At 53.9% G+C, this 57,671-nt stretch carries 49 protein-coding genes and 3 pseudogenes (1 of these 52 running past the window's edge); 45 read left to right on the top strand and 7 right to left on the bottom strand.

What is annotated here, in order from left to right; all coding sequences use genetic code 11:
• From B1A75_RS09030 to B1A75_RS08795, 45 genes and pseudogenes are all read left to right on the top strand, one after another.
• A protein-coding gene (locus tag B1A75_RS09030; protein WP_079936074.1) for a glycosyltransferase family 4 protein crosses the window boundary here: on the top strand, positions 1-161 show its 3' end. It extends 1,027 nt beyond the left edge of the window; 161 of the gene's 1,188 nt are visible here — the last part of the coding sequence; the start codon falls outside the window, past its left edge; its stop codon occupies positions 159-161.
• Complete coding sequence (locus tag B1A75_RS09025; protein WP_079936073.1) at positions 142-1,257, top strand: glycoside hydrolase family protein; 1,116 nt, start codon at positions 142-144, stop codon at positions 1,255-1,257. The genes B1A75_RS09030 and B1A75_RS09025 overlap by 20 nt, the downstream gene beginning before the upstream one ends.
• Positions 1,208-2,617 carry a phosphomannomutase/phosphoglucomutase gene (locus B1A75_RS09020; RefSeq protein WP_079936072.1) on the top strand — a complete coding sequence of 470 codons (1,410 nt, stop codon included), beginning with the start codon at positions 1,208-1,210 and terminating at the stop codon, positions 2,615-2,617. The genes B1A75_RS09025 and B1A75_RS09020 overlap by 50 nt, the downstream gene beginning before the upstream one ends.
• Positions 2,618-2,805: 188 nt before the next feature.
• Positions 2,806-4,458 carry a helix-turn-helix domain-containing protein gene (locus B1A75_RS09015; protein ID WP_079936071.1) on the top strand — a complete coding sequence of 551 codons (1,653 nt, stop codon included), beginning with the start codon at positions 2,806-2,808 and terminating at the stop codon, positions 4,456-4,458.
• Between the two features lie 239 nt (positions 4,459-4,697).
• On the top strand, positions 4,698-5,276 hold the full coding sequence (locus B1A75_RS20240; protein WP_368483956.1) for an ATP-binding protein: 579 nt from the start codon (positions 4,698-4,700) through the stop codon (positions 5,274-5,276).
• Entirely contained in the window at positions 5,164-5,457 is a 294-nt protein-coding gene (locus tag B1A75_RS09005; RefSeq protein ID WP_254866615.1) for an STAS domain-containing protein, read from the top strand. Before B1A75_RS20240 ends, B1A75_RS09005 begins: the two co-directional genes overlap by 113 nt.
• A 6-nt stretch (positions 5,458-5,463) precedes the next feature.
• A complete protein-coding gene (locus B1A75_RS09000; protein ID WP_079936069.1) occupies positions 5,464-6,990 on the top strand; it encodes a PP2C family protein-serine/threonine phosphatase in 1,527 nt (508 codons plus the stop codon).
• Positions 6,991-7,253: 263 nt separating this feature from the next.
• The gene (locus tag B1A75_RS08995) at positions 7,254-8,309 is read left to right on the top strand and encodes an RNA-guided endonuclease TnpB family protein (RefSeq protein ID WP_079936068.1); all 1,056 of its coding nucleotides are present in this window, start codon (positions 7,254-7,256) and stop codon (positions 8,307-8,309) included.
• Positions 8,310-8,493: 184 nt separating this feature from the next.
• Complete coding sequence (gene ymfI / locus B1A75_RS08990; protein WP_074044095.1) at positions 8,494-9,210, top strand: elongation factor P 5-aminopentanone reductase; 717 nt, start codon at positions 8,494-8,496, stop codon at positions 9,208-9,210.
• A gap of 62 nt (positions 9,211-9,272) precedes the next feature.
• Positions 9,273-9,521, top strand: a complete 249-nt coding sequence (locus B1A75_RS08985; protein WP_074044094.1) for a DUF3243 domain-containing protein — start codon at positions 9,273-9,275, stop codon at positions 9,519-9,521.
• A gap of 131 nt (positions 9,522-9,652) precedes the next feature.
• A complete protein-coding gene (locus tag B1A75_RS08980) occupies positions 9,653-10,444 on the top strand; it encodes a DUF3388 domain-containing protein (RefSeq protein WP_074044093.1) in 792 nt (263 codons plus the stop codon).
• Between the two features lie 27 nt (positions 10,445-10,471).
• Complete coding sequence (locus B1A75_RS08975; protein WP_074044092.1) at positions 10,472-11,362, top strand: helix-turn-helix domain-containing protein; 891 nt, start codon at positions 10,472-10,474, stop codon at positions 11,360-11,362.
• Positions 11,363-11,443: 81 nt separating this feature from the next.
• On the top strand, positions 11,444-12,022 hold the full coding sequence (gene pgsA, locus B1A75_RS08970) for a CDP-diacylglycerol--glycerol-3-phosphate 3-phosphatidyltransferase (protein WP_069304597.1): 579 nt from the start codon (positions 11,444-11,446) through the stop codon (positions 12,020-12,022).
• Between the two features lie 26 nt (positions 12,023-12,048).
• Complete coding sequence (locus B1A75_RS08965; protein WP_074044091.1) at positions 12,049-13,293, top strand: competence/damage-inducible protein A; 1,245 nt, start codon at positions 12,049-12,051, stop codon at positions 13,291-13,293.
• 178 nt (positions 13,294-13,471) lie between these two features.
• A pseudogene (locus B1A75_RS08960) lies at positions 13,472-13,840 on the top strand (ATPase domain-containing protein); the annotation flags it as partial.
• A gap of 713 nt (positions 13,841-14,553) precedes the next feature.
• Entirely contained in the window at positions 14,554-14,724 is a 171-nt protein-coding gene (locus tag B1A75_RS19865; RefSeq protein ID WP_161496654.1) for a hypothetical protein, read from the top strand.
• Positions 14,725-15,239: 515 nt separating this feature from the next.
• Positions 15,240-15,914 (top strand): annotated as a pseudogene (recA, locus tag B1A75_RS08950) (recombinase RecA); the annotation flags it as partial.
• 373 nt (positions 15,915-16,287) lie between these two features.
• A complete protein-coding gene (rny, locus tag B1A75_RS08945) occupies positions 16,288-17,844 on the top strand; it encodes a ribonuclease Y (protein ID WP_011230797.1) in 1,557 nt (518 codons plus the stop codon).
• Between the two features lie 101 nt (positions 17,845-17,945).
• Entirely contained in the window at positions 17,946-18,740 is a 795-nt protein-coding gene (locus B1A75_RS08940; protein WP_074044089.1) for a TIGR00282 family metallophosphoesterase, read from the top strand.
• Between the two features lie 129 nt (positions 18,741-18,869).
• Positions 18,870-19,130 carry a stage V sporulation protein SpoVS gene (gene spoVS, locus B1A75_RS08935; RefSeq protein ID WP_003251598.1) on the top strand — a complete coding sequence of 87 codons (261 nt, stop codon included), beginning with the start codon at positions 18,870-18,872 and terminating at the stop codon, positions 19,128-19,130.
• 93 nt (positions 19,131-19,223) lie between these two features.
• Positions 19,224-20,147 (top strand): dipeptidase, encoded by a 924-nt coding sequence (locus B1A75_RS08930; RefSeq protein ID WP_074044088.1) that lies wholly within the window; start codon positions 19,224-19,226, stop codon positions 20,145-20,147.
• 155 nt (positions 20,148-20,302) lie between these two features.
• On the top strand, positions 20,303-22,075 hold the full coding sequence (locus B1A75_RS08925; RefSeq protein WP_074044087.1) for a 2-oxoacid:acceptor oxidoreductase subunit alpha: 1,773 nt from the start codon (positions 20,303-20,305) through the stop codon (positions 22,073-22,075).
• Positions 22,042-22,908, top strand: a complete 867-nt coding sequence (locus B1A75_RS08920; RefSeq protein WP_011230801.1) for a 2-oxoacid:ferredoxin oxidoreductase subunit beta — start codon at positions 22,042-22,044, stop codon at positions 22,906-22,908. Before B1A75_RS08925 ends, B1A75_RS08920 begins: the two co-directional genes overlap by 34 nt.
• A 228-nt stretch (positions 22,909-23,136) precedes the next feature.
• Complete coding sequence (miaB, locus tag B1A75_RS08915) at positions 23,137-24,732, top strand: tRNA (N6-isopentenyl adenosine(37)-C2)-methylthiotransferase MiaB (RefSeq protein ID WP_074044086.1); 1,596 nt, start codon at positions 23,137-23,139, stop codon at positions 24,730-24,732.
• A complete protein-coding gene (locus tag B1A75_RS08910; protein ID WP_074044085.1) occupies positions 24,710-25,141 on the top strand; it encodes a YlbF/YmcA family competence regulator in 432 nt (143 codons plus the stop codon). Before miaB ends, B1A75_RS08910 begins: the two co-directional genes overlap by 23 nt.
• Positions 25,142-25,572: 431 nt before the next feature.
• Positions 25,573-26,121, top strand: a complete 549-nt coding sequence (locus B1A75_RS08900) for an outer spore coat protein CotE (protein WP_015374452.1) — start codon at positions 25,573-25,575, stop codon at positions 26,119-26,121.
• A 96-nt stretch (positions 26,122-26,217) separates the two neighbouring features.
• Entirely contained in the window at positions 26,218-28,929 is a 2,712-nt protein-coding gene (gene mutS, locus B1A75_RS08895; RefSeq protein ID WP_074044083.1) for a DNA mismatch repair protein MutS, read from the top strand.
• Between the two features lie 14 nt (positions 28,930-28,943).
• A complete protein-coding gene (gene mutL / locus B1A75_RS08890; protein WP_074044082.1) occupies positions 28,944-30,836 on the top strand; it encodes a DNA mismatch repair endonuclease MutL in 1,893 nt (630 codons plus the stop codon).
• Positions 30,837-31,040: 204 nt separating this feature from the next.
• Complete coding sequence (locus B1A75_RS08885; RefSeq protein WP_074044081.1) at positions 31,041-32,066, top strand: C40 family peptidase; 1,026 nt, start codon at positions 31,041-31,043, stop codon at positions 32,064-32,066.
• Positions 32,067-32,339: 273 nt separating this feature from the next.
• Entirely contained in the window at positions 32,340-33,689 is a 1,350-nt protein-coding gene (locus B1A75_RS08875; RefSeq protein WP_074044080.1) for an MDR family MFS transporter, read from the top strand.
• Positions 33,690-33,806: 117 nt separating this feature from the next.
• On the top strand, positions 33,807-35,504 hold the full coding sequence (locus B1A75_RS08870; RefSeq protein WP_074044079.1) for a methyl-accepting chemotaxis protein: 1,698 nt from the start codon (positions 33,807-33,809) through the stop codon (positions 35,502-35,504).
• A 542-nt stretch (positions 35,505-36,046) separates the two neighbouring features.
• Positions 36,047-36,994, top strand: coding sequence for a tRNA (adenosine(37)-N6)-dimethylallyltransferase MiaA (gene miaA, locus B1A75_RS08865; protein WP_011230811.1), 948 nt, complete (start codon positions 36,047-36,049; stop codon positions 36,992-36,994).
• 34 nt (positions 36,995-37,028) lie between these two features.
• Positions 37,029-37,256 carry an RNA chaperone Hfq gene (gene hfq, locus B1A75_RS08860; protein ID WP_011230812.1) on the top strand — a complete coding sequence of 76 codons (228 nt, stop codon included), beginning with the start codon at positions 37,029-37,031 and terminating at the stop codon, positions 37,254-37,256.
• Between the two features lie 336 nt (positions 37,257-37,592).
• Positions 37,593-38,525, top strand: a complete 933-nt coding sequence (spoVK, locus tag B1A75_RS08855; protein ID WP_011230813.1) for a stage V sporulation protein K — start codon at positions 37,593-37,595, stop codon at positions 38,523-38,525.
• A 259-nt stretch (positions 38,526-38,784) separates the two neighbouring features.
• On the top strand, positions 38,785-40,359 hold the full coding sequence (locus tag B1A75_RS08845) for a fatty acid--CoA ligase (RefSeq protein WP_079936067.1): 1,575 nt from the start codon (positions 38,785-38,787) through the stop codon (positions 40,357-40,359).
• A 25-nt stretch (positions 40,360-40,384) separates the two neighbouring features.
• Positions 40,385-41,530: an acyl-CoA dehydrogenase family protein gene (locus B1A75_RS08840; protein WP_074044076.1), complete on the top strand. Its 1,146-nt coding sequence runs from the start codon at positions 40,385-40,387 to the stop codon at positions 41,528-41,530.
• 16 nt (positions 41,531-41,546) lie between these two features.
• Positions 41,547-42,620 (top strand): CaiB/BaiF CoA transferase family protein, encoded by a 1,074-nt coding sequence (locus B1A75_RS08835; protein WP_079936066.1) that lies wholly within the window; start codon positions 41,547-41,549, stop codon positions 42,618-42,620.
• 3 nt (positions 42,621-42,623) lie between these two features.
• A complete protein-coding gene (locus B1A75_RS08830) occupies positions 42,624-44,243 on the top strand; it encodes a long-chain fatty acid--CoA ligase (RefSeq protein ID WP_074044074.1) in 1,620 nt (539 codons plus the stop codon).
• Positions 44,244-44,256: 13 nt separating this feature from the next.
• On the top strand, positions 44,257-45,108 hold the full coding sequence (locus tag B1A75_RS08825) for a 3-hydroxyacyl-CoA dehydrogenase family protein (protein ID WP_254866614.1): 852 nt from the start codon (positions 44,257-44,259) through the stop codon (positions 45,106-45,108).
• Between the two features lie 149 nt (positions 45,109-45,257).
• Positions 45,258-46,409, top strand: coding sequence for a thiolase family protein (locus B1A75_RS08820; protein WP_176202397.1), 1,152 nt, complete (start codon positions 45,258-45,260; stop codon positions 46,407-46,409).
• Between the two features lie 150 nt (positions 46,410-46,559).
• Positions 46,560-47,129, top strand: a complete 570-nt coding sequence (locus tag B1A75_RS08815) for a Uma2 family endonuclease (protein ID WP_074044073.1) — start codon at positions 46,560-46,562, stop codon at positions 47,127-47,129.
• Between the two features lie 20 nt (positions 47,130-47,149).
• Positions 47,150-47,335, top strand: a pseudogene (locus B1A75_RS20235) (EamA family transporter); the annotation flags it as partial.
• An 84-nt stretch (positions 47,336-47,419) separates the two neighbouring features.
• Positions 47,420-48,586, top strand: a complete 1,167-nt coding sequence (locus tag B1A75_RS08805) for a transposase (RefSeq protein ID WP_254866613.1) — start codon at positions 47,420-47,422, stop codon at positions 48,584-48,586.
• A gap of 139 nt (positions 48,587-48,725) precedes the next feature.
• A complete protein-coding gene (gene secA2, locus B1A75_RS08800) occupies positions 48,726-51,119 on the top strand; it encodes an accessory Sec system translocase SecA2 (protein WP_079936064.1) in 2,394 nt (797 codons plus the stop codon).
• Between the two features lie 38 nt (positions 51,120-51,157).
• Positions 51,158-52,051, top strand: a complete 894-nt coding sequence (locus B1A75_RS08795) for an accessory Sec system S-layer assembly protein (RefSeq protein WP_079936063.1) — start codon at positions 51,158-51,160, stop codon at positions 52,049-52,051.
• Between the two features lie 173 nt (positions 52,052-52,224).
• Here B1A75_RS08795 and B1A75_RS08790 read toward each other — a convergent pair whose 3' ends face one another.
• From B1A75_RS08790 to B1A75_RS08765, 7 genes are all read right to left on the bottom strand, one after another.
• Positions 52,225-53,637, bottom strand: a complete 1,413-nt coding sequence (locus tag B1A75_RS08790; protein ID WP_079936062.1) for a S41 family peptidase — start codon at positions 53,635-53,637, stop codon at positions 52,225-52,227.
• A 31-nt stretch (positions 53,638-53,668) separates the two neighbouring features.
• A complete protein-coding gene (locus B1A75_RS08785; RefSeq protein WP_079936061.1) occupies positions 53,669-54,409 on the bottom strand; it encodes a hypothetical protein in 741 nt (246 codons plus the stop codon).
• A gap of 201 nt (positions 54,410-54,610) precedes the next feature.
• Entirely contained in the window at positions 54,611-55,729 is a 1,119-nt protein-coding gene (locus B1A75_RS08780; protein ID WP_079936060.1) for an RNA-guided endonuclease InsQ/TnpB family protein, read from the bottom strand.
• A gap of 57 nt (positions 55,730-55,786) precedes the next feature.
• The gene (locus B1A75_RS19860; protein ID WP_079936059.1) at positions 55,787-56,314 is read right to left on the bottom strand and encodes an IS630 family transposase; all 528 of its coding nucleotides are present in this window, start codon (positions 56,312-56,314) and stop codon (positions 55,787-55,789) included.
• Positions 56,314-56,436, bottom strand: a complete 123-nt coding sequence (locus B1A75_RS20755) for a winged helix-turn-helix domain-containing protein (RefSeq protein ID WP_244956400.1) — start codon at positions 56,434-56,436, stop codon at positions 56,314-56,316. The genes B1A75_RS19860 and B1A75_RS20755 overlap by 1 nt, the downstream gene beginning before the upstream one ends.
• Positions 56,437-56,481: 45 nt before the next feature.
• Entirely contained in the window at positions 56,482-56,844 is a 363-nt protein-coding gene (locus tag B1A75_RS19855; protein ID WP_254866612.1) for a helix-turn-helix domain-containing protein, read from the bottom strand.
• A gap of 117 nt (positions 56,845-56,961) precedes the next feature.
• A partial coding sequence (locus B1A75_RS08765; RefSeq protein ID WP_139761718.1) for an IS4 family transposase occupies positions 56,962-57,671 on the bottom strand: 710 nt, incomplete at its 5' end.

Here is a 57,671-nt window from a genome sequence, read left to right as displayed (position 1 = left end):
TGGCCGACGAGGCGGCGCTGAAGCGATGGGAGGAAAAGGTGCGCCAAATCGGGGCAAACACGCATTGGCCGCGCGTCGGCGAACAGCATGTCGCCTTGTTTGCGCGCATGTGCGCCGCGAAACGTGGGGAGGTGAAGACGGTTGGCACCGTCAGTCATTAAGTTCGACCATCTCGAGCGCATGACTGACGACACCGGGTTGCTCGAGCATAGCCTCGGCCGCATCCCGCGCCGTCGCGAGGGTTATTCGACCGATGACAACGCCCGCGCCATTTGGGCGTGCCTGGAATGGCTGGCGCTATGCGAAGACAAAGGAGAGAAGGAGCGGCTGCACCGTTTGCTTGACCGGTATTTGGCGTTTTTGCTTTGGGCGCAAAACGATGATGGCACGTTCCATAACAACTTTTTCTTCGACCGGACAAAGGAAGAGGAAACGCCGTCAGACGACTGCTTCGGCCGGTCGTTTTGGGCGTCGGCCATCGCGTACGCCCGTCTCAGCGATCCGGCGCGGCGTGAAGCGGCGGCGGAGATGCTGCGGCGGGCCATGCCCGCCGCGTGGGAGCTTCGCTCGCTACGCGGCGTCGCCTGGGGGTTGGCTGCTTGCGGCATCTTATTGACAGAAGGACGCCCGCTTGGCGTCGATCAAGAGGAAGTGGCGGCCTTGGCCGCACGGTTTGAAGAGCGGCTGCTTGCGGCGTATTGGGAGCATGCTGGCGACGACTGGCATTGGTATGAGCCAGAGTTGACGTACGCCAACGGGGTGCTGCCGTGGGCGCTTTGGACGTCCTATCGACGTGCGCCGAGGGATGAGGTGAAGGAAGCGGCGGAAAAAAGCCTTGCGTTCCTTATTGAAAAAATGAGCGGACCGGGCGGCGTCATCCGCCCGATCGGCAACCGCGGTTGGTGCAGCCGCCGCTACCGCGCCGATTGGGATCAGCAGCCGCTTGATGTCATGAAGCTCGCCTTGGCGGCGCGCGAAGCGTATTGGGCAACGGACGACGAGCGTTATCGCAGCGTCGTTCGCCGCTGTCTCGCCTGGTTTTACGGGGAAAACGACGGCAACGCGCCGCTTGCGGACCCAAGCGACGGCAGTTGCTGCGACGGGCTTGGCCCGAACGGCCCGAACCCGAATCGGGGGGCGGAGTCAACATTGTCGTACTTGTTAACAGCAGCAATCGCTCAATCGATTTCGGTGGAGGTGGTTGTCGATGAATACGTCAACAACGAAACCGTTCGCATGGCCGGCACACGTGTTTAAAGAATATGACATCCGCGGACGAGCCGGCGAGGAGCTCGATGAGTCGTTCGCGTATTGGCTCGGACGGGCCTTTGCCGAAATGATGCAAAACGAAGGTGAGAAGAAAGCGGTTGTCGCCCATGACAACCGTCTGTCATCGCCCGCACTGCACCGAGCGCTCAAAGATGGGTTGCTCGATGGCGGCTGCGATGTCGTCGATATTGGGCTTTCGACGACGCCGATGTTTTACTACAGCTTATACTACACGAACATTTCATGCGGCATGATCATCACCGCCAGCCATAACCCAGGCGATGAGAACGGATTTAAAATTGCCATGGGGAAAACGACAATTTATGGTGAGCGTATCCAAGCGCTGCGGCTGGCGATGGAGCGGCTCAGCAAGGAACAGCCGCGGCCTGAAACAGCGCGGGGGCGTGAGGAAACGTTGGACCTTGCTCCAGCGTATATCAAGATGTTGAAGGAGAAAATCCAACTCGGTCCGCGCAAGCTGAAGGTTGTCGTTGATTGCGGCAACGGCACCCCATCGATCATTGCGCCACAAGTGCTCAAAGAGTGGGGGTGCGATGTCATCCCGCTTTACTGCGAATCCGATCCAACGTTTCCGAACCATCATCCGGACCCGGTCGTGCCGGAAAACTTGACGGATTTGATTGAAACGGTGCGCAAAGAGAAGGCCGATCTTGGCATTGCGTTTGACGGCGACGGCGATCGGATCGGGGTTGTGGATGAAACGGGTGCGATCCGTTGGGGCGATCAGCTCATGATTTTGTTCTGGCGTGAGATTCTCGAGCGTCATCCGGGAGCCGAGGCGCCGGTTGAGGTCAAATGCTCGCAGGCGCTTGTTGAGGAAATTGAACGGCTCGGCGGGAAACCGTTCTTCCATCGCACCGGCCACTCGCACGTCAAAGCGACGCTGCGCCGCCGCCCGGAGATTCCATTTGCCGGCGAAATGTCGGGCCATTTGTTCTTCAATGATGAGTTTTACGGCTATGACGATGCGCTGTACGCCGCTGGGCGCCTGCTTCGATTACTGTCTCACGATGAGCGCCGGCTGTCCGAGTGGTTTGCCGATGTGCCACGGTACGCCGCGACGCCGGAGACGCGCGTCGCTTGCCCGGAAGAGAAAAAAGCGGCTGCCATTGCCAGAGTAAAAGAGAAATTTGCCGGCCGTTTCCCTGTTGTCGATGTGGATGGCGCCCGCATTCAGTTCCCAGACGGCTGGGGGTTGGTGCGGCCGTCGAACACGCAGCCGATTCTTGTGTTGCGTGCAGAAGCCAAGACGGAGGCTGCATTGGCGGAGATTAAGCGGCAGCTGGCTGATTGCCTCGCCACCCTTGAATTGCGCATTGACTGGTGACGCCTTTTCTCCGAATGGTCTGCGCTTGTCGCCCTTTGTCCGTTTCAAAAGATTCGTTCCGGCGTGGGTCGTCCGTAGGGATCCCACGCCGGTTTATTTTTGTTGTGAGGGGGCTCATGCTTGATTTCTTGCAAATGGTTTGTCCATAATAGATAAGGATAAAAATGTATTGTAGGAGAGTTGAAGGCGTGGTGATCTGTGAATCGTTGCAATATATTCAAGATGCATACGCGGCATTGACGGGGTTGAGCATGCTGATCGTCGATGATCACGGCGCTCCCGTGACGAAAGTATCGAATATGACCGAGCTGGCGGAGCTCGTTTTGTTTGCCGCTGAAAGGGAAGCGCCATCGTTTTTCTGCCCGCAGGAGCTTGTCATGGACGGATGGCAGCGTCCATCGGTCGTGCCGGTCGGGCGTTTTGGCATGAAGAGCATCGTTGCTCCGGTGTTTGTCGATGAGAAGGCGGAATATTGGATTTGGGCGGGCGTGTTTATCGAGGAAGAAACGAAATGGCTCATTTGCGAACAACCGCTGATGGACACTGGAGAATGGACGTCAGCGATCGAACAGGCGGCGGCGTTGCCGGCGCGGGCGGTCGAAGCGAAGTTAAAAGATATCGAAAAGATGGCGGTCATATGTGGGGAATTAATCAGCGGCGAGCGCCGCAAGCAACAATGCTGTGAATACGGAAAACGGCTCGAAGCAGTGGTCACGGACAGCTCTGCCCTAGCGGACGTGGACAAGCTGCTTTTTGAGTTGCGGGCGTTCGATGAACGCGTCGATATGGCGTTGTATATCGCCAAATGTCCGCGAGGATGGATGGTGGCGGCGGCAAGCGGGGAAAAGGCCGGAAAGCTGCGCGGCAAGATGATCGATGCGTTGTTTCCGCCGCTTTCGTCTTCGGAGCCGCCGCTTCGTTCGGTTTACGTTCAAGATGCCGCTTTGGATCCACGCTTTTCCTTTTTTGTTCGCCATGGCATCCGCCCGAAAGCGATGATTGCGTATCCGGCGACGTACGGGAAAGCAGTGGAAGGATGGATCATGATCGGCAGCGAGGCGTCCTCTTCACTGCCGGCGGTGCTTCGTTCGGTCGGTTCCGCCCTCGTTCAACATTGGCTGCTTCTGGCTAAATGTACAGAGGTTGATATGAAAATGGACCGCCATTTGATGCGCCTGTCGATGTTGATGGAAATTGGACGGGCCATGCGTGTGGTGCAGAAGGAGGAAGACATCATCCGGATCATGGCCGAATTTGCCGCGGAGCTTGCTTACGGCGATTTCGTCTGCGTGGTATGGTCTAGCGATGGCCAAACAGCCGTTGTCCGCGAAGGAGCGATGGACGTAGAAATGGCTGTTCGTTATCGGGATGATGTCTGCCGCCGCTATGGCTGCCACGGCGAAAAGGCGAAAGGCGAGGTGCCGGCGCTGCTTGATGTTGAGGGCAAATCGGTGATGGAAGTGCCGTTTTTCGTCAGCGATGGCCGCTATGGCGTTCTCGCCGTTCATATAAAGAAAGAAAGGGAAGCGAAAGAGGCGGAAGTGTATATGACGGCGTTGGCCGCGATTGGGGCGATGATGATCAGCGGCAAGGCTCACGGTGGAAATGATGGGACGGTCAATATCGACATGTTGTCCGAGCAGTTGACAGCCCGGGAGATGGATGTATTGGAGCTGCTCATTCAAGGCTGCAGCAATCGCGAAATTTCAGAACGGCTGTTCATTAGCGTCCATACCGTGAAAAATCATATTACGAACATTTTTCAAAAAATTGGCGTCAATGACCGGTCGCAGTTGATCGCCCTTGTGTATCAACTAAACCACCGCCGGCAGCGCCGATAAGGGGGACATCATTGGACGATGGGTGCCATGATGTCTTTTTTTTGGATGTAGGAAATTGGAATGAACCCCATTTTGTATTATAATGAATTGTAGTAAATAAGAACTATTTTTCGATAGGGATGGAACAATCAAGGAAAAAATAGCATTCGAATCCGTTTTCCCCAGCGCTGGAACGTGCGATAGTGGAAAAGTTGCCATGTTGCTTTGGCCGGCGCATAAGCATAACAAAGATAGGGGAAATGCCGATGAAGCCCAGGGCCATGATCCGAACGATGGCGATCATGAAAACGGCGGACATTTTAAAAGCGATGGACATTACAGAGGAACTGGCGAAGAGAATGGGGTTTTTGCCGCGTGATTGCCTTTTTCTTCGGCTCGCGACAGAGGAAGCGTGCACGAATGCGTATGAATATTGTCAAAAAACAAGAAGACTGCCCTTTAGGATATTTTGGAAAATTGATGCAAGACAGTTTATGATTATTGTCAAGCAGCGAGGGGGATGCTTCTCCGTAGCCCAAACTGATGTCGTCAACACAGGGCCGCGCGGCAGGGGGCTGCAGCTGATCGCCCATATCGTCGACGATGTATACGTGAAGCGAGCGGGAAACAACGTCTTGTTGTGCATGTGCAAATGCAAAAAAAAGAGTGACCATTGGAGGAAACAAGATGGAGACAAAACAAGGGGCAATTTGCACGCTGACATGGATAGAAGATATTACCTTAAACAACGTCGAATCGTTCCGTCAAGCGCTGGAAAAGTTGCTGGACAAACGAGCGGACCAATTGATCGTCAACATGGAGAGGGTCAAATACATTAACAGCGCCGGACTCGGTGTCATCGCTGACAGCGTCATGGCGGCGAGAGCCCGACAAAAAGAGTTGGTCATTGCCGGAGTGGAAGGGTCGCTTGCGGAAATTTTCCATATCGTCAAATTTTCTTCGTTTATCAAACTATTTGCCACAGAGAAGGAAGCCATGGATTATTTCAGTGGAGAATGACGTTCTATGGTGGATGGGTTTTGGGAACATGTTCAACGTTATGACCACCTCGCGTGGCGGGAGTTGCTTCTCGGCTTGGAAAAAATGAATGTGTTCGTTGGGCCGGGCGATTATGTGTATTGGCTCGCAGCGCCGGAACAAAGGCGGCTCTTGTTCATTTCGTCATCATGCGAGCAGCTGTACGGCCTGCCTCCGGACGACTTTTACCGCGATCAAGACATATGGGCAAAAGTGTCCTACCCGGATGACCGCGCCAAGGCGGAAAGAAAATGGTCGCTCCTTTCGGGGGCGGATGCGGGTGCCCAAACGTATCGCATCATCAATCAGCGGGATGGCTCCGTCCGCTGGGTGCTTGAACGGACGTTTCCTGTGCTTGGCCAATTCGGGGAAGTGAGGCTCGTCAGCGGAGTTGTCGCTGATCTGACAGAAGCAAAGCGAAACGAGAATGAACGGCAGCTCGCTGAACAAGTGTACAAAGCTATGGAACAGGCGATGCTCGTAACCGATGGCCAGTTTGTCGTTCAGTTTGTCAATCCGGCGTTCACAAAAATCACTGGCCATGGTGTAGAGATTGTCGGTCAGCCGCTGCATACGCTTTACGCGGGTTATTACGAGGCCTGGCTTTATGAGGTGATTCAAGCGGGAACTGGGGAAAGTGGAGAATGGAGGGGGTGGGTGCGCTGGCGGCGGAAAAACGGTTCGGTCTATGTCAGGCAGACGACGGTGCGGGCTGTGCCCGGCCATGATGGAGGAATCGCTTTTTACTTGTTTTTATTTGCCGGTCCAACTTATGAGAACCCATACATCGCAGCGATGAAAGATGACTTGCGGCTGGCCCGCGAGGTGCAAAAGCGCGTGTTGAGCAAGCCGTTGTCGGCCAAAGGAATCCAGATTGCCGGAACGTACATCCCATCGCGGGAGCTGGGTGGCGATATGTACGCCTGGTATCCGATCGACAAACAGCGGTACGGCATTTTTTTAATGGATGTGATGGGTCATGGGGCAGCGGCTTCACTCATTTGCATGTCGGTCCGCTCGCTCTTAAACGGCGTCATCCGCAAAGGGATCGTTCCGACGGAAGTGTTTCGCGAGTTGAACCGCCATATGCGCCAGTTGTACCATGAAAACGGGCGGATGACGTATTATTTCACCGCCGTGTATGTTCTTGTGGATGTCAAGGAACGGATGATTGAATATGCATCAGCCGGCCATCCGCCGGGGTTTTTGTTCCAACCGGACGGAACGGTGGCGGAGTTGGACCGCGGCTGCGCGCCGATCGGGCTGCTTCCGCGCCTTTTTGTCGACAGCGGCCGGTTGCGCTACGAGCCGGGGGCGACGCTTGTGTTGTATTCCGACGGGGCGATCGAAGGGGAAACGGGCTCTGTCCGGCAAAAGATTGAAGAGTTCCGCGATGCGCTAACGCCGCATATTTCATTGGATGAGCGGGCGCTTTTAGCCCATCTGCGCCGCCATTTTGCGCAAAAAGGGCCGCTTCCGGACGATTTTTCGGCGGTGGTGGCCAAGCTTGGCTAAACGAGGGGAAAAGCCGCCTGTATTCGGATGATCGATCCGCTTCACAAGCTGCTTTTTCTTTATGTATGAAACGGCACGGCAGCCAAGTTTGTCTCCCTCAAAGGGGAGGTGGTTGTAAAAATGGCCTTTTGGGCTATCCCTTTTTACAGACCAGCGAGCGAGAAAATCCACTCCTTTAGGGGTGGGATGAAAGCGAGCCGTTTTCTTATATTGAATTATTATGAAAAAACGGTATCATGTAGTCGTCGCAAGGAGGTGAATCCATGCCCACGATCACACTAAGGCTAGAACTGCACAAACCAACGAAAGTCAAACAAGAAATGTATGAACGGATGACAGAAGTGAATACAGCGTTTGCGAATTGGCTGTTGAATCATCCCGAGCTGAATCAAGCGACGAGTAAACTATTTAAAGAGTTTTCGTCGCAACGGTTTCCTTCTGCCATCGTGAATCAGACGATTCGAGATGTCAAGTCTCAAAGGAAACATCAGAAGGTAAAAAGGTTTAAAACATTATGGTGTTGCTTCAACAATCAAAATTGGAACGTCCAGCGAAAGGGAGAGTTCTATACGGTTTCATTCCCAACATTAGAGAAGCGAGTCGGCGTGCCGGTGGTCACGCGTCCCTATCAAGAAGCATGGCTGAATCGGCTGCTCGATGGAACCGCCAAACAAGGGGCGGCCAAGCTCTACAAAAAGAGAAAGAAATGGTACTTGGCTGTTGCGATCACATTTGAAGTCCAACAACGGGAAGAAACSAAGGYAATGGGCGTTGATTTGGGACTTCGTTATATCGCCGTTGCCAGCRTWGGAACGAAATCGTTGTTTTTCAAGGGCAGCCAATGCGCTTTCATTCGCMGRCGATATGCGGCTYTGCGGCGAAAGTTAGGCAAAGCCAAGAAGCTCCATATGATTCGCAAAATCGGCCGTAAAGAGTCCCGCTGGATGAAGGATATAAACCATAAAATCAGCCGTCAAATCGTCCGTTTTGCCCTYGCCAACGGTGTTGGCGTGATTCGGATGGAAGAGTTGACGGGGATTCGAAAACGGGCAACATCGGCCAAAGAAGCAGGACGAAGCCTTCATTCCTGGTCGTTTCATCAATTGCAAACGATGATTGCCTATAAAGCGGAAATGGCGGGCATTCGGGTGGAGTGGGTGAAGCCGACCTATACAAGCCAAACATGCCGATGCGGGCATCGAGAGAAAGCGAACCGAAACGGCATCCGCTTCCGATGCCAAAAGTGCGGATACACTCTCCACGCTGACTTGAATGGCGCGATCAACATCGCCAAAGCGATTTCAGGCTTCGCCGCCTAACCTAGCGCACTGGTCACAGGTGCGCCGCCCATCGGGGTACATCTTAACCCGATGGGACGGGGTGATGACACACCCCTGAACTTGGGCGTTGTCCGAACCAGAAATGGATGAGGGCGCAAACGACCCAAGAATCCCACGCCTTTAGGCGTGTGGAGTGTCAAGGCAAAAAAGAGAGGATGGTTTCATGCGCTACGCCTTGATCACTGGAGCCTCTGGAGGCATCGGACAAAGCATCGCCCGTGTGCTCGCTCGGGAGGGATACGGACTTTTTCTTCATTACTATCGGCGACGGGCGCCTGTTGAAGCGCTGAAAGAAGAGCTTAACGATGTGCATATTGTGCCGATTGAGGCCGATTTGTCGGCGCCGGATGGGGTCGATCGGCTGCTTGCGCAAATCAACCGTCCGGTGGACGTCATCATTTATAACAGCGGAGCGAGCTATTATGGGTTGTTGACCGACATGAACGATGAATTAATCGAGCGGATGGTGCGGCTTCACATGACAAGCCCGGCGCTGCTCATCAAACGGCTGATCCCATCAATGGTGGCGAGAAAGCGCGGTCATATTGTGTTCATTTCCTCGATTTGGGGATTGTGCGGCGCTTCGTGCGAGGCGGTGTATTCGATGACAAAGGGAGGGCAGAACGCGTTTGCCAAGGCGCTCGCCAAGGAGCTTGCCCCAAGCGGCATTCGCGTCAACGCTGTTGCACCGGGGGCGATTGATACCGATATGCTGCGGGTGTTTCGTCCCGAGGAGCTAGAAGCGCTCACTGACGAAATTCCAGCCGGCCGGCTCGGCACCCCGGATGAGGTGGCGGAAACGGTGGCGTTTTTGCTGTCTGATGCCGCTTCGTATATCACCGGCCAAGTCATTTCCGTCAACGGCGGCTGGTATTGTTGAACGTATATTTTCCGGTTCGGCAGGCAAACTATCCTTGAAACATTCAACAAGGAGGGATTGACATGTCGGTATTGGATAACTTTGAACAATGGAAAGACTTTTTGGCGGAACGTTTGCAGCAAGCGCAGCAACAAGGACTAACCCAGCAAGTGATCACAGACGTCGCCTATCAAATCGGAGACTATTTGGCGAAACACGTCGATCCGAAAAACCCGGAAGAACGGGTGCTCGCTGACCTTTGGAGTGTTGCGGATGAAAAAGAGCAGCACGCCCTTGCCAACATGATGGTCAAACTGGTCCAACAACAATAATCACCCGGAAAAAGAGAGGGGGCTCCCTCTCTTTTTTCTTCCTCCTTTTCGGTTGCTTTTCCATTTACAATTATAGTAGTATGAATTTAGCATAAGGCGCTTGTGCGGACACCGGCAAGGGAGGAGACGGGATGGGCAAGCAGGAATGGTATTTGGAATATGAAATTCATGTCAACCGCCCGGGGTTGCTCGGCGACGTTGCTTCGCTGCTCGGCATGTTGTCCATTAACATCGTGACGATCAACGGTGTCCGGGATTCGCGTCGCGGCATGTTGCTTTTGTGCGACAATAATGAGCAAATTGAACGGCTGGCGACAATCTTGCGGACGATGGACAACATTACGGTGACGAAGCTGCGCCAACCGAAGCTGCTCGACCGCCTCGCCGTCCGCCACGGCCGCTACATCCAGCGCGATGCCGATGACAAAAAAACGTTCCGCTTCGTCCGGGATGAACTTGGACTGCTTGTCGATTTTATGGCGGAACTTTTTAAAGAAAAAGGGCATAAGCTAATCGGCATCCGCGGGATGCCGCGCGTTGGCAAGACAGAGTCGATCGTCGCCGCCAGCGTGTGCGCCAACAAACGATGGCTGTTTGTTTCATCGACGCTGATTAAACAGACGGTTCGCACGCAGTTGATGGAAGATGAGTATAGCGAGGACAACATTTTCATTGTCGACGGCATCGTCTCAACGCGCCGCGGGAATGAGCAGCACTGGCAGCTCATCCGTGAGCTCATGCGCCTTGAGGCGACGAAAGTCGTCGAGCATCCGGACATGTTTGTTCGCCATACGGAATACACGCTCGATGATTTTGATTATATTATTGAGCTGCGCCATGAACCGGACGAAGATATTTCCTACGAAGCGATTGACCGCCCGTCATTGTTGGGCGATGATGGGTTTTCCGAATTTGGGTTTTAATTTAAAAAAAGTGGAAGGTGTTGGCCGTTGACGGAACTAGGAAAACGTTTGCGGGAAGCACGGGAAGAAAAAAATATGAGTTTGGACGAGCTGCAGGAGATGACGAAAATTCAAAAGCGGTATTTGATCGGCATCGAAGAAGGCAACTATGCCATCATGCCTGGAAATTTTTATGTGCGTGCCTTCATCCGGCAATATGCCGAAGCGGTCGGACTTGATCCGGATGAGCTGTTTGAACAGTATAAACAGGACATTCCCCAGTCTTATCAAGATGACATTCCGCAGACGCTGTCGCGCGTGAAGACGCGCCAGCAACTGTCTGCCGAGGGGGCGAAATGGCTCGATTGGCTGCCGAAAGTGATTGTCGCGGTGGTCGTCATCGGGGTGGCTGTCCTCGTTTGGGTGCTGCTCCAGCGCGGCACCGCAAATGAGCCGCCGACAAAGACAAGCCCAAAAACAGCGGAGGTCGAAAAGCCGAAACATTCGCCGCTTGAGCAGGCGAAAGAAAAAGAGGAAGCGAAGAAAGCGGAAGAAAAGAAAGGACCAGAAGCTGAGCAACCGGCTCCGGCCGCTGAAGAAGAAAAACCGGCCGCACCAGCTGCGGCGTTGAATGTAACGGAAAAAAGCGGCAACACGGCGACGATTGAAGTCGTCACCCCCGGCATGTTTTCCATCGAGCTTTCATCCAAAGGAACGTCATGGGTCGAAGTATACAATACGAAAGGCCATACGTTTTACCGCGGCAACTTGACAAACGGGCAGACGAAAATGTTCGATCTGTCGGCCGAAAGCGAAGTATGGGTGAAAATCGGGCGCACGCTCGATGTCGAGATGAAAGTGAACGGCCAGCCGTTTGCCTATCCGTTCGCACCGAAAGAGGAAGTATACCAAAAGCTGCATTTCATTTTGAAGAAATGATGGAACAGGGCGCTTTTCCGCCAGGAAGGCGCCTGCTTTTCGCACGGACTGAACTATGTTGAATGAGCGGAGGTATTTGTGGTGAACTTGCCGAATAAAATTACGGTAGCGCGCATTATGCTCATCCCGTTTTTCTTGATCGTGATGCTCGTTCCGTTCGGGTGGGGAAGCATCCAAATCGACGGGACAGAGCTTCCGGTTGCCCATCTTGCCGGCGCGCTCATTTTCATCATCGCCTCAGCGACCGACTGGATCGATGGCTACTATGCCCGCAAATACGGGTTGGTGACGAATTTAGGGAAATTTTTAGATCCGCTTGCCGATAAATTGCTTGTGTCGGCGGCGCTTATCGTGCTTGTCGAGCTCGGGGCCGTTCCGGCGTGGATGGTGATTGTCATCATCAGCCGCGAGTTTGCCGTCACCGGTCTGCGGTTGGTGCTTGCCGGCGAGGGGGAAGTCGTCGCTGCCAACATGCTTGGCAAAATCAAGACATGGACGCAAATTGTCGCCATTTCCGCTTTATTGTTACATAACTTCCCATTCTCGCTCATTTCGTTTCCGTTCGCTGAATTGGCGCTGTGGGTGGCGGTCATTTTCACGATTTGGTCCGGCTGGGATTATTTTGCGAAAAACAGACATGCGTTTTCCCATTCGAAATAGCCGGCCGGAAAGGGGGAGAAGGTTCGTTGAACGCGGAGATCATTGCCGTTGGCTCCGAGCTGTTGCTCGGGCAAATCGCCAATACGAACGCCCAGTTTTTGTCGCAACAGCTGGCGATGCTTGGCATTAACGTCTATTTCCATACCGTCGTCGGCGACAACGCCGGCCGCCTCGAGCAGGCGGTGAAAACGGCGCAAACGAGAGCGAACCTCATCATTTTCACCGGCGGCCTCGGCCCGACGAAAGACGATTTAACGAAGGAGACGATCGCCCGTTTGCTTGACCGCCGGCTCATGATCGACGAGGAAGCGCTCCGAGCGATTGAGGCGTATTTTGCCCGCACAAACCGGCCGATGACGGAAAACAATAAAAAGCAGGCGCTTGTCTTGGAAGGATCGACGGTGCTGAAAAACGAGCACGGCATGGCGCCAGGGATGGCGCTTGTGGCAGAAGGCATTACGTACATGCTGCTGCCCGGGCCGCCGAAAGAAATGCGGCCGATGTTCACAAAATACGGAAGCGTCTTTTTGCGCCGCACGTTTTCGCTTTCCGAGCGCATCGAGTCGCGCGTGCTCCGCTTTTTCGGCATCGGCGAATCAGCGCTCGAGACGGCGATTGCTGATTTGATCGACGCCCAGTCGAACCCGACGATCGCGCCGCTGGCCGGCGACGGTGAAGTGACGCTCCGTCTGACGGCGAAGCACCAGGATGAAGCGGAGGCGAAGCGGCTTCTTGACGAAGTGGAAGCGGCCATTTTGGCGCGCGTCGGCCGCTACTGCTACGGATATAACGACGAAACGTTGTTTATGAAGACGCTCGAGCGGTTAAAAGAAAAAGGATGGACGATCGCGTCGGCCGAAAGCTTGACCGGCGGCCTTTTCCTCGAACAGCTCACCGCCGTCCCCGGCGCATCGCAAGTCGTACAGGGCGGTGTCGTCTGCTACACAAACGGCGTGAAAGAACAAGTGCTTGGCGTACCGCGCCCACTGCTTGAGGCGGAAGGGGCGGTGAGCGAGCCGTGCGCTCGCCTGCTTGCTGAAAACGTCCGCGCGATGTGCGATGCGGATATCGGCATCAGCTTCACCGGCGTCGCCGGCCCCGATCCGCTTGAGGGCCACCCCCCCGGCACCGTGTATATCGGCATCGCCGTCCGCGGGCGCAATGCGACCGTCCACCGTCTGACGTTGTCCGGCACGCGTGATGCCATTCGCATCCGCACCGCCAAATACGGCTGCTTTTTTCTGCTTGAGATGCTCGCGGCCGACTGCTGATCGGCCGCCCCCTTCCTTGAACATTCTCCACCGCACATCGTTTTTTTCCACCGCATGAGTATGGCGATTGTTGCTAGTTTCTCCACTGAAAAAACGAATGGACGTTCGTTTTTTGCTTGGCAATGGCCGCAAAACGCGGTATAGTATAAGTAGTCCTAGAATAAGGAGGAGTAGGTTAGTGAACCAAGATCGTCAAGCTGCATTGGAGCAGGCATTAAAACAAATTGAACGACAGTTTGGCAAGGGGGCCATCATGAAGCTCGGCGAGCAAGTCGACCGCAAAGTGTCGGTCGTGCCGAGCGGTTCGCTGGCGCTCGACATCGCGTTAGGCGTCGGCGGCTATCCGCGCGGGCGGATTGTGGAAATTTACGGCCCGGAATCGTCCGGGAAAACGACCGTTGCCCTTCACGCGATCGCTGAAGTGCAAAAGCGGGGCGGGCAAGCAGCTTTCATCGACGCAGAGCATGCGCTCGATCCGATTTACGCACAAAAATTAGGGGTCAATATCGATGAATTGCTGCTTTCCCAGCCTGACACGGGTGAGCAAGGTGCGTCACGTTTCCGTATAAGTGCGTAGGCACGAAAGCGGAGTCCGATGGGAACATCGGGACAACTCTACAGCCGAGTTGGAAGGTGAAATTCCTTCCCGTGGTGATAGTCCTATATCCACGAGCCTGAGACTCCTGCATGCATTCCGGTGCACCCTCACCGGGATGTATGAAGCCAGGTGAAGTCGTAACCCAAGTAGCCTAAGGCCGCAAAATGTGGCTATGGCGAAAGTGGTGCGGGGCTCCTTAAAAGACGCCTATGGTGACGAAAGGAACCTATGCGTGAAGCTCGGTTACCGGTGCTCCCTGAAAAGGGACCATACAGGACGAACCACCGTGTCTTGTTTGCGGTGTTTCCTTTAACCGGCTGGCTTAGTTCGGTTACTGCTCTGATGGGTAGCGGACGTTCCAATCAGAGGTCCTGCCGAGTAGAGTAGGCACCTAAGGGCGTTCAAAAGAAGGGATAGGCTGTAGGGAACGTGAGAGGCCCCCTAAGGAGGAGACAGGGCTGGTCGATGATATCTTAGGGGGAGTCAGCGGTTCCATAGTAATGATGAAGGAGCGCCGTTTGAACCCCAAAGGCAACGATGGGGGAGGAAAAAACGCTCTGGAGTGAAGGGAACCAGCCGGGGCGGCAAAGTATCTACATGTTACGGCAAGCAGGCTAATTCATGGTACTTCCACCCAGTATTATAAAAAGGGAGAAAGGAGCATGAAGGTAAATAAACTTGTCGTAAAAAGCGAACAGGACTTGAGAAACTGCTTGGATCTTCTTTATCAAGAAGCTAAAAAGGGAAAACATTTTTACGGGATGCTTGAGTTGCTTCAAAATGATGTTGTCATTTTAGAAGCTATTCGCAATATTAAAAGCAATAAAAAATGAGTCTGTTCGATCACGATTCGATATTCATCTACATTTTATCCGAGCATAATAATGGGAAATATAACCTTGAATATTTCTTAAATAGGGTGAATGTATTTCATAGGGATAAAGGAAAATGCAAAATATGTGCCATATACTTAAATCCCGGTAACTTCCACTGCCATCATATTGACCCGAGTAAACCTTTAAACGAAATCAATAAGACCGTTAATCTAATTAGCTTATGCAACCAATGCCATAAGCTTGTCCATAGCAACCAAGAACCGCCGTTTACAGAACGAAAAATGATCAACAAACTAACCGAATATAGAAACAAGCTGAAAATATAAAAGTTCTGTTCGCTGGAAGAATTGTAGGTACTACTGCCGTGTCATCGCGAGGTGATATGGTGGAGAGATAGCCCAAAGGGGGCTATCGAAGCTGTCCCGGTGGAACGCCGTGTGCGGGGAAACTCGCATGCACGGTGTGGGGTGGGGGAAAAGCCAGAGATTGCATCAAAGGCTTACCTATCACTATCGCTCGAAATCGCTGAAGCGCTCGTGCGAAGCGGCGCGGTCGATATTATCGTCATCGACTCGGTGGCGGCGCTTGTGCCGAAGGCGGAAATTGAAGGGGAGATGGGCGACGCCCATGTCGGCTTGCAAGCGCGGCTTATGTCGCAGGCGCTTCGCAAGCTGTCTGGCGCCATTAACAAATCGAAAACGATCGCCATCTTCATCAACCAAATTCGCGAAAAAGTCGGCGTCATGTTTGGCAATCCGGAAACGACGCCGGGCGGGCGGGCGCTCAAGTTTTACGCTTCCGTCCGCTTAGAGGTGCGCCGCGCCGAGCAAATCAAGCAAGGCAATGATATGGTCGGCAACAAGACGAAAATTAAAGTCGTCAAAAACAAAGTTGCGCCGCCATTTAAAACGGCTGACGTCGACATTATGTACGGTGAAGGCATTTCCCGCGAAGGGGAAATTATCGACATGGCGTCCGAACTTGACATCGTGCAAAAAAGCGGTTCGTGGTATTCGTATAAAGACGAGCGGCTTGGCCAAGGGCGGGAAAACGCAAAGCAATTTTTGAAGGAAAACCCGCACATCGCCGATGAAATCGCCCGCGCCATCCGCCAGCATTACGGCATCGATGTCGAAGAGGGAACGAGCGAACCGCAGCAAGACGGGTTCGGATTGCTTGAAGAATAACAGCACAAGGCGTCCTGGCAAGCTGCCGGGGCGCCTTTTTCCATCCGTTCGGCCTGCCAAGGAGAGCGGTAAGCCTAAAAAGGACGGCGTGCGGAACGGTCTTGTTCCGTTGTCATCCTCTAGGCGCGTCGGTGTAATATCTTGACAATTCCTATTGCCACCTTTACAATGGACATGTATATTTGTCCATACGCGCGGCAGGGCCATATGCCCGCCCGTTGCGGCGGACCGCCTTCGTGCGGAAGGCTGCGCGGGCGATTGCTATGCCAAGCGACTGAGCTAATGGATTGAAAACGGGAATGTCCATCTGCGCCGGTCATGGCGGTGAGAAGAGAGAGCGAAAGGAAACCGAACAGCAAGAGGAGGTGAAACGATGGGTTCGATCATCATCTCCGCTTTGCTTGCCTTAGTCATTGGTGCCGTTGTTGGCTTTTTTGTTCGCAAATCGATTGCCGAAGCGAAAATCGGCGGGGCGAAAGCCGCTGCCGAACAGCTGATTGAGGAGGCGAAACGCGAGGCGGACGCCTTGAAAAAAGAGGCGCTTCTCGAAGCGAAAGACGAGATTCATAAACTGCGTACGGAGGCGGAGCGTGATATCCGCGACCGGAGAAGCGAGCTCCAAAAACAAGAAAACCGCCTGATGCAAAAGGAGGAAAATCTCGACCGCAAAGATGAAGCGCTCAACAAACGTGAGGCGTTGCTTGAGGCAAAGGAAGAAGCGTTGAACGAAAGACAACAGCATATTGAACAAATGGAAAGCAAAGTGGAAGCGCTCGTCAAACAACAACAAGCCGAACTTGAACGCATTTCCGGCCTGACGCGCGACGATGCCCGCCAGCTCATTTTAGAGCGCGTTGAGAAAGAGCTGTCGCATGAGATTGCGATGATGATCAAAGAGGCGGAAACGCGGGCGAAAGAGGAGGCAGACAAACGGGCAAAGGCGATTTTGTCGCTTGCCATCCAACGTTGCGCCGCCGACCATGTCGCCGAAACGACTGTTTCCGTCGTCAATTTGCCAAACGACGAAATGAAAGGGCGGATCATCGGGCGCGAAGGGCGGAACATCCGCACGCTCGAGACGTTGACCGGCATCGATTTGATCATCGACGATACGCCGGAAGCGGTCATTTTGTCCGGATTTGACCCGATTCGCCGCGAGACGGCGCGCATCGCGCTCGATAAGCTTGTGCAAGATGGCCGCATCCATCCAGCGCGCATTGAGGAAATGGTCGAAAAGGCGCGTCGCGAAGTGGATGAGCATATCCGCGAAGTCGGCGAACAGACGACGTTTGAAGTCGGTGTTCATGGCTTGCATCCGGATTTGATCAAAATTTTAGGGCGGCTCAAGTTCCGAACGAGCTACGGACAAAACGTCTTAAAACACTCGGTGGAAGTGGCGTTTTTAGCCGGACTGATGGCGGCCGAGCTTGGGGAGGACGAAATGCTGGCGCGCCGGGCCGGCTTGCTTCATGACATTGGCAAAGCGATCGACCACGAAGTGGAAGGAAGCCATGTGGAAATCGGCGTTGAGCTGGCGACGAAGTATAAAGAACATCCGGTCGTCATCAACAGCATCGCTTCCCACCATGGCGATACGGAACCGACGTCGGTCATCGCTGTGCTCGTCGCGGCAGCCGATGCGCTGTCGGCGGCGCGGCCGGGAGCGCGCAGCGAAACGCTGGAAAACTATATCCGTCGTCTAGAGAAGCTTGAAGAAATCGCCGAATCGTACGAAGGCGTCGAAAAATCGTACGCCATTCAAGCCGGGCGTGAAGTGCGCATTATGGTCAAACCAGATATGATCGACGATTTGGAAGCGCACCGGCTGGCGCGTGACATCCGCAAACGGATCGAAGAAGAGCTCGATTACCCGGGCCATATTAAAGTGACGGTCATCCGCGAAACGCGGGCGGTCGAATACGCGAAATAAAGTGGCTATTGCCACTTTCTTTTTTTGTGCGTAAAATAGGAGGGTATAACGATGCGGAGATGGGCGCAAGGCGATATTTTTCGTTTAGAAAGGGATCAAGGATGAGAATTTTATTTATCGGCGACGTCGTCGGTTCGCCGGGGCAAAAAATGGTGGAGCACTATTTGCCAAAGTTGAAGGAAAAACATCGGCCGGACGTCGTTGTGATCAACGGCGAAAACGCCGCCGGCGGGAAAGGAATCACCGAACCGATTTACCGGGCGCTTCTCGCTTTGGGGGCTCATGTGATCACGTTGGGCAACCACGCATGGGACAAACGCGATATTTTTGAGTTTATCGACCAAGCGAAGGCGCTGATCCGCCCGGCCAACTATCCGCCCGGCACGCCGGGAAAAGGCATCGTCTTTGTGCCGACCGAGCATGGCGAAGCGGCGGTCATCAATTTGCAAGGGCGGGCGTTTTTGCCGGCGATTGACTGCCCATTTCAAACAGCAGACGAATTGATCGCCGCCGCCTCCGCGCGCACGCCGGTCATCATCGTCGATTTCCATGCCGAGGCGACGAGCGAAAAACAGGCGATGGGCTGGTACTTAGATGGCCGCGTATCCGCGGTCATCGGCACGCATACACACGTTCAGACGGCTGATAACCGCATTTTGCCAAGAGGGACGGCGTACATTACCGACGTTGGCATGACCGGTCCATACGACGGCATTTTAGGCGTCGATCGAGAGGCGGTGCTGCGCAAATTTCTAACCGGGCTGCCGGTTCGTTTCGGCGTCAAGGAAGGAAGAAGCCAATTGAACGCCGTCTTTGTTGATGTAGACGAAAAAAGCGGACGGGCGTTCCGCATTGAACGGTTGATGATTAACGACGACCACCCTTATTTTGAATAGTCCATCTTTTAAAAATTTTTTAAAATGTGATCCTCCCATGCAGGAATAGTTGTCGAAATAGTGAATATAGTTACTAATGAAGACCTTTTACCGAAATCATTTTCCGAGGAAACGAGGGAGGAGCTAGGAATGGAAATATTAAAAGTTTCAGCAAAATCGAATCCGAACTCTGTAGCTGGTGCACTTGCCGGGGTGCTGCGCGAGCGCGGCGCAGCGGAAATTCAAGCGATCGGCGCAGGTGCATTGAACCAAGCCGTTAAAGCAGTAGCGATCGCACGAGGGTTTGTGGCACCGAGCGGCATGGACTTGATTTGCATTCCGGCGTTTACGGATATTATCATCGACGGGGAAGAGCGGACAGCGATCAAATTGATTGTCGAACCTCGTTAACTGGATGATCAGACAATGGTGACTATAACCTGTTGGCGCCTTCGGCTGCGAAGGCAGGCAGGTTATTTTTGCTTTTTCAAAGGGGGAAACGGAATGATTTTCGATGCACATTGCGATGTGTTGATGAAGTTATGGCAAGATCGGTCTCTGTCGTTTTACGACGGAGCTTCGCTTCACGTCACCCTTTCGGGAATGGCGAAAGCAGGGGTAAAAGTGCAATGCTTTGCCATCTACATACCGGAAACGGTGCCGGAGGAAGCTCGGTTCACTGTTGCGCTGGAGATGGCGGACATCTTCTTTGCCCGCATTGTCGATGCGTTTCCGTCTGTGAAGTTCGTGCGGACGAGACGGGATATCGCCGCCCTTCAAGAAGAGGAAGTCGGCGCCATGTTGACGCTGGAAGGGTGCGACGCCATCGGCGCCAACCTTGTCAAGCTAAAGACGCTCCTCCGCCTCGGCGTCGCTTCCGTAGGGTTGACATGGAACTTCCCGAACGCTGTCGCCGACGGGGCGTGGGAGAAGCGCGGCGCCGGACTGACGGCGTTTGGCCGGCGAGTCGTTGAGCTTCTTAATGAAGCAAAACGATGGGTCGATGTGTCCCACTTATCGGAGAAAGCGTTCTGGGATGTCATCGAGATGGCTCGGTTCCCTATCGCTTCCCATTCCAACGTGCATCGTCTATGCCCACATCCACGCAACTTAACCGACGAGCAAATTAAAGCATTGATCGAAAAAGACGGCATAATTGGCATTAATTTCGTTCCGTATTTTTTGACGGCGAAAAAAAACGAGGCGGTGATCGCCGATGTGCTTCGCCATCTCGACCATATATGCGCGCTCGGAGGGGAAAACAACGTCGGGTTCGGCTCCGACTTCGATGGCATAACGGAGACGGTCGCGGGCCTTGGAACGGTAAGGGAATATGCACGGCTTGTCAACGAGTTGTACAAGCATTACTCCGCCGAGCAAGTATCCCGCTTTTTATTCGGCAACTTCTACGCCCATTTGCCGGAGTGACGAATATCACTGAGTATCGGCTCTGCGTATCCTAGAATAGAAGACAGGGCATCGGCGGTGCCGCCCGAAAAAGGCGTCCAAAATGGTAGTTTCCTTGTCAGAAAAGTGGTACAATAGTAGCGAAAGGCTGGAGTGAATATAAAGGGGTGTAATGCATGATCGAACAGCTGTCATGGAAGGTAGGCGGCCAGCAAGGGGAAGGAATTGAAAGTACAGGGGAAATTTTCTCCACAGCGCTGAACCGCCTCGGATATTACTTATATGGATACCGCCATTTTTCTTCACGCATCAAAGGGGGTCATACGAACAACAAAATTCGCGTCAGCACGAAACCGGTGCGGGCGGTCGCTGATGATTTGGACATCTTGGTGGCGTTCGACCAAGAGACGATCGACTTCAACTTCCACGAGCTGCGTGACGGCGGCATCGTCATTGCGGACGCCAAATTCAATCCGGTGATTCCGGAAGGAAAAGGAGTGGCGCTTTACGCCGTTCCGTTCACCGATATCGCCACACAGCTTGGCAATCCGCTGATGAAAAACATGGTTGCCATCGGCGCGACAAGTGCGGTGCTGGATTTGGACGCCGCCGTGTTCGAAAGTGTTGTCGTTGATACATTTGGGCGCAAAGGGGCTCAAGTCGTTGAGAAAAACATGGAAGCGATTCGCGCTGGAGCGCAATATATGAAAGAGCAGCTCGATGGTTCGACGAAAACGATGAAACTAGCCAAAGCCGACGGCAAACGGCGGATGTTCATGATTGGCAACGATGCCATCGCTTTGGGCGCCATTGCCGGCGGGGCGCGCTTTATGGCCGCCTATCCGATCACCCCAGCTTCGGAGATTATGGAGTATTTGATTAAAAAGCTGCCGGATTTTGGGGGCGCGGTCATCCAAACGGAAGACGAAATTGCGGCTTGTACGATGGCGATCGGCGCCAACTATGCGGGCGTGCGGGCGTTCACCGCTTCCGCCGGACCGGGGCTGTCGCTTATGGCCGAAGCGATTGGACTGGCCGGGATGACGGAAACGCCGCTTGTTGTCGTCGATACGCAACGGGGTGGCCCAAGCACTGGCTTGCCGACGAAGCAAGAACAGTCGGACTTGCTGGCCATGATCTACGGCACGCACGGGGAGATTCCGAAAATCGTCATGGCGCCAAGCACGGTGGAAGAAGCGTTTTACGATATGGCGGAAGCGTTCAACTTAGCCGAGGAATACCAATGCCCGGTCATTTTCTTGTCGGATTTGCAGCTGTCGCTCGGCAAGCAGACGGTTGAGCCGCTTGATTACGATCGGATCGAGATCCGCCGCGGCAAGCTGATGAATGGTGAGTTGCCGCCGCTTCCGGACAAAGACAACTTCAAACGGTATGAAGTCACGCCGGACGGCGTTTCGCCGCGGGTGCTGCCGGGAACAAAATACGGCATTCACCATGTCACTGGGGTCGAGCATGCCGAAACAGGCCGCCCGTCAGAGACGGCGGCAAACCGCCGGGCGCAAATGGAAAAGCGGATGCGCAAACTCGAGCACATCCACTTCCCGACGCCGGTGCACAAACAACTCCGCCACGAAGAACCGGATTTGCTCCTTGTTGGCTTTTTATCGACGCGCGGAGCCATTGAAGAAGCGATGGAGCGGCTCGAGCAAGATGGCGTCAAAGTCAACCATGCGCACATCCGTCTGCTTCATCCGTTCCCGGTTGACGACGTGCGGCCGCTTGTCGAAAAAGCGAAACGAGTCGTCGTCGTCGAACAAAACGCTACCGGGCAACTGGCGAACTTGTTGAAAATGAACGTCGGGCACGCCGACAAAATCGCCAGCGTCTTGAAATTCGACGGCAATCCGTTTTTGCCGGGCGACGTCTATACTAAATGCAAGGAGTTGTTAGCGCAATGGCCACCTTTAAAGATTTCCGCAATGATGTGAAACCGAACTGGTGTCCGGGGTGCGGCGACTTTTCCGTGCAGGCCGCCATTCAGCGCGCGGCCGCCAATCTCGGGTTGGAGCCGCACGAGCTCGCGGTCATTTCCGGGATCGGCTGCTCGGGCCGCATTTCCGGCTACATTCACTCTTACGGCTTTCACGGCACGCACGGCCGCGTTTTGCCGCTGGCGCAAGGAGTGAAAATGGCGAACCGCGATTTGACGGTCATCGCCGCCGGCGGGGATGGCGACGGATTCGCGATCGGCATGGGGCACACGGTTCATGCCATTCGCCGCAACATCGACATCACATACATCGTCATGGACAACCAAATTTACGGGCTGACGAAAGGACAAACATCGCCGCGCAGCGCTGCCGGCTTCCAAACGAAAAGCACGCCGCACGGGTCGATCGAGCCGGCTTTGTCGCCGCTCGAGATCGCGTTAAGCGCCGGAGCGACGTTTGTCGCGCAAGGCTTCTCAAGCGATTTAAAAGAATTGACGAGCTTGATTGAAGAAGGCGTCAAGCATAAAGGCTTTGCGCTCATCAACGTCTTCAGCCCGTGCGTGACGTACAACAAAGTGAATACGTACGAGTGGTTCAAAGAGCGGCTCATCAAGGTGAGCGACATCGAAGGATACGACCCGTCCGACCGGGAGATGGCGATGCAGACGGTCATGAAATACGATGGGCTCGTCACCGGGATCATTTATCAAAACAAAGAACAAAAGTCGTACCAAGAGCTTGTGCCGGGCTACAGCGAGGCGCCGCTTGCCGAGGCGGAGCTGAAAATGAGCAAAGAAAAGTTCGCCGAACTCGTAGCAGAGTTTATGTAAAAGTGGAAACAACTTGCACCCGATGGAGGCTTGCTTCATTGGGTGTTTTTTGTTATCATGATATGTTCCGGCCCTCCGGAACAAACCCCATTGTGTTTCCTTGCCGCTCGCGATATACTATGGTAGTGTGTGGTTGGAAGAAATTTGCCGAGGCGAGGCCGGCTGCACAGGAAACGGCGGCCGCTCGTCCCGGATGATCGAATGATTTTGTGAAGAAAGGAGATTGCTATGAACGAAAAACAACGTTTGGAGCAAACGGGACAAATCAAAACCGAAAGCCATCCAGCGGACAGAAAATCCGCCTTGGACCGGCTGAAAGAAAAAACGACGAAAGACTATGAGAAATATTTCACGAGCGTGTTTCTCCCGCCGAACTTAAAAGAGGCGAAGAAACGCGGCAAAGAGGAAGTCAAGTACGTCAAAGACTTTGCGATTCCTGAAGAGTTTCGCGGCATGGGGCGCGGACGGAAGTTTTACATCCGCACGTATGGCTGTCAAATGAACGAGCACGATACGGAAGTGATGGCCGGCATTTTCATGGCGCTCGGCTATGAGCCGACCGACCGCCCTGAGGATGCAAACGTCATTTTGCTCAACACGTGTGCGATCCGTGAAAACGCGGAAAACAAAGTGTTTGGCGAGCTCGGCTACTTAAAGCCGCTCAAAACGACGAACCCGGACTTATTGCTCGGCGTGTGCGGCTGTATGTCGCAAGAAGAATCGGTTGTCAATAAAATTTTAAAACAATACCAATACGTCGACCTCATTTTCGGCACGCACAACATCCATCGCCTGCCGTACATTTTGCATGAGGCGTACATGTCGAAAGAAATGGTCGTCGAAGTATGGTCGAAAGAGGGCGACGTTGTTGAAAACTTGCCGAAAGTGCGCAAAGGGAAGATTAAAGCATGGGTCAACATCATGTACGGCTGCGACAAGTTTTGCACGTACTGCATCGTTCCGTACACGCGCGGCAAGGAGCGAAGCCGCCGTCCGGAAGACATCATCCAAGAAGTGCGCCAGCTCGCCGCCCAAGGCTATAAAGAAATTACGCTCCTTGGGCAAAACGTCAACGCTTACGGAAAAGATTTCACCGACATCCAGTACGGCCTTGGCGATTTAATGGATGAGCTGCGCAAAATTGACATTGCGCGCATCCGCTTCACAACGAGCCATCCGCGCGACTTTGACGACCGGCTTATCGAAGTGCTCGCCAAACGCGGCAACTTGGTTGAGCATATCCATTTGCCGGTGCAATCAGGCAGCACGGAAATTTTGAAAATGATGGGCCGCAAATATACGCGTGAGGAATATTTAGAGCTCGTCCGCAAAATCAAAGCGGCCATCCCGGACGTGGCCTTGACGACCGACATCATCGTCGGGTTCCCGAACGAAACGGATGAGCAGTTTGAAGAAACGCTGTCGCTCTACCGCGAAGTCGAATTCGATTCGGCGTACACGTTCATTTACTCGCCGCGCGAAGGCACGCCGGCGGCGAAAATGAATGACAACGTGCCGATGGAAGTGAAAAAAGAGCGGCTCAAGCGGCTCAACGACCTTGTTCAAGAAATCGCGGCCAAGAAAATGAAGCAATACGAAGGGCAAGTCGTCGAAGTGCTCGTGGAAGGCGAAAGCAAGACCAATCCGGATGTATTGGCGGGCTATACGCGCAAAAACAAGCTCGTCCACTTTGTCGGCCCAAAATCGCTCATTGGCCAATTGGTCAACGTGCGCATTACGCAGGCGAAAACGTGGACGCTGACGGGCGAGCTAGTCAATGAAGCGATCGAGGTGAACGAACATGGCAAAATATACGCGGGATGATATCTTGGCCCAGGCGAAGCAGCTGGCGAAAATGATCGCCGAAACGGAAGAAGTCGACTTTTTCAAACGAGCGGAAGAAAAAATCCACCAAAACGAAAAAGTGCGCACGTTGATCAACGAGCTGAAATCGCTGCAAAAGCAAGCGGTCAACCTCCAGCATTACGGAAAACATGAAGCGCTGAAACGGGTTGAGGCCAAAATTGACGCCATTTACGAAGAGTTGTCGCAAATCCCGATCGTCAGCGAATTCCAGCAGTCCCAAGCTGATGTGAACGACCTGCTTCAGCTCGTCGCCTCGACCATTTCGAATACGGTGACCGATGAAATTCTCGCTTCGACGGGCGGCGACGTGCTGCGCGGCGAAACCGGCGCCGCGCTTCGCTACAACAAACACGGCGGCTGCCATTGACGGCATGCGATGAACGAACGAGAAAGCGTCCTTCACGGGCGCTTTTTTTATGAAGAATGGCGGACAACGGCGGGTTTCTCTCGAAAACGGCCATTCCCGCCTATAGAGAACAACGGTTTTTGCCGTTTCGATCGGCAATTTTCTTTGTGAAGCCGCATTCTCTATAAAATCACCAGCCTTCAAAAAATGCGCGGCTTTGCGGCGGCAACGAAAAGACAATGAGCGCCGATCATTCGCTTGCGTTTTCGGGCAAGCGTCATCTAGCGTTTAACGGGGCGGCCTCGGGAACGGACGGCGTTGAAAAAGCAGGCACATTGAACGGAACGCGTGCATACAATGAACTATACGGAATAATGATTCATTTGCTGTGCACATTAGCGGAGATGGCGCATAGGATGAAATGAAGATTCATTTGAGGAGGGTTTCGTTCGATGTCTGAATACAGAGAAATTATTACGAAAGCCGTTGTCGGCAAAGGCCGCAAGTTTACACAATCGACCCATACGGTGACGGCGCCGAACCGCCCGTCAAGCATTCTCGGCTGCTGGATCATCAACCACCGCTATGAAGCGAAAAAATGCGATAAAACGGTCGAAATTCACGGCCATTATGACATCAACGTCTGGTATTCGTACAACCACAATACAAAAACCGAAGTCGTCACCGAAACGGTGTCGTATACGGACGTCGTCAAATTAAAATATCGCGACAAAGATCATTTAATCAGCGATGACACCGATGTCATCGTCCGCGTCATCCAGCAGCCGAACTGCCTCGAGTGCACGATTTCGCCAAACGGCAATAAAATCGTTGTCGATGTTGAGCGGGAGTTTGTCGCCGAAGTGATCGGCGAAACGAAGGTGTGCGTTGCCATCAATCCGGAAGGCTGCGGCAAGGACGACGATTTTTGCGACGAGGATGACCTTGATGAAGAATTAGAAGATTTAAGCCCAGATTTGCTGCTTGGCGAAGAAGAATAAAACTAGGAAATTTCTTTCCTAGTTTTTTCTTTTGCCGCTTGTTATAATAGTAGCGCAATCAACGAGCCTTCGGGCCGAAAAGGTTGGGGAGAAGCGATGCCATCGTACACACCGATGATCCAGCAATATTTGCACATTAAAGCGCAATATCCGGACGCGTTTTTATTTTTCCGGCTTGGCGATTTTTACGAACTGTTTTTTGACGACGCCATCAAGGCGGCGCAAGAGCTGGAAATTACGCTGACAAGCCGCGATGGCGGCGGCGATGAACGGGTGCCGATGTGCGGGGTGCCGTACCATTCGGCGCAAGGATATATTGAACAGTTAATCGAAAAGGGATATAAAGTCGCCATCTGCGAACAAGTCGAAGATCCGAAAACGGCCAAAGGCGTCGTTCGCCGCGAAGTTGTGCAACTCATCACCCCAGGGACGCTCATGGAAGGCAAAGGGCTCACCGAGAAGGAAAACCACTACTTGGCGGCGCTCACGCCGTTTGCTGATGGTACATACGGATTGGCTTACGCCGATTTGTCGACCGGCGAGGTCCGGTTGACGCTTCTTTCTTCGTGGGAGGAAGCGGCGAACGAGCTGCACGCCGTTGGAGCGCGGGAGATCATCGTTGCCACAGACAGCGCCGAAGAGTGGGTGCGCGAGCTGAAAGAGCGGTACGGGGCGGCAGTCTCTTATGAGGACGACATATCGCTATGCGACGAATGGAACGGCGTCATCGGCCATGTGGCGCAAGAAAAGCTGCGGACGGCCGTCGCCCGCTTGCTTCATTACCTCGTCCGCACGCAAAAGCGGCGGCTCGATCATTTGCAGCCGGCTGAGTTGTATCAAGTTGACCACTATATGAAAATGGACCGACATTCCAAGCTGCATTTGGAATTGGTCGAAACGGTGCGGTCAAAAGGAAGGAAAGGCTCGCTGTTATGGCTTTTGGATGAAACGGTGACAGCGATGGGTGGGCGGCTCTTAAAACAATGGCTGGACCGGCCGCTCATTGACCGGCGCGAAATCGAACGGCGCCTCGATTTTGTGGAAACGTTGAAAACGAGCTATTTTGAACGGCAGGAGCTGCGCGACAGGCTGCGCGGCGTTTACGACATTGAGCGCCTTGTCGGCCGTGTCTCCTACGGCAACGCCAACGCCCGCGATCTCGTGCAGCTGAAAAAGTCGCTTCTTCAAGTGCCGGCGCTCCGCCAGACGGTCGGCGCGCTGCCGCTCGCTGAAGCGGACAAGCTGTGCGAGCGCCTTGACCCGTGCGAAGAGCTCGTCGATTTGCTCGAGCGCTCGATTCAAGAACAGCCGCCGCTTTCCGTCAAAGAAGGGAACCTCATCAAAGACGGGTATGACAAGCAGCTCGACCGCTACCGCGACGCGAGCCGCAACGGCAAAGCGTGGATCGCTGAACTTGAGGCGAAGGAGCGGGAAGCGACCGGCATCAAATCGCTCAAAGTCGGCTACAACCGAGTGTTTGGCTACTATATTGAAGTGACAAAGCCCAATCTCCCCCTTGTTCCGGAAGGACGTTACGAGCGGAAGCAGACGCTCGCCAACGCCGAGCGCTTTATCACCCCGGAGTTGAAGGAAAAAGAGGCGCTCATTTTGGAGGCGGAAGAAAAAAGCATCGAACTCGAATATGAACTGTTTGTCGCCATTCGCGAGCAGGTGAAGCAATACATCCCGCGCCTGCAGACGTTGGCGAAAGCCATTGCCGAGCTTGACGTGCTTCAATCATTCGCAACGATCAGCGACGAGCATCGCTACGTGCGTCCGCAGTTTTCCACGGAGCGCGTCTTGGTGATTCAAGGCGGCCGCCACCCGGTTGTCGAAAAAGTGCTCGGCGCGCAAATGTACGTGCCGAATGACTGCTACATGAACCGTGAGCGGGAAATGCTGCTCATCACTGGACCGAACATGGCTGGAAAAAGCACGTACATGCGGCAAGTGGCGCTCACCGCCGTCATGGCGCAAATCGGCTGTTTCGTTCCCGCCGAGCGGGCGGTGCTGCCCATTTTTGACCAAGTGTTCACCCGCATCGGCGCTGCTGACGACCTGTCGGCAGGGCAAAGCACGTTTATGGTCGAAATGTTGGAGGCGCGCCACGCCATCGCCCATGCGACGCAAAACAGCCTCATTTTGTTTGATGAAATCGGGCGCGGCACATCGACGTATGACGGTATGGCGCTTGCCCAGGCGATCATTGAGTACATTCACGATCATATCGGCGCGAAAACGCTGTTTAGCACCCACTATCATGAACTCACCGCCTTGGAGCGTTCACTTCCTCGGCTTTCGAACGTCCATGCCCGCGCCATCGAGGAAAACGGCAAAGTCGTCTTTTTGCATCAAATCGCCGACGGGCCGGCTGACCGTAGCTACGGCATTCACGTCGCCGAGCTGGCCGGGCTGCCGGCTTCGCTCATTGAACGTGCGCGGGCCATTTTAGCGGAACTGGAGAAAGCGGCGGGAAAACAGGAAGCCGCCGCAGGCAGGATGGGCGATGGCGCTTTGTCGGAAGCGGTTTTGGCTTTTCAGGGGAACGAAGCGTTAGACGTTGGCCGCGCGGTTGAGCGCGAGAAGGCCTCCCGTCCGTCAGCCGGCGCGGCGCGGGAGGGCGTTTTGGCGGAAGCGGCGTTTGAGCAGCTGAGCATGTTTCCTGACCTTGCCCCAGCGCCTGTGGAGCCGCCTCTTTCAAGCAAAGAGAAAAAGGCGCTCGCGGCGCTGAAAGAGGTCAATTTGCTCGAGATGACGCCGCTTGAGGCGCTCAACAAACTGTATGAACTGCAAAAGCTCCTCAAGTAAAGGAGGGAGGCCCGATGGGACGCATCCGCAAGCTCGATGACCTGCTGGCAAACAAAATCGCCGCCGGCGAGGTCGTTGAGCGGCCGGCTTCGGTCGTCAAGGAGTTGGTGGAAAACGCCATTGATGCCCATAGTACGGTCATCAACATCGAGCTTGAAGAGGCGGGAATGGCGAAAATCCGCGTCATCGACAACGGCGATGGCATGGAGGAAGACGACTGCTTGCTCGCTTTTGAACGCCATGCGACAAGCAAAATTCATGACGAGCACGATTTGTTCCACATCCGCACGCTCGGGTTTCGCGGTGAGGCGCTGCCGAGCATCGCTTCCGTATCCGAAGTGGAGCTGGTCACCGGCACGGGCAGCGGACCGGGAACGAAGCTTGTGCTTCGAGGCGGCGCACTCATCTCCCGAGAGCGGGCGGCGGGGCGCAAAGGGACGGATATTACCGTATCGAACTTGTTTTTCAACACCCCAGCGCGCTTGAAATATATGAAAACGATTCACACCGAGCTCGGCCATGCGGCCGACGTCGTCAACCGGCTTGCGCTCGCCCATCCGGACGTATCGTTTCGCCTTCGCCACCAGGGCAAAACATTGCTTGCCACCAATGGCAGCGGCGATGTCCGGCACGTGCTCGCCGCTATTTACGGCGCCGAGACGGCGAGACAAATGATCCCCATCGAAGCGGAATCGCTCGATTTTACCGTTCGCGGCTACATTTCGCCGCCGGACGTGACGCGCGCCTCGCGCAACTACATCTCGCTTGTTGTCAACGGCCGCTATGTGCGCAGCGTGCCGCTCATGAAAGCGATTGAAGCCGGCTACCATACGCTCTTGCCGATCGGCCGCTATCCGATTGTGTTTTTATCCATTGAAATGGATCCGGTGCTTGTCGATGTCAACGTCCATCCGGCGAAGCTCGAAGTCCGCTTCAGCAAAGAAGTTGAGCTGAATGAGCTCGTGACGGACGCGATCCGCCGGGCGTTTCGCGAGCGGACGATCATTCCGTCCGTATCTGCCGACAGCAAGATGGCAAGACCAAAGGCGGAGCAGGCGGCTTGGACGTTCACTCATCGCGTCCGAGAGCCGTCTGTCTTATTCAGCGGCATCGGCGGCGGGGAAGATGCGACCGCCCCTCTTGCGCCGCTAACCGGTGACGCACCGGCTGAGCGGCCATCCGCGGCTGTGCAAACGGATGAATGTGGAATACCGGACGAACATGGGTCCGCTTCCGAGCGAAAGCAGGAGGAAGAGGTGGGAGAAGAACGGCGTGCCCTCCGCTTGCCGATAGATGGGCAAGCGGCGGATAAACCGGCGGCCGATCGCCTGCCGCCGCTTTATCCGATCGGACAATTGCATGGGACGTACATTTTGGCGGAGAACGAACATGGGCTGTATATGATCGATCAGCATGCGGCTCAAGAGCGGATCAACTATGAATATTTCCGGGAAAAACTCGGCGAAGTCACGAAGGAAGTGCAGGAGCTGCTCGTTCCGTTGATGTTTGAATATCCAGCCGACGAGTACGAGCGGATCGCCGCTTGCCGTGATGAGCTGGCGCGCTGCGGCGTGTTTCTTGAACCGTTTGGGCCGCGGGCGTTTCTCGTTCGCTCCCATCCGACGTGGTTTCCGAAAGGGAGAGAAAAGGAAATCATCGAGGAAATGATCGAACAAGTGCTGGCGGCGAAAACGGTCGACATCAAGCAATTGCGCGAACAAGCGGCTATCTTAATGAGTTGCAAGCGCGCCATTAAAGCAAACCAACATTTGCGCCAGGATGAACTGTTCGCTTTGCTTGAGGCGCTGCGGCAGACGACGGACCCATTTACTTGTCCGCACGGCCGGCCGATCATCGTTCATTTTTCGACATATGAAATTGAAAAACTATTTAAACGGGTGATGTAGCCTGCGCCCCCTTTGTGTGACAAAGGGGGTTTTGTAATCATTTTGTAATCGACTTTTATTCTTTCTGTTACAGACGGATTGTTTTGATTTTACTATAATGGCTCATGTGCAGGCATACATGGTGAATTTTGTAGAGTGATAGCGAATTTTGTATAAACATGGATACATAAAGATGGATACATCGACGTCATAGGGGGATGCAGCATGAAAAAAACAGTGGTATTGACAAGCACGTTGATCGGTTCCTTGTTGGCCGGCCACGCGGCATCGGCGGCGAGCTATACGGTGCAAAAAGGCGATACGCTTTGGAAGATTGCTCGGCAATCCGGCATGACGGTCGCAGCGTTAAAGCAAGAAAACGATTTGTCTTCGGATTTGATTTTTCCCGGACAAGTATTGCGCGTCAATGAGCCAAATGAATCGAACGAAACTTCTTCGAATACATATACGGTCGAGCCTGGTGATACGTTAAGCGGAATCGCCCGCAAGTTTGGCACGACTGTGGATGCGCTGCTCAAGCTCAATCCAAGCATTACGAACCTAGACTTCATTCGCGCGGGGCAGAAGTTGCAAGTAGCAGGGGGACAGGAACGTTCCAATACATACAATGTGCAGCCGACAGCCGTGCTGACAAGCGGCCGGTACATCGTGCAGGCGGGGGATACGCTTTTGGGAATTGCGAACAAGTTTCAGACGACGGTCGACCGTCTATTGGTGCTGAATCCGCAAATTACAAACCCGAACATGATTCGCGTCGGTCAAGCCATTAAAGTGGCGGGTGGAGCGGTTGGCATCCAAAAGGCCGATCAACAAGTCTCGGCCGTCAACTCGGCCGTCGCCGAAACGTCCGCATCGCTTGCCGACCGAATCATCGATATTGCGGAAAAATATTTAGGGGCGCGTTATTTGTACGGAGCAAGCCCGTCGCGCACCGATGTGTTTGACTGCTCATCGTTTACGATGCGCGTCTTCAGCGAAGCCGGCATTTCGTTGCCGCGCACATCCACCGCTCAGGCGCAAGTGGGAAGAACGGTGTCGTTTGGCCAGTTGCAAAAAGGCGATCTCGTCTTTTTTGACACCGATTCAAACGGGACGATCAACCATGTCGGCATTTACGCTGGCAACGGGCAAATGATCAACGCGACCGTTTCGTTGGGCGTTGCGTATTCGTCGCTCACTTCATCGTATTGGAAAACGCGGTATGTGAAAGCGGTTCGGGTCATCAACTAAATGAAAGACGATCAACACAGCTGTTCGCGAAGCCTTAGGCGCTTCGGTGAACAGCTTTTTTGTTGTTCGTGAGAGTGAAAGCCGAATCCAAAAAAGATGCAGGATGATGCCGCGGAAAACGTGTTAGCGGTTTTGAGGCTTTCTGCTTTTAAGGCGACAAAAAACAGCAACAAGTACAAATAGTCCGGCTTTCGGGCGCGTATCATTTGGTGCCATGGTGATTCATCATGTAAAATAAGATATTCATAGGTGATCAAAAAGGAGGGCATTGGTATGAACAGCCGTCTGTCCGTGATGGTGAGCATTGTCTTGGCCATGCTTGTCGCCTCGATGGATACGACGATCATGAACACGACGATGCCGATTATCGCCAAAGAGCTCGGGGACTTTTCTCTTTATGCGTGGACATTTGCGTCGTATATGATTACGACAACCGTCCTGTCGCCGATTGCCGGCCGTCTGTCCGATCTGTTTGGCCGCAAAAACGTATTCAGCTTTGGCATCATTTTATTTTTGATCGGCTCGCTTCTTTGCGGCTTGTCGCAAAACATGGTGCAACTCGTTGTGTTCCGCGCCGTACAAGGGGTCGGTGCCGGGTTTATGATGCCGTTTCCGGCCATTATTGCCGGCGATTTGTTTCCGGTGGAAAAGCGCGGAAAGATCCAGGCGTTTTTTACCGCCATGTGGGGCATTTCCGCCGTCTTGGCGCCGCTTTTAGGCTCGCTGTTTGTCGAATACGCGACATGGCGCTGGATTTTTTATGTCAACATTCCCATTTGCCTGCTCTCGCTTGTGACGTTGCTTCCATATAAAGAAGTATATGAACCGAAGCGGGCGGCGGTCGATTACATGGGGGCTGCGTTGTTTGCGGCGGCGGTCAGTTTGCTTTTGCTCGTCACCGTCGTTGCGCGGGGGCAATGGTGGTACGGGGCGGCCGGCGCGCTCTTGTTTGTTGCGTTTTACTTTTTCGAAAAACGGCAGCCGTCTCCGCTCGTGCCGCTGTCGCTTGTCCACCACCGGACGCTCAAATGGATGAACATTAACGGCTTTGTCAGCTGCGTTGCGCTGTTTGGGACGTCAAGCTACATCCCGCTCTTTTTGCAAAACGTCGCCCATTTGTCCGTATTTATAAGCGGCGTCGCCTTGCTTGGCTCGTCCGTTGGCTGGATGATCGCCGCCGTGCCGGCCGGGAAATGGATTTTGCGCTATGGATATCGGCCGCTTCTCATCATCGGCAATGTGCTGTTGGTTGCGTCCGGCTTGCTTCTTGCGCTGCTCAACGAAAGCCACGGATTTTGGTACGTTTTCTTCGTTATGTTTGTCCAAGGACTGTCGTTCGGGTTGACGTCGACCGTTGGGGTCATTGGCTCGCAGCAGCTTGCCGACGCTCATGAAAAAGGAATTGCGACGTCCTTTTTTATGTTTTGCCGCAATATCGGCACGGCGATCGGCGTGACAGTCATGGGAGCGTTTTTGACGAAGGCGCCGACGTTTATGGCCGGCATCCATCATTTGTTTTTATTCGGCCTCATTGGCAGCATTGTGGCGCTTGTCACTTCGCTTTTCATTCAGGATGAAGCCGAAGCCGGCCGAAACACGTGGCAGCCGGAAGGAACGGCGTAAGGCGGGGAAGCGGCATCGGTGCGGACTGTCTGCCTCAAAAAATGCTAAACATTGGCTGCTATCGTCCGATATTATAGATGGGACAACATTATTGATTCACAAACGGGGGACTTGCCAATGAACATGAAAATGACCGTGCGCAAAAAACTGCTGGCTGGCTTCGGCCTCGTCTACGTGTTGATCGCATTGCTAGTCGGGTTTTCTTATTACGAGATTTCGACCCTTGACCGTACATACACCGGTGTGATCGACAAACGGGTGACGAAACTTGTCAATGCCAAAGAGCTTGAAGTATTGATCCGCCGCGAAGTCGGCAGTATGCGCGGCTATTTGTTGACCGGCGATGAGACGTCAAGAGAAAACTTTGAAAAAGCGCATGAGGAGTACAAGCAAATGAGCGAAAAGCTTGCGGCGGAGCTGGCGCGGGAAGAAACGAAACAGCTGCTTGCCGAGCTCGATTTGCTTGAACAGCAGTTTTACGAACTTGGACAAAAAACGTTCGACTTAAAATCGCAAAACAAACCGGAGCAGTATATCGCCCTTGTGACCACGACTGGGCGCGACGTAACGACCCAATTTGATGAAAAAGTGCATCAATTGGTCGCTCTCCAGCAGAGGGAAATGAGGGAGGCAAATGATGATGCGAGCGCATCGGCGGCCGCGGTCCAGCGGTTGCTCATCATCGTCGGCTTGTTGACGGCGGCGGCTGGAGCGGCCGTCAGCTATTACATCAGCCGTTCGCTTTCTCGCCCGTTGCTTGCGCTGTCGGAAGCAGCGAAGCGGATCGCCGCCGGCGATTTGACAGAAACAAAAACCGGCGTCCGCAACCGCGATGAAATTGGCGAGCTCGCCGCTTCGTTTGAGCAAATGGCGAAAAACTTGCGCGAAGTGCTCCAGGAAATGGCGCAAAACGCCGAGCAAGTCGCCGCTTCGTCGGAGGAGCTGGCGGCGAGCGCCGAACAGACGAGCAAGGCGACCGAGCAAATCGCCATGACGATCCAAGGCGTTGCTTCCGGCATGGACAAGCAAATGCAAAGCGTTGAAGAAACGTCCGCCGCCGTCGATTCAATGTCCGAGAGAATCGAGCAAATTTCCGGGCGGGCGCAAAGCGTGTCCTCCATCGCCGCTGATGCGTCAAAACAAGCGGCTGAGGGCGGGCAAACGATCGAGGCGGGCGTCGCGCAAATGAACAAAGTGAACGATACGGTCGAGCGGCTGGCTGACCTCATTAAAGGGCTTGGCCACCGTTCCGAGCAAATCGGCTCGATCATCGAAGCGATCCGCAGCATCGCGGCGCAGACAAACTTGCTCGCCTTAAACGCCGCCATTGAGGCGGCGCGCGCCGGCGAGCACGGGCGCGGCTTTGCCGTCGTCGCTGACGAAGTGCGGAAGCTCGCCGAGCAATCGGCCCAATCGGCCCAGCAAATCGCGGAATTGATTGCTGCCATTCAAGAAGAAACGGCCCATGCCGTCCAATCGATGGAGTCGGTCGTCAACGAAGTGACGGCCGGAACGAACGTCATTCGCGCCTCGGGAGAAATGTTCGCCCGCATTCGCGCCGCCGTGGACGAAGTCGCGGCGCAAATCCGCGACGTATCCACCGCGGTCAGCGACATGGCCTCTTCTTCGGAGCAAATTGTGCGCTCCGTCCGGCTTGTCGCCGACGTGGCCGAGTCAACATCGGCCGGTGCGCAGGAGGTGTCGGCGGCGACCGAGGAACAGCTGGCCTCGATGGAGGAAATTTCAGCTTCGGCCGCGTCGCTCTCGAAGATGGCGGACGATTTGCAGGCGATTGTCAACAAGTTTTCATTATGATGAGCGCCTTTTATCATCTCCCGCCTCGAAGCGTGAGCGTAGGTGGGAGAGCGTTCAATGGTCATGGGGAAAGGGAACAAGGCAATTTTTCGCGTTGCCATGTATAAAACGGTCTGCGGATGGCGAAAACGTATGAAAGAAATGGGTTCATGCGTTGCCGTTTTGATCATAGTTCCGAAAAAAGACTCCCGCTTCAAGCGCGTGAAGGGCGCAGCCCAGCGATAAGCGGAAGATGAATATTGGTTGGCGTCAGCCAAAATACATGATAAAATCAAGGTATATCATGTTCTTTGTGAACTGGATATAGGGGTTGCATGGAGAAAATCAAGCAAAGCCTTCCATGCGTAAAAGATCCAAGGCGCGAAAGAACTCCGAATCGTCGGATGCCTAGGGTTGGGACGACCCGAAGTGACGCTCAGGGAGACGAAAGGTGGCTTTCGTCGTGGAACTGAGAAGCTCCCACTTCAAGCAAAGCGAAGTGGGAGCAGTTCACGTATAATGATGGTTGACACAAGTCCAACAACAGAAAGCAGTGACGCGCTATGGCTGAAAAAGTCGCCGTCATCGTCGGGCCGACGGCGGTCGGCAAAACGAAGCTCGGCATCGCGTTGGCGAAAAAGCTGGGTGGAGAGGTCATCAGCGGCGATTCGATGCAAATTTATAAAGGGATGGACATTGGCACGGCGAAAGTGAAGCCCGATGAGATGGAAGGGATTCCGCATCATTTGCTTGACATCAAAGAGCCGTGCGAACCGTTTTCCGTCGTCGAATTTCAGCGGCTTTGCCGTGCGCTCATCACCGAGATTTCGGCGCGCGGCCGGCTGCCGATCATCGTCGGCGGCACCGGGCTGTACATTCAGGCAGCCCTTTACGATTACCAATTTTCCGCCGCCCCTTCCGACGAAGCGTACCGCCGGGCGCTCAAACAGCTGGCGGCCGAGCAAGGAGCCGAAGCGCTTCACCGGCGGCTTGAGGCGGTTGATCCAATAAGTGCGGCCCGCATTCATCCGCACAACATCCGCCGCGTCATCCGCGCCTTAGAAGTGTATCATTGCACCGGAAAGCCGTTCAGCGAGTGGCAGCAAGGGCAGTCAAAGCGGCTTTTGTATGAGGCGGCCATCGTTGGCTTGACGGCGGAGCGGGAGGCGCTTTACCGCCGCATCAACGAGCGGGTCGATGAGATGATCGCCGCAGGGTTGATCGAAGAGGCGAGGGCGCTTTATGACCGCGGCCTGCGCGACTGCCAGGCGGTGCAAGCCATCGGCTACAAGGAGCTGTACGACTATTTTGACGGCCGCGTTTCCCTTGATGAAGCGATCGAGCAGCTGAAACAAAATTCGCGCCGCTATGCGAAACGGCAGCTCACTTGGTTTCGCAACCAAATGCCGGTGAAATGGTTTGACATGACCGACGCCGGGCAGTTCGCCGCCAAGGTGGAGGAAATTTCTCGCTATGTAGCAGGAAAGCTTCAACTTGAAGCGAATATATAATTATATCCTTAGAGAGAAAAGAGGAGGACGTTTGATGAAAAATACGATCAATATTCAAGACCAGTTTTTAAACCAGCTGCGCAAAGAGGGCATTCAAGTGACCGTCTTCTTATTGAACGGCTTCCAACTGCGCGGGTACATTAAAGGATTTGACAACTTCACCGTGCTTTTGGAAGTGCAAGGAAAACAACAGCTCATTTACAAGCACGCCATTTCGACGTTTGCGCCGGAGCGGAACATCCATTTTGAAACCGAACAGTAAGACCGACGGTACATACGCCGCCGAAAAAAGGCGCCTTCCTTCGCGGAGGGCGCCTTTTGCCATTTCCCGTTTTCCTTCCGCGCCCGCTATTTGATCGACAAGCTCCCGCGTCACCCGAAGGGAAGTGAGGGGCGAGGTGAATTCAGATGCGTAAACCGCCGCCCTTGTGAATAAACATATACAAACTTTTTTCCGCTATAGCCGACCGGCTGTTCGTTTGGGCGATTGTCACGGATCGGCGGTGGCGTACGTATACTAGTAACGAAAAGGCAAGGCGTCAAAAGCCAAGTCGGAACGGGTGCGGATGGCAGAAAACGGGAAGCGAGGTGACGCCCCTTGTCAGAATTGACGATGAACAAGGCGAAAGGGCAAATCAACATTGTGTTGAACTCCAAAACGGTGAACCATTTAGTGAAAGAAGAGCGAAACGACTGGCTCGATGGCGAAGAGCATCAGGCGCTCCGCAATATTCAAAAGGAGCTTGATCAACTGATCGGCCTTGATCATGTCAAAAAAATCATCAAGGAAATTTACGCCTGGCTGTACATCAACCGGCTGCGCAAGGAGAACGGCTTAAAGGCCAACCGCCAGGCGCTCCATATGATTTTCAAAGGCAATCCCGGCACCGGCAAAACGACAGTGGCGCGCTTGCTCGGCAAGCTGTTTTTTGAGATGAACGTGTTGTCCAAAGGGCATTTCATCGAGGCGGAGCGGGCCGATTTGGTCGGAGAGTACATCGGGCATACGGCGAGCAAAACGCGCGATTTGATCAAAAAAGCGCGCGGCGGAATTTTGTTCATCGATGAAGCGTATTCGCTCGCCCGCGGGGGCGAAAAAGATTTCGGCAAAGAGGCGATTGACACGCTTGTCAAAGGAATGGAAGACTATTGCGACGACTTGGTCGTTATTTTGGCCGGGTATCCGAAAGAAATGGATTACTTTTTGTCGTTAAATCCCGGCTTGCCGTCGCGCTTTCCTCTCACGATCGAGTTCCCCGATTATACGGTCGAGGAGCTCGTGCAAATCGCCAAGCAAATGTTGCGCGAGCGCGAGTATGAAATGACGCCGGAAGCGGAGCGGAAACTGTACATTCATCTCGAAGGGACGCTGGAAGCGACCGGCCGCCTCAAGTTCAGCAACGGCCGCTATGTGCGCAACTTAATCGAAAAAGCGATCCGCAAGCAGGCAGTCCGCCTTCTTCATGAAGGGCGCTACGACAAAAAAGAGCTGATGACGATCCGTGACCGCGATTTAGTGATTCATGCTTGAACGCTCTCCCACCTACGCTCACGCGTGGAAGTGGGGGTCTTCTCGGCGCGAGATGATAAAAAAGCAAAGGAGGCGCCTCTTTCTTTTTCTTGTCGAAAGAAAGAGGTCTTCCTTTCTTTTTTGTGCCGCAAAAAAGAGGAATGCGATCAAAAAGAGCGAATACATAAACAGCGGGGGCATCATACACCTATTTATCTGAATGATCTGTCTAGTGGATCTGCACGCCCTGCGTCCATTCGGAGAAAAGGGGGAAAGGCGCTTGTATGTGACGATTGGGGAGATGTTTTCCCAGACAGTGCGAAAGTTTCCAAACCGGGAGGCGGTCGTCGACGCGGCGACCGGACGCCGCTATACGTACGCCGAATGGGAGAGGGAAGTGAACCGGTGGGCGAACGCGTTTTTGGAAGCGGGCGTCCGCAAAGGAGACCGCGTTTCGACGGTGCTGTACAATACGCTTGAGCTCGCGACCGCCTTGTTTGCCTGCGCCAAAATCGGCGCGGTGTTCAATCCGATCAATTTTCGGCTGAAGGCGGAAGAGATCGCCTATATTTTGACGGACGCCGAGCCGAAAATCGTGCTGTTTGAACGGGCGGTGGAACCGGAACTTGCCGCGATTCACAGCCGTTTCCCGTACGTGTCATTTTGGTCGATCGACTGCGATCCGCCGCCGTTTGCCAAAAACGCTCACGAGCAGGCCGCGCGGGCCCTAGGGGAAGCGCCGCGTGTTCATGTGGATGAGAGCGATCTTTATGCCATTATGTATACAAGCGGCACAACTGGGCGTCCAAAAGGAGTGATGCACCGTCACCGCGACATGATCGAGCAAAGCGTCATTTGCCATGGCGTCATGCGCATCCGCGAGACGGATCGCGGGCTGGCGGCAGCGCCGCTGTTCCATTGCGCCGAGCTGCATTGCTGCTTGCTGCCGCGCGTGCATGCCGGAGCGGCGAGCGTCATTTTGCACCATTTTGACGCCAAGCTCGTGCTTGAAACGATCGAACGGGAGCGGATTACGATCATGTTTGGAGCCCCGACGATGTGGAACATGATCTTGCAGGAGAATGTAAGCGGTTACGATTTATCTTCGCTTCGCCTCGGCCTATACGGCGCCGCTCCGATGGCTCCAGCGCTTGTCAGGCAATGCCAAGAGCAGCTCGGCATCGAGCTTATTCAAGCGTACGGCATGACGGAAATGGGGCCGGCGGTGACGTTTTTGTTGGAAGACGAGCAGCTGAAAAAAGCCGGTTCCGCTGGGCGCGCCTGCCTGAATCATGAGATCCGCGTCGTCCGCGCGCGTGAAGACGGGCTGTCCGACCCAGACGATGTGCTGCCGCCATATGAAGTCGGTGAAATTGTGATGCGCGGGCCGTGCATGATGGCTGGCTACTACAAGCGCGAGGAAGCGACGGAAAAAGCGTTGTACAAAGGTTGGTACCATTCCGGCGACCTCGGCTACCTTGATGAAGACGGCTACTTGTATGTCGCCGACCGGGTCGATGACATGGTGATCAGCGGCGGGGAAAACGTCTATCCGCGCGAAGTCGAGGACGTGTTGTACGAGCATCCGAAAGTGCTTGATGTCGCTGTGCTCGGCGAGCCGGATGAGTTGTGGGGCGAAAAAGTCGTCGCCTTCGTCGTCAAAAAAGATGACCTCCTGACCGCCGATGAGCTCGAGCAGTTTTGCAAAACGAGCGACCGCCTCGCTCCGTACAAACGTCCGCGCGCCTACTATTTCATCGATGCCCTGCCCCGCAACGCGAGCGGGAAAATCCAAAAGTTTTTGTTGCGCGAACAGCTGAAAAAACAGGCGGCGGGCGGAACAGAGAAAAAGTGACCGAATAGAAGAGAGGGATGAACGGGTGACGGCTCGCTATTTGCGTGAGGAGCACCATATGTTCCGCGCGGCGTTTCGCAAGTTTTTGGAAAAAGAAGCGTACCCGCATTATAACGATTGGGAGAAGCGCGGCATCATTCCGCGTTCGTTTTGGGCGAAGATGGGCGAGAACGGCTTTCTTTGCCCGTGGGTCGATGAGAAGTATGGGGGTCTAAACGCCGATTTTGCCTACTCGGTCGTCATCAATGAAGAACTGGAAAAAGTCGGATCGAGCCTCGTCGGCATCGGCTTGCATAACGACATCGTCACGCCGTATATCGCGTCGTACGGCACGGAAGAGCAAAAAGCGCGCTGGCTCCCGAAATGCGTCACCGGCGAGCTCATTACGGCGATCGCCATGACCGAGCCGGGGGCGGGTTCGGATTTGGCGAACATTTCGACAACGGCAGTAAAAGACGGTGACTACTACATCGTCAACGGGCAAAAAACGTTTATCACGAACGGCATTCATGCCGACTTGATTGTCGTCGCCTGCAAAACCGACCCGCAGGCGAAACCGCCGCACCGCGGCATCAGCCTGCTCGTCGTGGAGCGCGATACGCCAGGGTTTACGCGCGGGCGGAAGCTTGAGAAAGTCGGGCTGCACGCCCAAGATACCGCCGAACTGTTTTTCCAAGATGCGAAAGTGCCGGCATATAATTTGATCGGCGAGGAAGGGAAAGGTTTTTACTATTTGATGGAAAAACTCCAGCAGGAGCGGCTCGTTGTCGCCATTGCCGCACAAACGGCGGCGGAAGTGATGTTTTCCTTGACGAAGCAATATGTCAAACAGCGCACGGCGTTCGGCAAACGGGTGAGCGAGTTTCAAACCGTCCAGTTCCGCCTTGCCGAAATGGCGACGGAGATCGCCCTCGGACGCACGTTTGTCGACCGCGTCATCGAGGAGCATATGGCGGGAAAACAGATCGTCACCGAAGTGTCGATGGCGAAATGGTGGATTACCGAGATGGCAAAACGCGTCGCGGCTGAGGCGATGCAGCTGCACGGCGGCTACGGCTATATGGAAGAATACGAGATCGCCCGTCGCTATCGTGACATTCCTGTAAGCGCCATTTACGCTGGGACGAACGAGATGATGAAAACGATCATCGCTAGACATTTAGACTTGTAGAAAAGAGGGAATCGCGTTGCTTGAAGGCATTGTTGTGCTCGACTTTTCTCATTATTTGCCCGGCCCGTTTGCCAGCTGGCGGCTCGCCCAGCTCGGAGCGGAAGTCATCAAAATCGAACCGCCGTCCGGCGACCGGCTGCGCCCGTTCGCCGAGGGTCGGCTGTTTGCCGCCTATAACGCCGGCAAAAAAAGCGTTGCCCTTGATTTAAAGACAGAGGCGGGGCGTGAGCAAGCCCGGCGGCTCGCCGCCCGCGCCGATGTGGTGATCGAAAGCTTCCGCCCCGGAGTGATGGCGCGGCTTGGGCTCGGTTATGACGATATTTGCCGCATGAACGAACAAATCATCTATTGCTCGATCAGCGGCTTTGGTCAACAGAGCGGCCGCTCATTGCTTGGCAGCCACGATTTGAACTATATGGCGCTTTCCGGCTTGCTTGCGCAGCTGGCCGATGAAAGCGGTCGCCCGGTTCATCCGAAGATCACGCTTGCCGATTTTATCGGCGGCATGGCGGCGGCCGAGCGCATTTTGGCTGCCCTCTTTGCCCGCGAGCGAAATGGCAAAGGCGCCCATCTTGATGTTTCGCTTGTCGACGGCTTGGCGGCGATGATGGCGGGCCATTTTGCCATTGAACACGGCGGCGGGCCGAAGACCGGTCTTTCCGAGTTGTCTGGGGAGGTGGTGTGCTACCAGCTGTATGAGACAAAAGACGGCCGTTATATGAGTTTAGCGGCGCTCGAGCCGCACTTTTGGCGTCAATTTTGCGAGGCGGTCGGCCATCCGGAATGGATCGGGGCGCAATGGGCGCCGGCTAGGCCAGGGGAAGCCGTATATGACGGGCTCGCCGCCTTGTTCCGTGAAAAGACATTGGATGAGTGGAGCGCGTTTGCCGAGACGGTCGACGCCTGCCTTGCCCCGGTGCTGGAGACGGGTGAGGCGAAGGCGCTGTTTGCTGACAGCCGGCTCCGCCATCTCGTTCGGCTGCAGCCCAACGGGGCATGGACGGCCGCACATGGGCCGAACGGCCAATGGGGCGGCGGGGCGCCGCCTAAAGTAAATGAACATGCGCATTTGGTAAAGGGGGAGGAATGACCGATGATGAAAACACCGTTAAACATTTCCATGATGCTGGAGCGGGCGGAGTTGTTTTTCCCGAAAAAGCAAGTTGTCTCACGCATGAAAGGAGGCGTCGTCCGCCATACATACAAGGAGATCGGCGAGCGGACGCGCAGGCTGTCAAGCGTGTTGAAGCGGCTCGGGGTTGAAGTCGGCGACCGCGTCGGGACGTTTGCGTGGAACCATCACCGCCATTTGGAAGCGTATTTTGCCATTCCGGGCATCGGGGCGGTGCTTCATACGATCAACATCCGCCTCTCGCCGCAGCATATCGCTTACATCATCAACCATGCCGATGACCGTGTGCTGTTGATTGACGATGATTTGCTGCCGGTGATTGAATCGGTCAAGGACGAGATCCCGAACGTGCGCGCCTTCATCGTCATGACCGATGCCGACGAGCTGCCGGAAACGACGCTTTCTCCGGTGTACCATTACGAGAAACTGCTTGCTGAGGGCGACCCAACATTTCCGTTCTTAAAAGACCTCGATGAATACCAACCGGCTGGTATGTGTTATACGTCGGCGACAACGGGCAATCCAAAAGGAGTCGTCTACACGCACCGGAGCACGGTTCTGCACGCGATGGCGCTAGGGCTGGCTGATACGCAAGGGCTGTGCGAGCGCGATGTCGTGATGCCGGTCGTACCGATGTTCCATGTCAACGCGTGGGGGCTGCCGTTTGCCGCCACTTGGTTCGGTTCGACGATCGTCATGCCGGGCCCGGCGTTTACGCCAAAAGTGCTTGCCGAGCTGATTGACGCCGAACGGGTGACGATCACCGCCGGCGTGCCGACGATTTGGCTCGGGCTCTTGCAAGAGTTGGAGAAAGGAAACTATGACGTCAGCAGCCTGACGCGCGTCATTTGCGGCGGTTCAGCCGCGCCGAAAGGGATCATCCGCGCGTTTGAAGAAAAGTACGGCATTCCGTTCATTCACGCGTACGGCATGACGGAAACGAGCCCGCTTGTGCTTGTCTCGCGCCCGAAAAGCTATCAAGACGGGCTGTCGTACGAGGAGAAACTGGACATTCGCGCCAAGCAAGGGCTGCTTGCTCCAGGACTTGAGATGAAAGTGATCGGCCAAAACGGGCCGGTTCGTTGGGACGGGCAGGAAATGGGCGAGCTTTGCTTGCGCGGGCCGTGGATTGCCGCTGAGTATTACAACGATGAGAGAACGAACGAAGCATTTCGCGATGGCTGGCTCCATACCGGCGATGTTGTCACCGTGGACGAAGAAGGGTTTGTGAAAATTGTCGACCGGACGAAGGATGTCATTAAAAGCGGCGGCGAATGGATTTCATCGGTTGATTTGGAGAATGCGCTCATGGCCCATGAGGCGGTGTTCGAAGCGGCGGTCGTCGCTGTGCCGCATCCGAAATGGCAAGAGCGGCCCATTGCCTGCGTCGTGCTGAAAGAAGGCAAAAACGTGACAAAAGAAGAACTGTACGACTTTTTGCGCCCGCAATTTACGAAATGGTGGCTGCCGGATGACATTGTGTTTCTCGATGAAATTCCGAAAACGAGCGTCGGCAAGTTTTTGAAGCGGAAACTGCGCGATGAGATGGCGGCGCGCTATGCCGATGCATCAGCTGAGTAAGGGGGAAGGGGTTATGGCTGATGTGCTGGCGGTCATCGGCGCCGGGGTGATGGGAAGCGGCATCGCGCAAACGGCGGCGATGGCGGGAAAAACGGTGTATTTATATGACGTGTCCGAAGCGGCCTTGCAAAATGGGCTCGCTTCGGCGGAAAAAAGCTTGCGCCGCTTTGTCAAAGCCGGCGAGCTGTCCGAGCCGGAGGCAGCGGCAGCGCTTGGGCGCATCCGCCCGACAGCCGATTTGGCCGAAGCGGTGCGCGGGGCCGATGTCGTCATCGAAGCAGTGCCGGAAAACTTGGCGCTGAAAAAAGACGTGTTTCAGCGGCTTGATCAACTGGCGAAGCCGAACGCCATTTTGGCGACCAACACATCGGAGCTGAGCGTCACGGCGCTTGCCGCCGCGACCAACCGGCCGGAGAACGTCATCGGCATGCATTGGTTCAATCCGGCGCCAGTGATGAAGTTGATCGAAATTGTGAAAGGTGAGGCGACCTCCGACGACACAGTCGACGCCATTCGCCACCTGTCTGTGGAGCTTGGCAAAGAAACGGTCGTCGTGAAAGACCGGCAAGGGTTTGTCACAACAAGGGCGCTTGCCGCCCATATGATCGAGTGCATCCGCATGTACGAAGAAGGAGTTGCTTCCGCTGAGGATATCGACAAAGCGGTGCGTCTTGGGCTCAATTACCCGATGGGACCCTTTGAGCTCGCCGACATGGTCGGGCTTGATACGCTCCTGTTTGTGAGTGAAAACATGACGGAGGCATACGGCGACCGGTTCCGGGCGCCGCAGCTTTTGCGCAAGCTCGTTGAGGCCGGGCATTTAGGGCGGAAGACGGGGAAAGGGTTTTACACGTATACAAAATGAACAAGTGCCTCTTCACAGGAAGAGCAATGAGAGCAGAAAGTGCCAATTTGGCAGCGCCCGCGGCTTATCGGTCGGCGGGCGTCATTGGATAAAAGGTGCGGTTTGCACCGTCAAGGCATGGTGATGACAAAAACAACAAGGGGGAGAAAATGGTGCGTGAAGCGGTCATTGTCGAAGCGGTCAGGACGCCGGTCGGCAAGCGGAACGGCGTCTTCCGGGACGTTCATCCGGTCCATTTGGCTGCTGTTGTGCTCGATGAAGTCGTGCGCCGGGCCGGCATGGACAAAGGGGCGGTGGAAGACATCGTCATGGGCTGCGTGACGCCGGTCGCCGAACAAGGGTACAACATCGGCCGGCTGGCGGCGCTTGAGGCCGGATTCCCAATCGAAGTGCCGGCAGTGCAAATCAACCGAATGTGCGGCTCAGGGCAGCAGGCGATTCATTTCGCCGCCCAGGAAATCCGCTCCGGCGATATGGATGTCACGATCGCCGCCGGGGTCGAAAGCATGACGAAAGTGCCGATTTTAAGCGATGGCAACGAGCGGACGATTCCGCCGTCGCTTCATGAAAAATACGAATTCATCCACCAAGGCGTCTCGGCTGAGCGGATCGCCAAAAAATACGGCCTAACGCGCGAGGAGCTTGACGCCTACGCGTACGAAAGCCATCAGCGCGCCTTGGCGGCCTTGCGCGAAGGGAAGTTTCGCGCGGAAATCGTCCCGGTGAAAGGGCTTGACCGCGACGGGCGCGAGATCCTCGTCGTTGATGACGAAGGGCCGCGGGCCGATACATCGCCGGAAGCGCTCGCCGCGCTCAAGCCGGTGTTTCAAGAAGATGGCCTCATCACCGCTGGCAATGCGAGCCAAATGAGCGACGGGGCGGCCGCTGTGCTTTTGATGGAACGGGAGGCGGCGAGGCGGTTCGGACTGAAGCCGAAAGCGCGCATTGTCGCGCAAACGGTCGTCGGTTCCGACCCGACGTATATGCTCGATGGCGTCATTCCGGCGACGAGGCAAGCGCTGAAAAAAGCCGGCCTCTCGATCGATGACATCGACCTCATTGAAATCAACGAAGCGTTCGCCCCGGTCGTGCTCGCCTGGCAAAAAGAAATCGGCGCTTCGCTTGAGAAGGTGAATGTCAACGGCGGCGCCATTGCGCTTGGCCATCCGCTCGGCGCGACCGGTGCGAAGCTCATGACGTCGCTTGTTCATGAACTTGAACGGCGCGGCGGCCGCTACGGGCTATTGACGATTTGCATCGGCCACGGGATGGCGACGGCCACGATCATCGAGCGGGAGTAAGAGCAACGCGTGGAAAAAACATTTGTTTGACACACACTCGACAGCGGTGGCGGCCGCTGTTTTTTCTTTCATGACGAGAAAATAAAAATATGGGACGGAACCGGAGCGATGTGATAAGATGAAAGAAAAGCAAGTGAAAGGGGAAGCGCAGTGCAGAAGGAGAAGCCGTTTTACACGTATTGCGACATTGAACATTGGGAAGGAAATTGGGAACTGATCGATGGCGTTCCCTATTTATTGGCGTCTCCGTCGTTTGAGCACCAGTATGTGGTCGGACAACTGCACCTTGCATTGGCTTCGTATTTTCAGGCGCGTGGCTGTCATGTCATTCTTGCCCCGTTTGACGTTCAGCTTGATCCTGAGGAGCCGGAACGGATGGCGAAAACGGTTGTTCAGCCGGATTTATCAGTCGTTTGTCGGGTTGAGCAAATCGGGAATCGGCGAATGAAAGGGGCTCCCGATCTCGTTGTGGAAGTGCTGTCACCAAGCACCGCCCTGCGTGATCGAAACCAGAAATACTATTTATACGAAAAATATGGTGTGCATGAATATTGGATTGTAGACCCCAGCAATCGAACGATCGAAGTGCTCAGCTGGCAAGATGGACGATTTCAACAGCGAGCGGTTTTCGGGCCAAGCGATGAGCTGGTTTCTTTTTGGCAACCGGATTTGACGGTTTCGCTCGCCCCCGTGTTTCCTCCGGAAGAAAGCGATGTCTAGCTGATGGAGAACAGCCTTGTTTGGCTGCCATCTCTGGAAATAACGGCTTCGCTTTTGGTGTCAGCAGCAGAAAGAAAAAAGCAAAGGGGATCGATGTCATGAAGCAAACCGTTCTCGCTTCCTTCTATTTATCCCTTGCCGCTGGCATTTGGGGCGGAATGTATGTGGTGAGCAAATACGTGTTGGACTACATTCCGCCGTTTACAGACCCGCGAGCGAGAAAGCTCACTCCTTTAGGGGGTGGGATGAAAGCGAGCATTGAAGTATCATAAAAGGAGGGAGGTGAATCCATGCCCACGATCACCTTGAAATTGGAGCTTCACAAGCCAACGAAAGCCAAACAAGAAATGTATAAACAGATGACAGAAGTAAATACAGCGTTTGCGAATTGGCTGGCGACTCATCCCGATCTGAACAAAGCCACCAGCAAAATCTTTCAGGATTTTTCATCGCAACGGTTTCCTTCCGCAATTGTCAATCAAACCATTCGGGAAGTAAAATCTCAAACGAAACACCAAAAGACAAAGCAGTTTCGCAAACAGTGGTGTTGCTTCAACAACCAAAATTGGAAAGTTGAACGAAAGGGAGATTTCTACACCGTTTCATTCCCAACATTGGAAAAACGAATCGGTGTGCCTGTTGTCACACGAACCTATCAAGCAGCATGGCTGGATCGGCTGCTCGATGGAACCGTCAAACAAGGGGCAGCCAAACTCTATMAAAAGAGAAAGAAATGGTATTTTGCCATCACCATCACCTTTGAAGTGGAACCGCGCAAGGAAACCAAGGCAATGGGCGTTGACCTCGGACTTYGTTATATCGCCGTTGCCAGCGTTGGAACGAAATCGCTGTTTTTTAAGRGCAACCAATGCGCCTTTGTTCGCCGGCGATATGCGGCTTTGCGAAGGAGATTAGGAAAAGCCAAGAAGCTTCATGCGGTGCGAAAAATCGGCGACAAAGAGTCCCGCTGGATGAAAGGTGTCAACCACAAAATCAGCCGTCAAATTGTCAACTTTGCCCTCGCCAACGGTGTTGGCGTGATTCGCATGGAAGAATTGACGGGCATTCGAAAACGGGCAACATCGGCAAAAGAAGCAGGACGAAGCCTTCACTCTTGGGCGTTTCATCAACTGCAAACGATGATTGCCTATAAAGCCGAAATGGCAGGCATTCGGGTCGAGTGGGTGAATCCGACCTACACGAGCCAAACGTGTAAATGTGGTCATCGAGAGAAAGCGAACCGAAACGGCATCCACTTCCAATGCAAAAAATGCGGATATACGATTCATGCCGACTTGAATGGCGCCATCAACATCGCCAAAGCGATTTCGGGCTTGAGCGCCGAACCTAGCGCACTGGTCACAGGTGCGCCGCCCATTGGGGTACATCCTAACCCGATGGGACGGGGTGATGACACACCCCTAAACTTGGGCGTTGTCCGAACCAGAAATGGATGAGGGCGTGAGCGACCCAAGAATCCCACGTCTTCAGCCGTGTGGAGTGTCAAATCTTCTCTCCACAGGAAACATCTTGTGCTATAATTAGGTTTTAGAGCACTTGGTGTGAATCATGCCTGTCTAGGAGAGGAATGGACATATGTTTGCAAAAGTAAAGCAACTATTTGACGAAAGCGCGCGAGAAGTGCAGCGTCTTGCCAAGCTGGTGGCGCAAATCAATGAATGGGAACCGACCATTTCTTCGCTGAGCGATGAACAACTGCGCCAAAAAACGGTTGCCTTCAAAGAACGGCTCGAAAGCGGCGAGACGCTCGATGACATAAAAACCGAGGCGTTTGCCGTCGTCCGGGAAGCGGCGCGGCGCGTGCTCGGTCTGCGCCATTACGACGTGCAACTGATGGGCGGATTGGCGATGCATGAAGGAAACATCGCCGAAATGCAGACCGGGGAAGGAAAGACGTTGGCGGCCACTTTGCCGAGCTACTTGCACGCCCTCCTTGGAAAAGGCGTCCACATTATTACGGCCAACGAATATTTGGCGCGCCGGGACTGCGAACAAATGGGCCGTGTGTTCCGCTTTCTCGGCTTAACCGTCGGCCTGAATGTGTCGCAAATGACGGCCAGCGAGAAAAAAGAAGCGTACGCGGCCGATATCACGTACGGCACCGGCACCGAGTTCGGCTTTGATTATTTGCGCGACAACATGGTGTACCGCCTCGAAGATAAAGTGCAGCGCCCGCTGTATTACGCCATCATCGATGAAATCGACAGCATTTTAATCGACGAAGCGCGCACCCCGCTCATCATCGCCAATAAATCGGGGATCGGAGCCGAATTGTTCCCGATTATGGCACGCATCGTCCGCACCTTCGAAGAAGGAAAAGAGTATGAACGGTCCCCGGAGACGAAACAAATTTTCCTCACCGAAGAAGGGGCGCAAAAAATTGAGCGGGCGTTTGGCATCGACAACCTATACGACTGGGAGCATCACGTGTTGCTCCATCATGCGATGCAGTCGCTGCGCGCTTGGTTTATCATGCGGCGGGATGTCGATTACATCGTCAAAAACGGCAAAGTGATGATCGTTGACCCGTTCACCGGCCGGGTGATGGAAGGACGCTCGTTCAGCGACGGCCTGCATCAAGCTATTGAAGCGAAAGAAGGTGTGGAAATCACCGAAGAAAACGACATCCAAGCAACGATTACGATCCAAAACTATTTTCGCATGTATGAGAAGCTAGCCGGGATGACCGGCAGCGCTACGCCGTCGAAAGAAGAATTTTGGCAAACGTACCGGCTGCGCGTTATTACGATTCCGACAAACCGGCCATCCCGCCGCACCGACTGGGACGACCTCGTCTACCAGACGTACGAGGCGAAAGTACGGAAAATTATTGACGAAGTGAAAAAAATGAATGCCATCGGCCGTCCCGTTCTCATCGGCACGACATCGGTCGCTCAGTCGGAACGGTTGTCAGCAGAGTTTTCGAAAGCAGGCATCCCTCACCACCTGCTCAATGCCAAAACGGAGGAAGAAGAAGCGCGCATCATCGCGACCGCCGGGCAAAAAGGGCAAGTGATGATCGCCACCAATATGGCCGGGCGCGGGACCGATATTTTGCTTGGGGAAGGCGTCAAGGAACTTGGGGGGCTGCACATCATCGGCACAGAGCGCCATGAAAGCCATCGCATTGATATGCAGCTGCGCGGCCGGGCAGGACGCCAAGGGGATCCGGGGTCTTCCCAGTTTATCATTTCGCTCGACGACGATTTATTCCGCTTGTATGATCAAGACGAATTGAAAAAATGGCGAAGCAAAGTCGAAACCGATGAAACCGGACGCATCGTGTCGCCCGACCCGATCAAGTTCGTCCAAAAAGTGCAAACAACGATCGAAAACGCCCATTATTCAGCGCGATTGCATTTATTGAAATTGGACACCGTTATCGACCAACAAAGCAAAGTCATCTACCATATGCGCGATCGCGTCTTGGCGCTGAAGCAAGCAGAGGTGCTGTCCGAGCTCCTTCGGCACATCCATCGCCATATCACACAAACGATCGACCGTTATTGTCCGGAAAACGTCTTTTTTGAAGAGTGGAACATCGAAGGACTGCACAACGAGCTGCGCCGTGCCTTTTTCCGGTTTGCCTATCCGATTGATGATCTTCGCCATAAGCAAAAAGAAGAAATCGCCCAGCTTGTTTGGGACGAATACAAATCGCTTGAAGCGGCGCTTGCCGATCTTCCGTGCGACGAAGAACAAACCATGCGGCTTAAGCATTTGATGGTCGAAACAATCGACGCCCACTGGATTCGCCACTTAAATCAACTGAATTTATTAAAAGAGGGGATTCATTTGCGCAGCTACGGCCAAGAGGATCCGTACCGCGCCTTTGAAATGGACGCCTACCGCGAATTCGTCGCGCTGCAGCAAGCGATCGACGCCGGCATTTGCACCACAGCCATGAACTATTTGAAAAGCCAGTTTGTCATCGATGACGAAGCGGCCGCCGCCGCGAACGAACCATAACCGCGGCGCAACACGCCGCCCCGTAAAGGAGGGGTTCCATGATTTTCCGAAGAAAACAACGCACGCAACCGGAGGCCGAGCTGCCGGCGCAACATGTCAAACAGCCGGAGGTCGGAACGAAAACGACGCTGTCGTTTCATCCGGACTGGCAGCTGTCTCCGGAAGAAACGTACGTCTATCGCTTTTACCACGAACAGCTGCCGCCGCTTCAGCCAAACCAAATTTCCATTTCCGGCGTCAAGCTGATCGAATACAACGATGGGTTTGTCGCTGTCGCCATTTTGCGCAACACGCTGCCGAAGCCGGTTCGCTTTGAACGAATCCGCCTGTTGCTGCTTGACGAGGATGGCACGGCGATCGCCCGCAAAGAGTTTGATATGAGCCCTTTCGGCGAACTGCCGCCGATGACGGCCCGCCCGTGGCGGTTTTTGTTCGCCGCCGAGGACAAGCTCGTCGATCAGTTGCCTGCAGATGGATGGAAGATCGCCTTTGAACTGACACCGCGGCATCGGCTCGACCTAGAGGAAAGCTGGGAGCAGGCGCTGTCGGCTGAACAGCGCCAACAGCTGCAAGCCCTCGTTGACTCGGTTCCGCCTCCCGCTCCCGGGGAGGTGAACTTCATGGGCATTGAAGCGAAACAGCTGCCTTCCGGTGAACTAGGCGTCACGTTGCTCATTCGCAACGGCAGCGACAAACATATCCATTTTGAACAAATCCCGCTTGAAGTGCGGGATCATGCTGGCGACATGGTCGCCCGCGGATTATTTCCCTGCCATCTGGAAGTGAAAGCCCACACCAGCAAACCATGGACGTTCCTCTTCCCACCGGAATTGCTGCACAAAGCAGAACCGGATTGGACGTCCTGGAAGGTGACGATCCCGTCCTCCTCGGCACAGAGCAAAAAGCAAGAAACGCCGTCAAGCGACGAGTAACCTGCAAAAAGCTGGCCCCCATGGTCGCCAAACGACCGATGGAGGCCAGCTTTCTTTGCATCGTTCCGTTCAAAACGGCCGCGCTCCCGCTGTCGGCCGAGCCTTAGGCGAAGCAGCCGAACTTTGCACCATCAAGAGCAGACGGCTATCCAACACATCTCGACGGGAAGGCCTTATTTCGTAGAAGCAGCGGTTTGAATCTCCATGTAAGCGCCTTTTTTCATCGCCACGCCGTCTTTGCTTTTTAACACCGGCGGAATGACCAATAAATAGCTCTGCCCTTTGGCCAGCTTCGCTGCCGGTTTGATCAAAAGCTCCGTCCCCCGGCGGATTTGCGCCGTCACCGCCGCTTCCTGTCCGCCTAATTGATACAATTTTACTCCGCTTACCGCGGTATTGGCGAGCGGACGAGAGAAGCGGACGACAAACGTCTTATCGACCGGCGCATTGCGCAGCTTGCCTAACGATTGATACCCTTTCAGCTGACCAATAAGCAAATCGCGGTGAGCGGCATACAGCTCTTTACCGACAACCGTCGGCACATCCGGCTTCACCCCAACGTTATGAATCGGCGTCCCTTTTGGCGAGAAAAAGTGGGCGACGGTCAACTTCAACATGCTGCCGTCCGACAGCTCAAACATTTCCTGCATCGATCCTTTGCCAAACGTCCGTTGCCCATACAAAACGGCCGCCTTTTGCTCCTTCACCGCCGCCGCCAACATTTCCGACGCACTCGCGCTCGACGCGTTGACAAGCAGCCGGATCGGTCCCGTCATTTGCACCGGCTGTTTGACAGCGGCATACACTTCTGGGTGATTCGAACGGTCGCGCAACTGAAACGCCTGTTTCACATTCGGGAAAAAGCCGGCGATTTGCTGCGCCGTTTCCACATATCCCCCCGGATTGTCGCGGAGGTCAAAAATCCACCCTTTCACCCCGCTTAACGAGCGGATGGCGCGTTCGATCTCACCGGGCGCTGTCTCATCAAAACTATATAGCTGAATATAGCCGATATTCCCTGCCAGCCGTTTGAACTCAACGTTCGGCCAGTCGATTTTTTCCCGCTTGATGGTGACGCTGACGGTTTCCTCGGTCGACGGTCGCCAAACGGTTACTGCCACCGTCGTTCCTTCTTCCCCTGCGATCAAGCTCAATACTTTTTCCATTGTCTCATTCGTTACCGGCTGCCCGTCAACAGCCTGAATCACATCGCCCGGCTGCAGTCCGGCGCGGGCGGCTGGCCCATTGTCCAAGACAGACATGATGTGGACGCCGTCCTCATCTTCCTCAACCATCGCGCCGATGCCGACAGACTCCATATCAATCCACTTCAAAAATTCCTCGTATTCTTCCTTTGTCATATAGGCAGAATACGGGTCAAGCTGTTTGACAATATCTTGCGGGGTGCTCGCCTTCAGCACTTGATCGCTCACCGGTTCCACATAATACTGGCGGACAATTTCCCGCACTTCTTCGAGCACCTTCGTTGACGCCGGAGCCGTCGCCGCCTCCGCCGGCGGACTCCAAACCGAAAATGAAGCCGCAAGCAACATAAGAGCCGCCGCCCATCGCTGAATCACATTCATATTCGTCTCTCCTCTCCCGACATGCGCCAGTTTATTCTATATCGACATCTAAGACAACCGGCGCTTTAAAATCATCGATATACACCGCCAGCTGCTTGCGCGTCGCCGCATCCACCACGTTTGGCAGCCACCGGTCGCAAAGCGACAGCAACCGCTCCGCCCGCGCGATATCCCCTTCATCATACGCATCAAGCAGCTTGTCCATGGCTTGCATAATATTGATGGCATAATACGCGCGCTGCTGAACAGCCAAAGCCGGGCGTTGAAACCATCCTTCCATCTTTTCGCGAAGCGACGCTCCCGGAACGCGGCCGATGAGAATCGCCGTTTTGCGAATTTGGTATTGCAACGGGGCATAGGAATCATACACGACATCCACATCCCCCGTCCGCAGCGCCCGGTCGACGTTGGCCGTCAAGGCGCGCAATCGCTCCCCGCTTTCGACAGCGCTGATATAGGCGGAAGCCTTTTTAATCGTCTGTTCTCCGGCAGCGATCCGTTTTTCCAACTGCGCCCTTGCCGTTTGTGGACGCACGCGCGCCACTTCTTTTTTTGCCGCCTCATAATCGCTTTTGACTTGGTTCAAGAGACGGTACGGCTTGGACCATTGATCCGCTTTCATCGCCCGCTCAAGCTGGGCGGCATGCTGCTCAAGCCGCTCCACATTCGGGAACGGGGCCGCTTCCGCCTGAACGGCCAACAGCGAAAACGATAACCAAAACACCGCCAGCCATCCGATGATTGAAAATGCTTTTCTCCGTTTTCTCCTCACACTTTCACCTGCTATCTATGAAAATAGTAAACATGTATTTCAATTTTACTGGAAAAGACACAAAGTCAACTGCTCCCACTTAACTTCTGACGAAGTTTGAAGTGGGAGCTTGCGACTACCCAGTAGTACCAACGTGCTAAGCACTCCTACCTTCAATTGGTGCCGCATCAGGGCAGGTTGACGACTACCCAACCACCCAAGTCATGCTTGGATGGTTTCTTCAACGATGTACTCAATTCCTTTTCGTTGAAGATTCATAGCACCCACTCGATCATCATTGGATTGGTAATGACAATTTTTACAACAAAATGTATGTGTTTGTCTATTTCGATTGACTTTTTCAGTATGTCCGCATTTTGGACAAGTTTGTGAGGTATATTTAGGATCAACTGTAATGACTTTTGCTCGATGTTTTAAGGCTTTATATTCAATCTTTTGGCGTAAATCATAAAAAGCCCAAGACACCATGGCATATCGATCTTCCTTGCGGACTTTTTCTGTTGCTCGACGAATACCTGTTAAATCTTCTAAAACAAACAACGTGTTTGCTCCATATCGTTCAACGAGTGCCTTGCTAATGCAGTGGTTAACATCCTGCATCCAACGGTTTTCTCGTTGACCGATAGCTTTTAATCTTCTGCGAGCAGAAGGAGTTCGTTTCTGTTGCAACTGTTTACGCAATCGTTTGTATTTTTCGCGTTGATGTTTGATTCGTCGTCCATTCCAAAAGAATGTTTTTCCATTGGAATCATAGGCGGTGATGACAAAATTAACTCCAAAATCTACTCCAACTACCTGATTAATGTTTTTTAGATCACATTCTTCTATCTCTTTGGACATTGGAATATACAAAAACCATTTTCCGTGCTTGTACACAAGTTTCGCTGTGCCAAATGTCCAAGTGCCATCAAAATATTCTTCAAATCCTTTAATTTCAAAAGGTACTTTGATTCGTCCTTCTAATGTGTTAACAGAAAACAAACCTTTATTTAAAGAATAATCTCGGTTGAAAACTAAGTCATATTGAGGTTTTTTAAAACATACCAATGTCCAATAGTGACCATCGCTTTTTATGGTTCTATATTTAGCAATAACCGTTTTGATGACGGATTGAGCCATTTGTGAACGCAAACCAAATTGAGAACGCAAGTCTCTGTAAGTCATATTGTGTAATTTAGCTTGCGTTAAAATTTTAGAGTGAAAAATAATTTCGGATACAAAATTACAGGCTTTTCGATAAGCATTCATAGTTTCTTTTAAAATAATTTCTTGTTCATTCGTAGGATTTATTTTGATTTTAGCAGTCAGTGTTAAATTCATCATTACACCTCCTTTCACTAATATATATACATGCAACATGAAGAGTTAACTTCTCAGTCATCCTGCACACCCTAAGCGCTGCAACACTTCCTCCGGACGTTCGTGGATGTAGTGGACAAACCGAGTAATGGCTTGAATGATATTGTGGCGATCCTTGTGAAATACATTGGCGATCACTGTATCTTTCAGCCATTTCCACAAGCGTTCAATCGGGTTCAGCTGTGGCGAATAGGGAGGAAGGTAAATAAAGTGAAAACACTGCCTTTCTTCCCGCAAAAACTCCTTGACCATTTTGGCATGGTGAATGCGGGCGTTATCCAACACCAAGACTATGAGACGGTCTGGATAGCGCTCTTTGAGCATTCTCAAGAAATCCAAGAACGTCGCGGCATTGGCAGCCGTCGTTTGATGAAGCACCGTTTCGCCATCGTGGATGTTGACCGCGCCAAACAGCGATACGTGGGCATGATGGCCGAACGTCGGCACTTGTTTTTGGCGGCCGACTTCCGACCATGTGGACCGCAGGACATGGTAAGAGCGGATATGGGTTTCATCAAGGTACAACAAGACCGTACCAGGATCCATTAAGTTTTTTTTATGAAGTCGATCTGTTTCTCAAAATTCTTTTGTCGATCCGGATCGCCTTTCGCCAACGTGTAGGTCGGCCGTGTCCACGACAGCCCTTTGCGGTGCAGGAGTTTTCGCATCGCTTCGCGGGAAATGGAAACCCCGAAGTGCTTTTCGACATAGGATTACAGGAGTTTGGTGTTCCACGCCGAAGCGACGTCCCAGCCCAGTTCCGCGGGAGTGGTGGTCAACACAAGCTGTTTGATCTCTTCCTGCTGTTCTTCGGTGAGAAACGGCTCCCGCCCGGGGGCGAAATCCCGATTAAGCAAGAGCTTCAGACCGCCTTCGTTGAACAGCGACACATAATGGGAAACGGTTTGTCGGCACACGTTGACCATGGAGGCCACCTCTTTGCCCAAATAGCCTTCCATGACTAGGCGAACCGCCATCACCCGTTGGCGAAGAAGGGTGTTTTTGATTTTCCGTTCCTGTTTGCGAAGTGTCCGAGGTGTCCATCCGTGATCGTTGGTGATTTTGAGACGTTTCATGCAGAATTCCGCTCCTTTTCCATGCTTTTCCTTAGGAGCAGTATAACTGGAGTGGGCACCGCTTATGCGAAGGTTAACTTTTCAATGAGCATATATATAGTATAACACGAGTGTTGATTATCCAAAATTAGACATACGTCTTCCATAAATTTGGGCATACTCAAACAAAGCAGCGGCCATCCCGGATTTCCAATCGAGAGGAAGCTGCCCAGAGAAAAAACGGCGAACAAACGAAATGAAGGAAAGAGAGACGTTCGTCCGTTTTTTGGTTTGATCATACAGCCATCGCAGCAACACATACGCAATGAACGCCCCAAACAGCTGATTGTATACCGCATTTTCCGTCGTGCCAAACAAGGTTGGGACATTCAGATATTGCTTTACCCAGCGGAAAAAGACTTCAACGGTCCAACGTTGTTGGTACATGTCGGCAATGGTTTCCGCAGACGCATGGAAGAGATTCGTCACGACCCGAATGTCGCGGCCATTTGCATCTCGAAAGATCACTACCCGGTGACGCTTGGTCGATCGGCATTGTTTCGTCCCCAACTGGCACGTGAAGTCGGCTTGAACCGATGAAGATGTGCTGGAAAGGCGTTTCAAGCTTTTTTTCTGATGAAGTTCGATGTTGTCCTTCATTCGAATGACAAAGAGCTGATGCTGCTCCACAAATCGATCGAGGCGTTCGATTTTGAAATACGCCCGGTCTTCCACGAGCACTTGTTGAGCGTTCGTCAACTGTTCTCCCACTGGGCCATCGTGACGCAGTCCGGTCGTTTCCACCACGTCTGCCGGCAGCGMGGATTCCGGCGAATRCGCGACGTGCA

Origin of the sequence: Geobacillus sp. LEMMY01 (assembly GCF_002042905.1) — a bacterium.
Taxonomy (GTDB): Bacteria; Bacillota; Bacilli; order Bacillales; family Anoxybacillaceae; genus Geobacillus; species Geobacillus proteiniphilus.
Note: the sequence above shows the minus strand (reverse complement) of the source record. Positions and strands in the feature narration are given on the sequence as shown.

Bases quoted from the DNA above. Each gene is read 5' to 3' on its own strand.
- B1A75_RS09020 (WP_079936072.1), top strand. From the start codon at position 1,208: ATGAATACGTCAACAACGAAACCGTTCGCATGGCCGGCACACGTGTTT.
- B1A75_RS20240 (WP_368483956.1), top strand. From the start codon at position 4,698: ATGCCGATGAAGCCCAGGGCCATGATCCGAACGATGGCGATCATGAAA.
- B1A75_RS09000 (WP_079936069.1), top strand. From the start codon at position 5,464: ATGGTGGATGGGTTTTGGGAACATGTTCAACGTTATGACCACCTCGCG.
- ymfI (WP_074044095.1), top strand. From the start codon at position 8,494: ATGCGCTACGCCTTGATCACTGGAGCCTCTGGAGGCATCGGACAAAGC.
- B1A75_RS08985 (WP_074044094.1), top strand. From the start codon at position 9,273: ATGTCGGTATTGGATAACTTTGAACAATGGAAAGACTTTTTGGCGGAA.
- B1A75_RS08980 (WP_074044093.1), top strand. From the start codon at position 9,653: ATGGGCAAGCAGGAATGGTATTTGGAATATGAAATTCATGTCAACCGC.
- B1A75_RS19865 (WP_161496654.1), top strand. From the start codon at position 14,554: ATGAAGGTAAATAAACTTGTCGTAAAAAGCGAACAGGACTTGAGAAAC.
- rny (WP_011230797.1), top strand. From the start codon at position 16,288: ATGGGTTCGATCATCATCTCCGCTTTGCTTGCCTTAGTCATTGGTGCC.
- B1A75_RS08940 (WP_074044089.1), top strand. From the start codon at position 17,946: ATGAGAATTTTATTTATCGGCGACGTCGTCGGTTCGCCGGGGCAAAAA.
- spoVS (WP_003251598.1), top strand. From the start codon at position 18,870: ATGGAAATATTAAAAGTTTCAGCAAAATCGAATCCGAACTCTGTAGCT.
- B1A75_RS08930 (WP_074044088.1), top strand. From the start codon at position 19,224: ATGATTTTCGATGCACATTGCGATGTGTTGATGAAGTTATGGCAAGAT.
- B1A75_RS08925 (WP_074044087.1), top strand. From the start codon at position 20,303: ATGATCGAACAGCTGTCATGGAAGGTAGGCGGCCAGCAAGGGGAAGGA.
- B1A75_RS08920 (WP_011230801.1), top strand. From the start codon at position 22,042: ATGGCCACCTTTAAAGATTTCCGCAATGATGTGAAACCGAACTGGTGT.
- miaB (WP_074044086.1), top strand. From the start codon at position 23,137: ATGAACGAAAAACAACGTTTGGAGCAAACGGGACAAATCAAAACCGAA.
- B1A75_RS08910 (WP_074044085.1), top strand. From the start codon at position 24,710: ATGGCAAAATATACGCGGGATGATATCTTGGCCCAGGCGAAGCAGCTG.
- B1A75_RS08900 (WP_015374452.1), top strand. From the start codon at position 25,573: ATGTCTGAATACAGAGAAATTATTACGAAAGCCGTTGTCGGCAAAGGC.
- mutS (WP_074044083.1), top strand. From the start codon at position 26,218: ATGCCATCGTACACACCGATGATCCAGCAATATTTGCACATTAAAGCG.
- mutL (WP_074044082.1), top strand. From the start codon at position 28,944: ATGGGACGCATCCGCAAGCTCGATGACCTGCTGGCAAACAAAATCGCC.
- B1A75_RS08885 (WP_074044081.1), top strand. From the start codon at position 31,041: ATGAAAAAAACAGTGGTATTGACAAGCACGTTGATCGGTTCCTTGTTG.
- B1A75_RS08875 (WP_074044080.1), top strand. From the start codon at position 32,340: ATGAACAGCCGTCTGTCCGTGATGGTGAGCATTGTCTTGGCCATGCTT.
- B1A75_RS08870 (WP_074044079.1), top strand. From the start codon at position 33,807: ATGAACATGAAAATGACCGTGCGCAAAAAACTGCTGGCTGGCTTCGGC.
- miaA (WP_011230811.1), top strand. From the start codon at position 36,047: ATGGCTGAAAAAGTCGCCGTCATCGTCGGGCCGACGGCGGTCGGCAAA.
- hfq (WP_011230812.1), top strand. From the start codon at position 37,029: ATGAAAAATACGATCAATATTCAAGACCAGTTTTTAAACCAGCTGCGC.
- B1A75_RS08830 (WP_074044074.1), top strand. From the start codon at position 42,624: ATGATGAAAACACCGTTAAACATTTCCATGATGCTGGAGCGGGCGGAG.
- B1A75_RS08825 (WP_254866614.1), top strand. From the start codon at position 44,257: ATGGCTGATGTGCTGGCGGTCATCGGCGCCGGGGTGATGGGAAGCGGC.
- B1A75_RS08820 (WP_176202397.1), top strand. From the start codon at position 45,258: ATGGTGCGTGAAGCGGTCATTGTCGAAGCGGTCAGGACGCCGGTCGGC.
- secA2 (WP_079936064.1), top strand. From the start codon at position 48,726: ATGTTTGCAAAAGTAAAGCAACTATTTGACGAAAGCGCGCGAGAAGTG.
- B1A75_RS08795 (WP_079936063.1), top strand. From the start codon at position 51,158: ATGATTTTCCGAAGAAAACAACGCACGCAACCGGAGGCCGAGCTGCCG.
- B1A75_RS08790 (WP_079936062.1), bottom strand. From the start codon at position 53,637: ATGAATGTGATTCAGCGATGGGCGGCGGCTCTTATGTTGCTTGCGGCT.
- B1A75_RS08780 (WP_079936060.1), bottom strand. From the start codon at position 55,729: ATGAATTTAACACTGACTGCTAAAATCAAAATAAATCCTACGAATGAA.
- B1A75_RS19860 (WP_079936059.1), bottom strand. From the start codon at position 56,314: ATGGATCCTGGTACGGTCTTGTTGTACCTTGATGAAACCCATATCCGC.
- B1A75_RS20755 (WP_244956400.1), bottom strand. From the start codon at position 56,436: ATGCGAAAACTCCTGCACCGCAAAGGGCTGTCGTGGACACGGCCGACC.
- B1A75_RS19855 (WP_254866612.1), bottom strand. From the start codon at position 56,844: ATGAAACGTCTCAAAATCACCAACGATCACGGATGGACACCTCGGACA.